The organism is Runella zeae DSM 19591, assembly GCF_000423565.1.
GTDB classification, from domain to species: Bacteria; Bacteroidota; Bacteroidia; order Cytophagales; family Spirosomataceae; genus Runella; species Runella zeae.
On record NZ_AUIF01000032.1, the window covers coordinates 1 to 57,671 of the forward strand.

General features: G+C 42.9%; 46 protein-coding genes and 1 pseudogene (1 of these 47 running past the window's edge). 26 read left to right on the forward strand and 21 right to left on the reverse strand.

Annotated features, from left to right (window positions below; genetic code table 11):
- Positions 1-196 (forward strand): annotated as a pseudogene (locus G563_RS39185) (transposase); the annotation flags it as partial.
- A 191-nt stretch (positions 197-387) separates the two neighbouring features.
- Here G563_RS39185 and G563_RS0108295 read toward each other — a convergent pair.
- Entirely contained in the window at positions 388-1,503 is a 1,116-nt protein-coding gene (locus tag G563_RS0108295; RefSeq protein ID WP_028664918.1) for a D-TA family PLP-dependent enzyme, read from the reverse strand.
- 347 nt (positions 1,504-1,850) lie between these two features.
- On the opposite strand from G563_RS0108295, the gene G563_RS0108300 reads away from it, so the two are divergent.
- On the forward strand, positions 1,851-2,846 hold the full coding sequence (locus G563_RS0108300; protein WP_028664919.1) for a ribonucleotide-diphosphate reductase subunit beta: 996 nt from the start codon (positions 1,851-1,853) through the stop codon (positions 2,844-2,846).
- A gap of 200 nt (positions 2,847-3,046) precedes the next feature.
- Here G563_RS0108300 and G563_RS0108305 read toward each other — a convergent pair whose 3' ends face one another.
- Positions 3,047-3,661 carry a deoxynucleoside kinase gene (locus G563_RS0108305; protein WP_028664920.1) on the reverse strand — a complete coding sequence of 205 codons (615 nt, stop codon included), beginning with the start codon at positions 3,659-3,661 and terminating at the stop codon, positions 3,047-3,049.
- Between the two features lie 275 nt (positions 3,662-3,936).
- Here G563_RS0108305 and trhO point away from each other — a divergent pair, with 275 nt between their 5' ends.
- The gene (trhO, locus tag G563_RS0108315; RefSeq protein WP_028664922.1) at positions 3,937-4,911 is read left to right on the forward strand and encodes an oxygen-dependent tRNA uridine(34) hydroxylase TrhO; all 975 of its coding nucleotides are present in this window, start codon (positions 3,937-3,939) and stop codon (positions 4,909-4,911) included.
- A gap of 43 nt (positions 4,912-4,954) precedes the next feature.
- Here trhO and G563_RS0108320 read toward each other — a convergent pair whose 3' ends face one another.
- The 3 genes from G563_RS0108320 to G563_RS34010 form a co-directional block, all read right to left on the reverse strand.
- Positions 4,955-5,452, reverse strand: coding sequence for a hypothetical protein (locus G563_RS0108320; RefSeq protein ID WP_157585176.1), 498 nt, complete (start codon positions 5,450-5,452; stop codon positions 4,955-4,957).
- An 86-nt stretch (positions 5,453-5,538) separates the two neighbouring features.
- A complete protein-coding gene (locus G563_RS0108325) occupies positions 5,539-7,053 on the reverse strand; it encodes a sulfatase family protein (protein WP_028664924.1) in 1,515 nt (504 codons plus the stop codon).
- A 10-nt stretch (positions 7,054-7,063) separates the two neighbouring features.
- On the reverse strand, positions 7,064-8,245 hold the full coding sequence (locus tag G563_RS34010; RefSeq protein ID WP_037326202.1) for a sialidase family protein: 1,182 nt from the start codon (positions 8,243-8,245) through the stop codon (positions 7,064-7,066).
- A gap of 289 nt (positions 8,246-8,534) precedes the next feature.
- Here G563_RS34010 and G563_RS0108335 point away from each other — a divergent pair, with 289 nt between their 5' ends.
- Positions 8,535-9,353 carry a hypothetical protein gene (locus G563_RS0108335; RefSeq protein WP_037326205.1) on the forward strand — a complete coding sequence of 273 codons (819 nt, stop codon included), beginning with the start codon at positions 8,535-8,537 and terminating at the stop codon, positions 9,351-9,353.
- Between the two features lie 94 nt (positions 9,354-9,447).
- Here the strand turns inward: G563_RS0108335 and G563_RS0108340 are convergent, their stop codons facing one another.
- Complete coding sequence (locus G563_RS0108340; RefSeq protein WP_028664926.1) at positions 9,448-10,392, reverse strand: 3-oxoacyl-ACP synthase III family protein; 945 nt, start codon at positions 10,390-10,392, stop codon at positions 9,448-9,450.
- Between the two features lie 243 nt (positions 10,393-10,635).
- On the opposite strand from G563_RS0108340, the gene G563_RS0108345 reads away from it, so the two are divergent.
- The 5 genes from G563_RS0108345 (at position 10,636) to G563_RS0108365 (ending at position 17,352) form a co-directional block, all read left to right on the forward strand.
- Positions 10,636-11,598, forward strand: a complete 963-nt coding sequence (locus G563_RS0108345) for a glycosyltransferase family 2 protein (RefSeq protein WP_028664927.1) — start codon at positions 10,636-10,638, stop codon at positions 11,596-11,598.
- A 79-nt stretch (positions 11,599-11,677) separates the two neighbouring features.
- The gene (locus tag G563_RS0108350) at positions 11,678-13,108 is read left to right on the forward strand and encodes a hypothetical protein (RefSeq protein WP_028664928.1); all 1,431 of its coding nucleotides are present in this window, start codon (positions 11,678-11,680) and stop codon (positions 13,106-13,108) included.
- A gap of 29 nt (positions 13,109-13,137) precedes the next feature.
- Entirely contained in the window at positions 13,138-14,856 is a 1,719-nt protein-coding gene (locus G563_RS0108355) for a hypothetical protein (protein WP_157585178.1), read from the forward strand.
- A 55-nt stretch (positions 14,857-14,911) separates the two neighbouring features.
- On the forward strand, positions 14,912-15,862 hold the full coding sequence (locus tag G563_RS0108360) for a glycosyltransferase family 2 protein (RefSeq protein ID WP_037326208.1): 951 nt from the start codon (positions 14,912-14,914) through the stop codon (positions 15,860-15,862).
- Between the two features lie 38 nt (positions 15,863-15,900).
- Entirely contained in the window at positions 15,901-17,352 is a 1,452-nt protein-coding gene (locus tag G563_RS0108365) for an MBOAT family O-acyltransferase (protein ID WP_028664931.1), read from the forward strand.
- Between the two features lie 200 nt (positions 17,353-17,552).
- On the opposite strand, the gene G563_RS0108370 is transcribed toward G563_RS0108365, so the two are convergent.
- The 6 genes from G563_RS0108370 to G563_RS0108395 all read right to left on the reverse strand — a co-directional run bounded on the left by G563_RS0108370 (position 17,553) and on the right by G563_RS0108395 (position 28,380).
- Positions 17,553-18,452: an SDR family oxidoreductase gene (locus G563_RS0108370; RefSeq protein ID WP_028664932.1), complete on the reverse strand. Its 900-nt coding sequence runs from the start codon at positions 18,450-18,452 to the stop codon at positions 17,553-17,555.
- A 90-nt stretch (positions 18,453-18,542) separates the two neighbouring features.
- A complete protein-coding gene (locus tag G563_RS0108375; RefSeq protein ID WP_028664933.1) occupies positions 18,543-21,377 on the reverse strand; it encodes a TonB-dependent receptor domain-containing protein in 2,835 nt (944 codons plus the stop codon).
- 325 nt (positions 21,378-21,702) lie between these two features.
- Positions 21,703-22,266, reverse strand: a complete 564-nt coding sequence (locus G563_RS0108380) for a phosphonate degradation HD-domain oxygenase (protein WP_028664934.1) — start codon at positions 22,264-22,266, stop codon at positions 21,703-21,705.
- Between the two features lie 5 nt (positions 22,267-22,271).
- Complete coding sequence (locus G563_RS0108385) at positions 22,272-23,357, reverse strand: alkaline phosphatase family protein (protein ID WP_028664935.1); 1,086 nt, start codon at positions 23,355-23,357, stop codon at positions 22,272-22,274.
- Between the two features lie 186 nt (positions 23,358-23,543).
- Complete coding sequence (locus G563_RS0108390; protein WP_028664936.1) at positions 23,544-25,112, reverse strand: SusD/RagB family nutrient-binding outer membrane lipoprotein; 1,569 nt, start codon at positions 25,110-25,112, stop codon at positions 23,544-23,546.
- A 52-nt stretch (positions 25,113-25,164) separates the two neighbouring features.
- Complete coding sequence (locus G563_RS0108395) at positions 25,165-28,380, reverse strand: SusC/RagA family TonB-linked outer membrane protein (protein WP_051210828.1); 3,216 nt, start codon at positions 28,378-28,380, stop codon at positions 25,165-25,167.
- Between the two features lie 285 nt (positions 28,381-28,665).
- Here G563_RS0108395 and G563_RS0108400 point away from each other — a divergent pair, with 285 nt between their 5' ends.
- Both G563_RS0108400 and G563_RS0108405 read left to right on the forward strand, forming a co-directional pair.
- A complete protein-coding gene (locus G563_RS0108400; RefSeq protein WP_028664938.1) occupies positions 28,666-29,403 on the forward strand; it encodes an HAD family hydrolase in 738 nt (245 codons plus the stop codon).
- Positions 29,404-29,452: 49 nt separating this feature from the next.
- Positions 29,453-30,598 (forward strand): TIGR03364 family FAD-dependent oxidoreductase, encoded by a 1,146-nt coding sequence (locus G563_RS0108405; protein ID WP_028664939.1) that lies wholly within the window; start codon positions 29,453-29,455, stop codon positions 30,596-30,598.
- Positions 30,599-30,651: 53 nt separating this feature from the next.
- Here G563_RS0108405 and thrA read toward each other — a convergent pair whose 3' ends face one another.
- A complete protein-coding gene (thrA, locus tag G563_RS0108410; protein WP_028664940.1) occupies positions 30,652-33,114 on the reverse strand; it encodes a bifunctional aspartate kinase/homoserine dehydrogenase I in 2,463 nt (820 codons plus the stop codon).
- Between the two features lie 333 nt (positions 33,115-33,447).
- On the opposite strand from thrA, the gene G563_RS0108415 reads away from it, so the two are divergent.
- The 6 genes from G563_RS0108415 (at position 33,448) to G563_RS0108445 (ending at position 37,301) form a co-directional block, all read left to right on the forward strand.
- Entirely contained in the window at positions 33,448-33,675 is a 228-nt protein-coding gene (locus G563_RS0108415) for a PspC domain-containing protein (protein WP_028664941.1), read from the forward strand.
- Positions 33,676-33,741: 66 nt separating this feature from the next.
- A complete protein-coding gene (locus G563_RS0108420; RefSeq protein ID WP_028664942.1) occupies positions 33,742-33,969 on the forward strand; it encodes a hypothetical protein in 228 nt (75 codons plus the stop codon).
- 139 nt (positions 33,970-34,108) lie between these two features.
- Complete coding sequence (locus G563_RS0108430) at positions 34,109-34,885, forward strand: hypothetical protein (RefSeq protein WP_028664943.1); 777 nt, start codon at positions 34,109-34,111, stop codon at positions 34,883-34,885.
- Between the two features lie 86 nt (positions 34,886-34,971).
- Positions 34,972-35,508 carry an RNA polymerase sigma factor gene (locus G563_RS0108435; protein ID WP_037326212.1) on the forward strand — a complete coding sequence of 179 codons (537 nt, stop codon included), beginning with the start codon at positions 34,972-34,974 and terminating at the stop codon, positions 35,506-35,508.
- Positions 35,492-36,163, forward strand: coding sequence for a hypothetical protein (locus G563_RS0108440; RefSeq protein ID WP_157585180.1), 672 nt, complete (start codon positions 35,492-35,494; stop codon positions 36,161-36,163). The genes G563_RS0108435 and G563_RS0108440 overlap by 17 nt, the downstream gene beginning before the upstream one ends.
- A 4-nt stretch (positions 36,164-36,167) precedes the next feature.
- The gene (locus tag G563_RS0108445; protein WP_028664946.1) at positions 36,168-37,301 is read left to right on the forward strand and encodes a hypothetical protein; all 1,134 of its coding nucleotides are present in this window, start codon (positions 36,168-36,170) and stop codon (positions 37,299-37,301) included.
- Between the two features lie 14 nt (positions 37,302-37,315).
- Here the strand turns inward: G563_RS0108445 and G563_RS0108450 are convergent, their stop codons facing one another.
- Together G563_RS0108450 and G563_RS0108455 are read right to left on the reverse strand one after the other, a co-directional pair.
- Positions 37,316-38,557, reverse strand: coding sequence for an MFS transporter (locus G563_RS0108450; protein WP_028664947.1), 1,242 nt, complete (start codon positions 38,555-38,557; stop codon positions 37,316-37,318).
- Positions 38,558-38,623: 66 nt separating this feature from the next.
- Positions 38,624-40,081 (reverse strand): META domain-containing protein, encoded by a 1,458-nt coding sequence (locus tag G563_RS0108455; RefSeq protein ID WP_051210829.1) that lies wholly within the window; start codon positions 40,079-40,081, stop codon positions 38,624-38,626.
- A 141-nt stretch (positions 40,082-40,222) separates the two neighbouring features.
- Here G563_RS0108455 and G563_RS0108460 point away from each other — a divergent pair, with 141 nt between their 5' ends.
- The gene (locus G563_RS0108460) at positions 40,223-42,010 is read left to right on the forward strand and encodes an AMP-dependent synthetase/ligase (RefSeq protein WP_229598461.1); all 1,788 of its coding nucleotides are present in this window, start codon (positions 40,223-40,225) and stop codon (positions 42,008-42,010) included.
- 11 nt (positions 42,011-42,021) lie between these two features.
- On the opposite strand, the gene G563_RS34015 is transcribed toward G563_RS0108460, so the two are convergent.
- The 6 genes from G563_RS34015 to ffh all read right to left on the reverse strand — a co-directional run bounded on the left by G563_RS34015 (position 42,022) and on the right by ffh (position 49,582).
- On the reverse strand, positions 42,022-45,132 hold the full coding sequence (locus tag G563_RS34015; RefSeq protein ID WP_051210830.1) for a ligand-binding sensor domain-containing protein: 3,111 nt from the start codon (positions 45,130-45,132) through the stop codon (positions 42,022-42,024).
- Positions 45,133-45,203: 71 nt separating this feature from the next.
- Positions 45,204-46,172 (reverse strand): glycoside hydrolase family 43 protein, encoded by a 969-nt coding sequence (locus G563_RS0108470; RefSeq protein ID WP_037326217.1) that lies wholly within the window; start codon positions 46,170-46,172, stop codon positions 45,204-45,206.
- 93 nt (positions 46,173-46,265) lie between these two features.
- Complete coding sequence (locus G563_RS0108475) at positions 46,266-47,174, reverse strand: S66 peptidase family protein (protein WP_028664951.1); 909 nt, start codon at positions 47,172-47,174, stop codon at positions 46,266-46,268.
- A gap of 24 nt (positions 47,175-47,198) precedes the next feature.
- On the reverse strand, positions 47,199-47,738 hold the full coding sequence (locus G563_RS0108480; RefSeq protein WP_037326240.1) for an NADH-quinone oxidoreductase subunit J family protein: 540 nt from the start codon (positions 47,736-47,738) through the stop codon (positions 47,199-47,201).
- Between the two features lie 9 nt (positions 47,739-47,747).
- Positions 47,748-48,236, reverse strand: a complete 489-nt coding sequence (locus tag G563_RS0108485; RefSeq protein ID WP_084650805.1) for a hypothetical protein — start codon at positions 48,234-48,236, stop codon at positions 47,748-47,750.
- Between the two features lie 32 nt (positions 48,237-48,268).
- Positions 48,269-49,582: a signal recognition particle protein gene (ffh, locus tag G563_RS0108490; protein ID WP_028664954.1), complete on the reverse strand. Its 1,314-nt coding sequence runs from the start codon at positions 49,580-49,582 to the stop codon at positions 48,269-48,271.
- A gap of 146 nt (positions 49,583-49,728) precedes the next feature.
- Here ffh and G563_RS0108495 point away from each other — a divergent pair, with 146 nt between their 5' ends.
- The 8 genes from G563_RS0108495 to G563_RS0108535 all read left to right on the forward strand — a co-directional run.
- On the forward strand, positions 49,729-51,900 hold the full coding sequence (locus G563_RS0108495) for a T9SS type A sorting domain-containing protein (protein WP_084650806.1): 2,172 nt from the start codon (positions 49,729-49,731) through the stop codon (positions 51,898-51,900).
- Between the two features lie 150 nt (positions 51,901-52,050).
- Positions 52,051-52,419 carry an NADH-quinone oxidoreductase subunit A gene (locus tag G563_RS0108505; RefSeq protein WP_028664956.1) on the forward strand — a complete coding sequence of 123 codons (369 nt, stop codon included), beginning with the start codon at positions 52,051-52,053 and terminating at the stop codon, positions 52,417-52,419.
- A 48-nt stretch (positions 52,420-52,467) separates the two neighbouring features.
- On the forward strand, positions 52,468-53,013 hold the full coding sequence (locus tag G563_RS0108510) for an NADH-quinone oxidoreductase subunit B (RefSeq protein ID WP_028664957.1): 546 nt from the start codon (positions 52,468-52,470) through the stop codon (positions 53,011-53,013).
- Between the two features lie 76 nt (positions 53,014-53,089).
- Entirely contained in the window at positions 53,090-53,590 is a 501-nt protein-coding gene (locus tag G563_RS0108515) for an NADH-quinone oxidoreductase subunit C (RefSeq protein ID WP_028664958.1), read from the forward strand.
- Positions 53,591-53,666: 76 nt separating this feature from the next.
- Entirely contained in the window at positions 53,667-54,899 is a 1,233-nt protein-coding gene (nuoD, locus tag G563_RS0108520; RefSeq protein ID WP_028664959.1) for an NADH dehydrogenase (quinone) subunit D, read from the forward strand.
- Positions 54,900-54,966: 67 nt separating this feature from the next.
- Positions 54,967-55,464: an NADH-quinone oxidoreductase subunit NuoE gene (gene nuoE, locus G563_RS0108525; protein WP_028664960.1), complete on the forward strand. Its 498-nt coding sequence runs from the start codon at positions 54,967-54,969 to the stop codon at positions 55,462-55,464.
- Positions 55,465-55,518: 54 nt separating this feature from the next.
- On the forward strand, positions 55,519-56,859 hold the full coding sequence (gene nuoF / locus G563_RS0108530) for an NADH-quinone oxidoreductase subunit NuoF (RefSeq protein ID WP_028664961.1): 1,341 nt from the start codon (positions 55,519-55,521) through the stop codon (positions 56,857-56,859).
- 33 nt (positions 56,860-56,892) lie between these two features.
- Positions 56,893-57,671: the 5' portion of an NADH-quinone oxidoreductase subunit G gene (locus tag G563_RS0108535; protein ID WP_028664962.1), read on the forward strand. 331 nt of this gene lie beyond the right edge of the window; only the first 779 of its 1,110 coding nucleotides appear in the window; it begins with the start codon at positions 56,893-56,895; its stop codon lies beyond the right edge, outside the window.

Below are 57,671 nucleotides of genomic sequence, written 5' to 3' on the forward strand. Positions count from 1 at the left end.
GAAAATAAGAGAAAAACTAAATTCAGAAGAAGGAATCAAACATCGAAAACAACGACCCCAAGATGTAGAAGCCACCTTCGGGCAGATAAAATCCAACCACAACTTCAAAAGGCTACGTCTAAAAGGCTTAGCTAAGGTAGAAATTGAAGTTGGGCTGGCTTGTATTGCCCACAATCTGAGGAAAAAAGCCTATAAAGATGCCCCAAAGAACGAAAAAGTGAAAAATAAACCGCAGAAACAGTCGAAATTGCAAAAAACAACCATTTTATCTTTACCACAACAAAAATTTAGACAAAATCAGCCGCTTGCTGCTTAAAATCAAAGAGACCGTCCCAAAATTGCTTTTGAGACGGCCTCTTTTTTTACAATATTTTATATTTTATGGACTTAAACCGTTATTCTTCGTTTGCGTCCAAGCACTTCCCACCTACCCGTTGACTCCTGATTTTCAATCACGTACGCTTCATCATAGAGATTCACCGTAGGACACACATGGTAGGGTACGCCATACAGCACGTGTCCTACTTGGATGCTATCCCAATCCTGCACTTTTATCACTCCATGTTCCTCACTTTGTCCGATAAGTTCGTAGTTTTCCAAATTCAGAAACCTGATTCGGCGGTCTATGGGATTTTCAGCCGCTACTGATTTATGTCCCATATCGACCGTAATAAGCCCCTTCTGAGGTTTGGAGATAACTCGCGTCAGTACCAGAGCTGCATATTCGAAAGGCTGTTCGGAGAGTTTGTCGCCGTATCCCCAATCCCACAACACGCAGGTACCCGGACTACAATACGTCTCTCCATGCAACGCATGTACCGTAAACGAGGGAGTTCCTCCAGCCACTACCAAAGGCTTGGGGAGATTTGAGTTGGATATTGCCTCCAAAAAATGTTCTACATCCACAAACCCACCTTCAACTTCTGCCTTTCTAGCTTCAAAATCAGTGGCTCGGATATGCCCATCATAGATGTGTAGTCCGTGACATTGGAGATGAGGCAGCGAATGCAACTTTTTATACAAATCCAAAATAGAAGCATCAAGCGGATGTCCTGAGCGATCCATGCCGTTGTTGACGTCCAAAAACACATCACTTGTCAACTGAGCCGCCTCAAAAACAGCACTGTGAGCCTCTGCTATATCTTGAGAATCAATAAGAGAAGCAAAGAATACATCAGGGTACAATCTACGCAATGCCACCAAACGGTCGATTTTGGGACCTACCAACTGATGTGCGATTACTACATGTTTGGCCCCCGCAATAGCTGCCATTTCGGCCTCGCCGATAGTCGCACATTTGAATTTGGTGATTCCTTTAGCCAACATCAATTTCACAACTTCGGGCATTTTGTTGGTTTTAATATGGGTATAAAGACGGTCAGCGTCGCCTGCTATTGCGATCATCTTGTCGATATTGTCAATTACCCTTTCTTTATAAATAAGTAAAGAGGGCGAATCAAGCTGCGATTCGTTGCGAAGGTGATACCACTGATTTTGACTCATATTTTTATAGAAGTTGTACTTAATCAAAAATTACGTCTTTAAGTTATTTTTCAAGCTGATGACGAACTAGAAACTATGTTATCGTTTCATTCTATTCTGTTTCCAATTTTTCGTAAGGATATACGCACAGTTATAAATAAACCAAGAACTTTTCAAAAACATCTACTGTATATCAGCACCTTACGCACACACTTTGCTTGTTTTTTCTTATAATTTTGGGATATAAACTGATTTTATACCCAAACACTCCCTCAAAGTTAATAAATTTGTTACGTCAATCGGGCACTTATTCTCCAGTCACATACGTATCAAAGAAGTCCCCATAAATCTTTAAAAACCATTTGTCTATGTCACTTAATTCAGCCGTATTAGAGGAACCTTTGTTGGTTGAAGATCCCCATCGTTTTGTACTATTTCCAATCAAACATCATGATATTTGGCAGTTTTATAAGAATCATGAGGCAGCTTTTTGGACCGCAGAAGAAATTGATTTAGCACCCGACCTTCAAGATTGGGAAAAACTCAATGACGGTGAAAGGCACTTTATTTCGCACGTGCTAGCATTTTTTGCTGCATCTGACGGTATCGTCAACGAAAACCTTGCTGTCAATTTCTTGAAAGAAGTTCAGTATGCCGAAGCCAAATGCTTCTACGGTTTTCAGATTGCGATGGAAAACATCCACTCCGAGACCTACTCTTTGCTTATTGATACTTACATCAAAGACCCTATCGAAAAAGATAAAATGCTCCGCGCTATCGATACTATTCCATGCGTGCAGAAAAAGGCCCAATGGGCTTTGCGTTGGATTGCCAACGGCTCGTTTGCGGAGCGTCTCATTGCTTTTGCCGCCGTAGAAGGTATCTTTTTCTCAGGCTCATTTTGTTCGATATTCTGGCTCAAAAAACGTGGCCTCATGAAGGGGCTATCATTTTCTAATGAGCTTATCTCACGCGACGAAGGTCTACACCGCGATTTTGCTTGTTTGCTTTATACCGATCACATTGTCAACAAGTTGCCAGAAGAAAGCATCTATAACTTAATCAAAGATGCAGTGGCGATTGAGCAAGAATTTGTGACAGATGCTCTTCCCGTGTCTTTGATTGGGATGAATGCCACCCTTATGAATCAGTACATTGAGTTTGTGGCCGATCACTTATTGGTGTCGCTTGGTTTACAAAAAATCTACAATGCCACCAATCCTTTTGATTTTATGGATATGATATCGCTCCAAGGAAAGACCAATTTCTTTGAGAAAAAAGTGGGTGAATACCAAAAAGCAGGTGTCAAAAACTCTACTAAAGAGCGCGAAGCCCAACAACTTAGCTTTGATGTAGAATTTTAATAGAAAACCCTGCCAACGTTTTGAACGTTGGCAGGGTTAAAAAGAAAACGCAGGCAACGTCGCGATAAAAGAAACGCAGGCAACGTTTTGAACGTTGCCTGCGTTGAACGTTACACGTTTATAGAAAACCTTGGGCAACGTCGCAAGAAAAAAAACAGGCAACGTTGCCTGCGTTAAGCATAGGAATGAAAATTGCACGTTTATCGGTATCCCAAGGTCTTGTTCATTTCTTGTATTATAAATCCAAAATCTTCAGGATTGCTTTCAAAATCCAAGTTGTTGACATCGATTGTAAGCAAAGGCCCGTCGATATAATGTTGGGCAAAATTTTCGTATAGTCCATTCAGATTCAACAAGTATTCGTCCGTGATACTCTGTTCAAAATCTCGTCCACGTTTCTGAATCTGACGACGAAGTTTGGGTAAGTCAGCTTTCAAATACACAATTACATCAGGCGCTTGGATGGTATTGGTGATGGTTTCGTAAAGCATCAAGTAGTTTTGATAATCACGAGCTTCCATCATGCCAGTATCAGCTAAGTTTTTGGCAAAAATAAAGGCATCTTCATAGATGGTGCGGTCTTGCACTACCGTCTGATAGTGCATAGAGCGAATCTTCTGCGCTTGTGAAAAACGACTATTGAGAAAGAATACCTGTAAGTTGAACGACCATCTTGCCATGTCTTCATAAAAATCAGCTAAGTAAGGATTACCTTCTACTGCTTCATAAAGTACATCCCATTTGTAGTGTTCAGATAATTTGCGGGCAAGTGTGGTCTTACCTGCGCCAATGTTTCCAGTAATTGCAATATGCATTGGGGTAAAAGATTAACCGTTAGAGTAGATTTGTTTTTAAGATTAGAGTACAATATTGAGACGTATAAATATACGAAAACGACACAAAAATAATCAGATTTTAAGCTTTTTGTTTGAGTTATGACTATCATCAACTTTTGACTGCTGATAAATTTGTATTTTTGCCGGAACCTTATCGTTCTGTTTTATTTTACTAACTAACAGAAAAGCAGAGACAAAGCCTATCCCAACTTGTAGCAATGTCGCTGCTTCCAAATGAATAAAAGTTTTTTGTGATGAAACCATATAGTGTTCTCTTGTATTATCAATACGTGCCCATCGAAGACCCAGAAAGCTATCGAGAAGCTCAGCACGAATTTTGTGTAAAAAACAATCTCCTTGGCCGCATCATCATCGCTCCCGAAGGGCTTAATGGTACGGTTTCGGGCTTAAATGAAGATTGCCAAGCTTATATGCAATGGGTCAAGGAAGACCCTCGTTTTGCCAGCATCGACTTTAAGGTAGAGCACCACGAAGCACACGCCTTCCAAAAGCTTCATGTACGGCTGAAAGAGGAAATCGTCAATTCGGATTTGCCGGTAGACCCGCTCAAACAAACCGGTATTCATCTCGAACCTGCGGAGTTTAAGCAGCTTCTCAAAGAAGACCCCAATCTGGTGGTAATTGATATGCGCTCCAATTATGAGCACAGCGTCGGGAAGTTTAAAGGGGCGATTACCTTTGATATGGAAAATCTCCGCGAACTCCCCGAACATATCCAAGAAATCGAACACCTAAAAGGACAAGGTAAGAAGATAGTGACCTATTGTACAGGTGGTATCAAGTGCGAAAAAGCCAGCGCTTATCTGCTCGACCAAGGTTTTGACAATGTATATCAGCTCCACGGTGGCATCATCAAATATGGTTTAGAAGCCGGTGGAGAGGATTTTGAGGGAAAATGCTACGTGTTTGACAATCGCCTCACGGTAGATGTCAATCAGGTAAACCCTCAGGTGATTTCAAAATGCTACGTCTGCGGCACTCCTTCCGACCGCATGGTCAACTGTGCCAACAATGAATGCAATATCCATGTACCGATGTGCGAAGATTGTGGCTGGAAAATGGAAGGTGCCTGCTCCGAGGAATGTAAATGCAGCCCTCACAAACGCCCCTACAATGGTACAGGCTATTACCCCAAAAAGAGCGACCATTATACGCCGCTGCAAGGTTTAAAAAGCTTCAAAAAGTCGATGAAAAAGACAGAAGCCTAAAAACAACCCTGCCAACGTCTGGAACGTTGGCAGGGTTTAGTTTTCATCCCTGAATCAACTCAAACAGAGCCTTAGCAAAGTCTACTCGTAGGTTTTTATCTGCCAAATCTATGTACAAATCCGAATACACTACATATTGATTTTTGTCTATATCGGTTTTCAAGACAAAATTTAGATTGTGCACTTCAGCCGATTCAACAGTTCTTCTTCCGGCCTTAATCGCCTCTGTGTAATCTGTTGTAGTTACAAAAAGATAACCACCGTTATCAAGTTGCTGAATATGCTTGATAATAAAATCACCCAGCCCATTCTTTGTCATAGCGAGATACGGCTGTAGGGCCGTTGCTACATCTGGATTTTTAATATCTGTTCGTTGCACACTTATATCCAAGGAGTCTGCAAAAGCTTCTCCCACAGCGGGGTCTTTTTTGAGTTGTTTTACTAAGCTGCCCGTCCCAGCTTTTGTTCTCATATTCTGAAAAAGTCGATAGCCTAAATAAACCGCAGCGGCGGAGGCCAGAAGCATTGTTTTTGTAGTCATTGTAGTTGGTAGAGTTTTAAGTTAAGTATTTGCTATTGTAGGTTGTGTATCCCTACCAACGTTTGGAACGTTGGCAGGGGTTAGTATCAAAGCCCTTCTTTTCTCAAAATGGCTTCCGCTTCGGTATCATCGTACTGACGAATCAGTTTTTTCAAGTCTCCCAACAACTGCTGCCTAATCTTCTGATAGGCAGGATTGGCATACTGATTTTTTAGCTCTTCAGGGTCTGTTTTAAGATCATACAGCTCCCAATATTCACCATCATTATAAAACCGAATCAACTTATAGCGATCAGTACGAATCCCAAAATGCGTTTGTACACTGTGCTCGGCGGGATATTCGTAATAGTGATAATAGGTTGATTTTCGAGGTGTTTTACTAAAAAAGGATTGCCCTTGCATGTCTTTGGGCACTGCTACGCCTGCTTCTTCCAAAATCGTAGGCGCAAAATCGGTATTGTTGTGAATTGCTCGGTCGATGGTACCAGGCTTGATGCGTTTAGGATTACGAATCAGCATCGGCATATGATGCGACTCTTCGTACATAAAACGCTTGTCGAACCAGCCATGTTCACCCAAATAAAAACCTTGGTCAGAAGAATAAACCACGATGGTATTGTCGGCCAAACCTGCCTTGTCTAAATAATCCAAAACCCGCCCTACATTGCGATCGAGAGAGAGAATGGTCCCTAAGTAATCTTGCATATAACGCTGGTATTTCCATTCATCAAGCGCACGTCCCGTAGGATTTTTCTTTTTAAAATCAGCCGTTACTTGGTCATAATACGCCAACCATGCCTTACGCTGTGCAGGATTCATTCGTTTTACAAAAGCATCATCGGCGGCATCTACTTTCAAATCCTCTTTCAAACGCATGGTTTTGGTAACGGTCATATCTTGGCGCCCCGCCGCAATGCGTCCTTCGTAGTTGTCATAAAAAGTCTTGGGCAAAGGGAACTTCACGTGGTCGAAAGCCCGCAAATCGCTCGTATCAGGCTGCCAATTTCGGTGTGGACATTTGTGACCAATCACCAAACAAAAAGGCTTAGAAGCATCGCGGTCAGTAGTGAGCCATTGAAGCGCTTTGTTGGTAATCACATCCGTAGCATATCCTTCTTGGCGTACGGTTTTGCCACTCATTTCGATAAAATCAGGGTTATAATACGCCCCTTGCCCCGGCAATACCGACCAATAATCAAAATACTGAGGCGTAACTTGCAAGTGCCATTTACCAATCCAACTGGTCTGATAGCCCGCCGTTTGTAAGTATTTGGGGTACATTGCCTGCCCGGCGTCAAACTGCGTTAGGTTGTCTTTGTGACCGTTTTTATGACTAAACTTACCCGTGAGCAAAGTAGCACGGCTAGGGGCACAGAGCGAATTGGTACAAAACATATTCTCGTACAACGCCCCTTCTCTGGCCAACCGGTCGATATTGGGCGTTTTGATGTACGGGCTCCCATAGGCACTGATTGCCTGCAAAGCGTGGTCGTCCGAAAACAGAATCAGAATGTTAGGACGTTTGTCTTGGGGTTTGAAAGAAAGCAATCCAAGCCCAATCGTCAAAAAAAGCGCACAAAGAGGAAGTAATGTTTTTTGCATCTTTAAAAAATTATTTGACAAGCCACTCATAACTAAATAAAGCATAAACGACTTGGGTATAATCATTTTTTTCGTACAAAACACCAATTTTATTGTCTTGCTGAACCACCAAGTCCGAATAAGCCGCAGGGTCTTCATAAGTCGAGGGGTTGCCATAAATCTCTTTTCCCGCTGACCAGCTCCGCCCGTTGTCGTGACTTACCCTTACCGTTAGGTTTGCTCGTTTGCTTTGGTGATTTAGATTAGAAAAAAGTAAAACGCTTTTACCTTTGGCGGGCCGATACTCAATCATACTCCCTTGACATATAGGGTCGGGCAGGTCTTTCATTATTTTCACTTCTTCCCAAGTCGCACCCCCGTTTTTAGAAAATGCCTGAATTCGATACTTGGCATCCCCCGACTGATTGCGGCAGTTGATGACCACATCGCCATTGGCGGCTTGGGCGGCGGTAGCTTCGTTGCTACTAGGATAAGCCACATCCGATGCAATGCGGAAGGTTTTGCCGTGGTCGTCGCTATAAAAACCATGCGAAATATAGTCGCGGGAGTCTTTTTGCGGTGGCCCTACGGAGTGATTGGCCGCAATAAAAATCCGTCCTTTGTATTTGCCTTTGGTAAGCTGAAGCCCATGTCCTGGCGTGTTGGCATAAGTTCGCCAATCTTCTTTGAACTTATATTTAGGATTGACCTCGGGCTTAGTGGGCTTCGATACCTGCCCAGTAATATTGACTCCTGCCGACCAAGTTTGCCCACCATCGGTGCTGGTTTTGTACCATACCTCACGAAGGGCTTTGCCTTCTCTTACTTCTTGCTCGTGTACGGTACCCGTATTGTAAAATAAAAACAGGCGACCTTGCGGAAATTTTTTGTCGGCAAGATCAAAAACGGGCGCAGGATTTCCAGCTTGGTCGTTGCCATTGTCGGCTACTACTTTCGGTGCACTCCAAGAAGCGCCGTTGTCGGTACTACGTTTCATCACGATTTCGACATCGCCAAAATCCCCGCAGTTGTTGCGACGAGCTTCCACGAAAGCCAGCAAATCGCCATTAGGGGCTTTGACAATGGCAGGAATACGATAGCATTTATAGCCACTCTGACCATTTTGAAATACTACGTTTTCTTTCACTGGCAACTCCCTCACCCAGCCCAAGCTTATCAGCCCCCCCAATATCAACCCTATCACTCCTTTCATCGGTCTATTTATTTTATCTACTTTTCTACGTTCGAGGACTCAAAAAATTTAGTTTGGTATTTTAGCTGCCAAGATATGAATCTTATTGGTTCACAACAAAATACGCTTTCTTTACTTTTTTGGCGATTATGATAAGATTTAATGTTAGAGCATTTGTTTTTTCAGAAAAAATATGATGAATCAAAATTAAATTTTGCTAATCCTCTTTTCACATCTCTTCTCTACCGACGCAACCTGCATGTTTGTTTGTCCGTATGGGCATTAAACAATCAAATCTTCTGTTACTTTCATGAAAAACTTATCCTTATTTCTAAGCCTCGGGGTTTTGTTGCTTATAGCAGCTTGTACCAAAACAGACAACACCCCCACCTTTGACGTGTCACTTAGCCAAACGGCTTTGGGGCAGGTGCTTACTGGTGCTAATGGTAAAACGCTGTATTTCTTTGCGTCAGACATTTCGGGTCAATCCCAATGCACTGGTAATTGCTTGACGAATTGGCCAGTGTTTTACAAAGAATCTCCCACCCTAAGTACTGACTTGGCGACGGCTGATTTTGGGACAATCACTCGCAGTGACGGAACCAAACAAACTACTTACAAAGGTTGGCCACTATACTACTATTCGGGTGATACCAAAGCGGGCGATATAACCGGCGAAAAAGCTAATAATGTATGGTTTGTGGCCAAAACTAACTATTCATTGTTTTTTGCCAATGCCCAATTGGTAGGTAATGACGGTAAAAACTACTTGGCAGACTATACCGTTGGTGATGGTAAGACGGTTTATCTTGTCGATGCCGCAGGCAGAACATTGTATGGATATGTGCCTGATAAAAAAAATACAAACGCTTATACCAAATCTGATTTTAGCAATAACGCTACTTGGCCTATAGCTGAAATCGCAATGCCTAGCAATTTACCTAGCAACTTGTCGGCTAGTGATTTTACGGTAATTGACGTATTTGGTCGCAAACAGCTTGTATTTAGAGGGCATCCTCTTTATTATTTTGGCTTAGATAACAATGCCAAAGGCTCTACTAAAGGGGTGAGTGTTCCTCGCCCAGGAGTATGGCCTGTTTACAATGCCTCTACGGTAGCTTTACAATAGACACAAATTACAAAAGTAAAGTCCCCCTACCAAAAAAGGCTATCTGGTAAATCAGATAGCCTTTTTTGGTAGGGGGTTAAAGACAAAAATATTATTATTTTTCTAGCAACATCGCCCCATAAGAATATCCACCTCCAAAAACAGTAATGATAATACGGTCTCCTTTTTGGAATCGATTCCAGTGTTCTGAGAGTCCAATGGCACATCCTGCGCAGCCAGTGTTGCCAAGATATTGGATGTTGGAAATCAGTTTATCTTCTGGTAAGCCCAGCGTATTCATGACATTGACACTGATACGCAAATTAGCTTGGTGTGGCAGTACATAGCTCACATCTTCTACCGTGAGGCCGCAGCGTTCTAGCACTTCTATGCTGGCTTTGGGCATGTAAGTACAGGCATTGATGAATACATCACGCCCAAATGGCATGATTACGCCTCGCTCGTTGGGGCGCAATACCACGGCTTCGATAGCCTTGCCACTAGTGGCTGCGCCACCAGTCAACAATGCCCTGATTTCCATGTCACCTTCGTGAAGGCGCTCTTTGGTGATGAGCAGCGCCGCCGCGCCATCTCCCCACAAATGCCCTGACACGGTGTCGGTTTCGTTGTAGTAGCCAGTATTGTGCTCGGAGGTAATGACCAATGCTTTGGTGGCTTTGTTCATGGCAAAATAACCCTCCACGATTTCGACGGCATTGAGCAACGACGAACAAGCAGATGAAATAGTGACTACTGGAATATTGGGGATTTCAAGATAATGCTGCACAGCATGCCCCAAAGTCACAATAGTATCATAAGCCGTATAGGTAGCCCCTACTATTAAATCTACTTCTTTGATATCTACTTGAATATTGTCCGTTAAAGCTTTGACTGCTTCTACTCCCATGGTGTGTGAGTTTTCAGCAGAAGCTGCCTTGCGTCGTAATTGGATGCCGGTACGTTGTACTATCCACTCGTCGGAAAGCCCGTTTAATTTTGTAAAATGTTCGTTGTCAACTACTTGTTCGGGTAAATAGTGACCGACCTGATGCAGAAACATGCTATTGGATTCTTTATACCTAACATTTGAGGCCGAAAGTTAAACATTTCCTAGAAATCGTAGTACAGAATATTAAAATCTTTAAATATAATCATGAATATATACCAAAAATATTGGTTTCTTTTTTTCTTATAAGTAATAAAAACAACGCCTAAAGTCTACCCAAAAATAAAATCTATGCCTCAAATAACGTTCGGTTATGGAAAGTGCCGTATTTTTGCCCGATACTGAAAACAATAATCAATGCTGCCTACTAAGTTACTGCTTGTTGTACCGTGCTATAACGAAGAAGAAATACTGGCCAAAACCCATCATACGCTTCGCGACTATTGCGCTCGTTTGGTAGCCGAAAATCAAATTTCACCAGAAAGTAAAATCTGTTTTGTCAACGACGGCAGCCGAGACCGTACTTGGAAAATCATCGAAGCCATTTGCGAAAAAGACCCTACAAGTATTGGGGTCAAACTATCGCGAAATTTTGGGCATCAGAGTGCTATTCTGGCAGGCTTGATGGAGCATATTTCAGAGTTTGACTGTTTTATCACCATTGACGCCGATTTGCAGGATGATATAGAGGCAATCGGCAAAATGATAGTTCAGCACCAAGAGGGAGCTATGGTAGTGTATGGCGTACGCGACGACCGTAGCAGCGATAGCTGGTTTAAACGCACTACTGCTGAATCATTTTACAAGCTTATGCATTGGATGGGCGTCCCTGTGGTATTCAATCACGCTGATTTTAGGTTGATGGACCGTCGTATTTTGGAAGAGTTTCAGAGTTTCAAAGAAGTAAATTTGTTTTTGAGGGGTATCATTCCTTTGATTGGATTCCGTTCCGAAAAGGTTTTTTATAAACGTTTGGAAAGAGAAGCGGGCGAAACAAAATACCCACTTAGCAAAATGCTGCTTTTCGCTTGGAACGGCATCACCTCCTTCAGTACTTTTCCGATGCGATTGGTGCTTTATTTTGGTGCATTCAATTTTTTCATCGCTTTGTTGATTGCGGGTTATATTGGGTTTTCTTATTTGTTTGGAAGCACAGTACCTGGCTGGACGTCTATTGTACTACCAATGACTTTCTTTAGCGGTGCCAATATGATCGCACTGGGGCTTATTGGAGAGTATGTGGGTAAGATATACGAAGAGGTAAAAGGTAGACCACGTTATATTATTGAAAAAATAGTCAAAGATCAAATCCATACTTAAAGCTTTTCCTGCGCTACGCAATGTAGCGATAAGGCAGCCATATCCATTCACTAATCACTGATAACGACTCTGTACTTAAATGTTTAAAACCTTACAAAAACCCATTTTTCAAGACCTTTTCAATGTTGGTTTGTTGGTAGTAGGGCTACTTCCTTTATTGGTACTGTCGTTGTACAATCATCCCTCACCTATTGATGATTATTGCTATATCGATACGGTGTTTAAGTTTGGGTATTTTGAAGCAATGAATGCTTACTATACAGGATGGACAGGTAGGTACTTTGGTATCCTACTCAATCACTCCAATCCGCTTGTGGTCAAGTGGGCAAGTGGTTTCAAGCTTTTGTCTTTTTTATTGATTTTGTGGCAAACATACGTTTTGTACTTACTTGCTAAAGAAGTATTTCCCAAATGGTCAAAGTTGAATATTTGGGGGCTTGTAGGCGGACTTACTTTTTTGTATGTATTAAGAATGTCGAGTATAGCAGAGGCGTTTTATTGGATGGCTGCTTTTGTGACGTACACAGTTCCCAATATCCTCACTCTCACTTGGGTTGTGGTAATGATACGGTGGTATCAACTCCCCCAAGGCACCCTCAAGACCTTAACATCGGTACTAGCCAGTTTTTTGGTTTTTGCGGTCATAGGGAGTAGTGAGACCAATCTCACCATCATCATTTTATTAGTGGTAGGTTGGTGGGGGTATCAGCTCATTATCAATCGACGTTGGGATTGGTTTGCTGTTATTCTTATTGGGGTTTGTGTTTTTTCTTGTTATCTTTTTTTTAGTTCTCCGGGCAATCAGCTCCGTATGAGTGGCAATCCCGAAGGTCGTAACATCCCTTTCTCGGCAATTGAGTCTATCAAAAAATTGATAAAGCTAGGGATAGACTGGGTTTTTCGTACACCTTTGCTTGTATTTTCTAGTTTATGGATTGTATTTTTAAGCAAAACGTTCGGAAATCAACCCTCTAACCGCCTTTTATCAGTACCCTTGTGGGTTGTGTTGATTGCTTATTTTGGAATTTTGTTTGTACAAATTTTCCCCTCTTATTATGGAATTGGAATTGAGCCGGCACCTCGCGTGGTCAATTCCATCTACTTTTTTTTCTTGCTGGGGTGGTTTTATATGTTAGCGGTGATAGTATACCATGTGGTGCAAAAAAACTGGCTAAGTGCCAAAAAATGGTACTTCCCCCCTTCTATCAAGGCTGTATTGGCGTCATTGATTTTAGTAAGTGCTCTTTTTAGTCCCAACTTACGAATGATATACGGTGATTGGCTCAAGGGGAGAGCGGCAGCTTATGATACCGAACTTAAACACCGCTATGCTTTCATAGAGCAAAGTTCTGCTGATACGGTATATGTGGAGCCTCTACATTCAAAACCTCTTTCGCTTTATTTAGACGATGCCAATCCTAATCCTGCTCATCTTTGGAGTCGGTGTATCGGAGGGTATTTTGGGAAAAAAGCAGTTGTACTTAAAACCTCCCACGAGTCTCAACCCTAAATCATTCTATTCACTTAGACATTCATCCATTGAGTTCTAGCAAGCGATATATCATTTTTGCCATTACGTTGGTTCCTATCGTCGTTTTTTACGGCTTTAGCATCAGCTATTCTATCAATGTCCCGTGGTTTGATGACATCGAAAATATCCCTTACTTTTTAGCCCAGTATCTTGATGCTCCCTCGTGGTATGGCAAGGTAGCGGCCTTGCTTCGCCCCAACAACGAGCATCGGGTTTTATCCGCTCGGTTGATTGTTTATTTACAATATCTTTTTACTCATACCATTAATTTCAGAATCCTCAATTTGATTGGGAATTTAACCGTTTTGGGTATTTTTTTGGTGATTTCGCGGGCTTATCTCAAGCACAAAGGCATACTCTATGGATTGATTCCGGCCGCCTTTTTTATATTCAATCTGCAATTTTACAGCATGACCTTCATGACTATCATGTCGTTGCAGTATCAGCTTATCATTTTTGAAGTTTTTCTTAGTTTTTATTTACTCACCAAACCCTCCAAAAGTGCCTTTTTGGGGGCTATTCTAGTGGCTCTAGTAGGTACTTACAGCATGGGAAATGGGGTGATGGGGTGGCCGGCGGGGGCTTTGTTCTTATTGTATCTTGGTCAATGGAACCGTCTCATTGTATGGATTATTACGGGAGCTTTGGCGATTGTAGGTTACTTTTCGGGCTATGCTTTTGTGCAAGGCAATGATGAAGGGTTTATCTATTTCTTTAACCATCCCTTCAAGGTCATCATAGGTTTTTTTGCGTTTACGGGTGGAATTTTGGATTGGTTTCCACGAATTACCTTCGAAAAACGAATGCTTTTACCCGTAATAGGCGGCATCACGATTGTCAGCTTTTTTATTTATTACGTATTAGGTGCGCTCAGTATATCGACGCGCTGGCAACGGATAGTGCCTGCTTTTGCCCGAAAGCATTATAAGCAAAACACTTATTTTCAGCAGCTTTCCCCACAATGGGCTGCCTTTTGGGTGAGTTGTTTTGTATATTTATTTATTAACAGTGCCTTGGTTGTATTTTTTCGTACACGCTTCGATTATCAGTTGGTACTTTGGGCAACCTACAAAATCTATCCTGGCACTTTGATGGCAATGACTTGTTTGCTGAGCTTGCAGATATTTCGCTGGCGGTTACATTCTTTGTTAGTGATTGTGTTTATAGGAATTTCGCTTGTTTCGTGGGCTTCTTCTTATTGGCATTTTGTGCCGCAAGTAACCCAAGATCGCAAGCAACGTCTTGCATTTGCCCTTAACCAACAACGCAACGGTGTAGGCTTGGGGGCCGAAAAAAAGTCAGCTTTTGCGGAGTTTGTAGTTAAAACTTTTGAAAGAAGTAAATCACATGGCTTTTATCAATTTCCTCAGCCGCTCATTTCATCCCAAGAATCTCGGCTTGAAGCGCTATTTCGTGATAGTACTCAACTCAAGACGGGGGTAAACGTGAAGACAGAAATGCTCCCTTATGGCCTCGAAGTATATAACGATTCCTTTGAGTTCGTAAACAGTAAAGAAGAAGGGGTATTTGTGACTTTAACTTCCCCGACTCATTTTTACGTATTTTCAGCAGAACCTCTCCTTCATCGTTCTCGCACCCAAAAAGGTTTCAGGATCAATTGTCCGAAAGGCGTAATCGAAAATGACACCTATCAAGTGGGTCTTTGGGTGGTACAAAAGAATGGGAATCAGCTTTGGAATACCCAACAATCAGTAACCTTTCCCTGATATTCAGTGACTTTTGTCTATTTTTGTTTTTTAACCACAAATCAATCGCTTCCCCTTGAACCTCCCTCAAATTTCAATTGTCGCACCTTTATATAACGAATCGGCGTCTCTTCCACACCTTGTAGAAAGACTCAACCGCCTTATGGATAGCTTGGCTTTGCGTATCGAAGTAGTGCTGATTGATGATGGTAGTCGCGACGATACGTCCCTGCAAATGCGCCAACTAGCGCTTACCGATGCGCGTTATCATTGTGTGTTTTTATCGCGCAATCATGGGCATCAACTGGCCTTGACCGCAGGCTTGGCCGCAGCAAGAGGCACGGAGGCGTTGTTTATCATTGATGGTGATTTGCAGGATCCACCAGAATTGCTTGACGAGTTTTACAAAAAACTTCAAGAAGGATATGATGTAGTATATGCAGTCAGGAGAAAACGTAAAGAAAACTTCATCAAGCGCAGTGGTTATTATTTGTTTTATCGTCTTCTTAAATCTATCTCTTACGTAGATATACCGCTCGATAGTGGAGATTTTGCACTCATCAGCCGTCGTGTAGCGGATATTATGAATCAAATGCCCGAAGAAAGCCGCTACCTACGAGGTATGCGCTCATGGATTGGTTTTAAGCAAGTAGGGATTGAGTACGAAAGAAGTGAACGCATGGCAGGAGAGTCCAAATATTCGTTCAAACAGCTTTTTCGACTGGCTTATAATGGCATTTTTAATTTCAGCGAATTCCCTATCAAATTTATGTCATGGGCAGGAGGGACGGCGATTTGCATTGCATTGATATATTTTATCACGGTGGTGATTAAAAAATTATTTTTTGAAGATATTATTGAAGGTTTTACCGCCTTATTGTTTGTCATTATCTTGTTTAGCGGGGTACAACTCATTGCATTAGGTATCATTGGAGAGTATGTTTTGCGTATCTTTTTTCAGTCCAAAAATCGTCCTTTGTACATCGTCAAAGATGAAATCATTGACAAAGAAAGCGTAAAAAAATAAACTCGTTTTCTTTTGCTCTATTCAAAGAATTATCGGATATGATATTCGTTTCTGTTCAGTTTTTGTTGTTTTTTATTGTTGTAACACTCGCTTATTATAGCCTCCGCTCACGAAGCCGCTGGCTCCTTCTTTTGATGGCGAGCTGTTATTTCTACATGGTCTTCAAGCCCATTTATATTCTGATATTACTGCTTACGATTGTTATCGATTACTTTGCCGGAATTTGGATAGCCAATCATACTGGAAGTCGGCGAAAGTTGCTATTAGTACTGAGCATTGTGACCAATGTCGGAATTTTAGCGATTTTCAAATACTTCGATTTTTTTGCCGAAAACTTCAACGCTATTAGTTGGAAAATAGGTCTCAACTGGAGCTTACCTATTTTGAAGCATGTTTATACCGATTTCATTTTCCCGATTGGGCTGTCGTTTCACACGTTTCAGGCCATGAGCTATACGATTGAAGTATATCGCGGCAATCAGCAGCCTGAGCGGCATTTTGGTATCTATGCGCTGTATGTGATGTTTTATCCGCAGTTGGTGGCGGGGCCGATTGAGCGTCCTCAAAATGTATTACATCAGTTTCACGAAAACCACCCTTATGACTGGGAAAACGTAAAAGCGGGCTTGATGCGAATGGCTTTTGGTTTTTTCAAAAAATCGGTAGTAGCCGACCGCCTCGCTCTCATGGCCGACCCTGCCTACTTTGACCCTACTCATCACAATGGTCTGACTCTCTTGGTCGCTACTTTTTTCTATACTTTTCGGATTTATTGTGATTTTTCGGGCTATTCTGATATTGCCTTAGGCTCAGCCCAAGTGATGGGCTTCAAGCTGATGGAAAACTTCCGAACGCCTTATTTTTCGAGGTCGATTGGAGAATTTTGGGGACGTTGGCATATTTCGCTTTCTTCTTGGTTTAGGGATTATTTATATATCCCTATGGGCGGAAATCGGGTGCCAGAAGCAAGGGCTTATTTCAACCGATTCACGGTTTTTATGGTGAGTGGACTATGGCATGGTGCTAGTTGGAACTTTATTATTTGGGGATTTTTGCACGGCTTATACTTAGTGGCAGCTGCCATTCGTGATAAATTCCTCAAACGTTGGAATATCACCCTCCCCCAAACCACTTGGTATGGTTATTTGCAAGTAGTTCTTACATTTTTGCTGGTCATGTTTACGTGGGTATTTTTTGCAGTAGGCGACCGCCCCGACCTTACCGTAGGAGAAGAAGTAAGGAGTTCCTTTTTAATTCTCAACAAAATCGCTCACTTATCATTGTCGGATACCCTTCAATCGGTGCTCAATACCACCGAGATGTGGTTTTGTATGTTGTTGATTCTATTCTTATTAATAAAAGAACACTACGTATTACACATTCCTACCCGTAAAGACTCTACATTTTGGGTTCTTTTCATTGGTCTTACGATTGTCACTTATTTCTTTGGGGTATTTGGTTCCAACCAATTTATTTACTTCCAGTTTTGACCAAACAACGCAGGCGGCCTTCAGAAGGCCGCCTGCCTTACTCCACCAATTTTTCCCTGCCAAAATCGCATTCCTTTAGTGAAGCTGGGCATAGCCAAGCATCGTTTTTTGACATAACGCTGGCAACGTTCAGAACGTTGCCAGCGTTTGGTTACACCAAACAACGCAGGCGGCCTTCTAAAGGCCGCCTGCGTTAAGCGTTACTGCAATTGCCCTGCCAAAATCGCAATTCCTTCAGTGAAACTATGAGGGGTATAGCCAAGCACAGTTTGTGATTTATCCAACACAAAACCCGTGCGAGCGGGACGCTTGGCTGGCTGGGTGAAAGTACTAGAATCCGCCTGGGCAATGAGTGATTTGTCGAGCCCGAAATACTCAGCCGTCATGATGGCCATTTCATAAGGGGTAAGTAAATCTTTACCCGAAATATTGAAAACCCCTTCGGCTTCTTGGTCTGCAATCAGGAAGCAGCCCATTGCCAAATCTTCGGCTAAAGTAGGTGTACGCCACTGATCCGTTACGACTTTGATATTTTTCTTTTCTTCAAGCGATTTTTTTACCCACAAAATAATGTTGGAGCGAGACATATCATACGCAATCCCGTACACAAGCACCGTACGTGCAATCGCCCACCGAAGCTTGGAATGTTCGACTACTTTTTCGGCAGCATATTTGCTCCAGCCATAAAAACTCAGTGGATTTGCCTCGCCTTCTTCGGTGTAAGGGCCAGATGTACCATCAAAGATAAAATCGGTAGAAACATGACAAAGGAATATATTGTGTTGCTGACAAGCTTCTACGATGTATTCTACCGCTTTTACATTTTGAGCCCAGCAGTTTTCCTTTTCAAACTCGCATTGGTCTACGTTGGTCATGGCAGCGCCGTGTACAATCACATCAGGCTTTACCTGTGCGATTACGTCATTTACCTGTTCGCGGTCGGTAATGTCCATTGAATAATAGGCATACCCTTCGGTGAAAGGGAGGCGATTGGCACCGCGTGCCGTAGCAATACATTGAATATGGGGCTGTGTGACGAGCAATTCTACCAACTTTTGCCCTAAAAGTCCGTTAGAACCTGTAATGAGAATTTTTTTCATGGTGAATTATTAAAAACTGCCAAGCTCCTCCGAACTTGGCAGTCATATTAGCAAAGACCCACAAAGATAAGTGTTTAATTGATAACCTTCTTACCGGAAATTACGCAAAGTGTAAGTGAAAGTTACCATATAATAACGCTGCAATACCCGAGTTTTGAGGTCTTCGATATAGGTTTCGGTGACACTACGACTGATGCTATTGTTTTGACCTAATACATCAAAAGTGCTTAGTTTCAATTCCCCAGCTTGGTTTTTCAAGAATTTGTAACCAACTGCGGCATTCCACAACGTAAAGTTGAGGTTGAAATCTTGTCCCAAACCTGTATAAAAGGTATGGTTGAGGTTGGTATTGACAAAGAAACCTGCTTTGGTCAGCCAATTGAGTTTGAAGTTACTATTTTGGTAATAATAAGTTCCGTTGGAAGCAGGTTGCAGGGTGTTAGTCACGGTATTGTAGTTTCCATTAACCGACAAGGTAAAATCCAGTTGTTCGCTGATATTACTGCTCAACACCAATCCTCCCGTAATAGAATGCGTGTTAGATGTATTTTGGGCGTAATTAATCAACCCAATCGTGCGTGTATAGCCCGTTCCTAGGTTAAAGTTTAGGTTACTTTTCAACGATTTTACGGGTAATCCATAAGTGATAAACGAACGAATGTTCCAATTGCCGTTTACGTTGACAGGTTGACTAAATTGCGAGCCTATTTTCAGGGGAAAACCCGCTACTACCGTATCTTTCGTGGCAATAAAGGTAGTATTGCTGATATTGTTTTGGGTAAACGACCCATTGACATTGATAAAGAAACTCTGTGCTTTTTTTGCGTTTGTCAAACCATACCGAACCGACATATTGTGGTTATATTCTTGTTTCAAATCAGGATTACCTGTTTTGAGAAACAAGGGATTTGAGTTATCCACCACGTTTTGCAATTGGCTGATAGAAGGTGCATTGGTAGAAGTACGATAAAAAATACGCAAGCTCTTTCCGTCGGTTCCGCGATACATCAACATCGCCGAAGGTAAGATATTGTTGAAAGTACGCACTGTTTCAAACTTCTGCGGGAAGTTTTGCATTCCACTAAGTTGCGCATTTTGGTAATTCAACTCGGCGGTCACCATTGTTTTTTTGATGCGCATCCGATAGCTTCCTCCAATACGATTGGTGATGTAAGTATTGTCAAATTCATTAGAAAGTCTCAAATCGGGCGTACTGTATTCGCTGGTGCTTTGGTCATAGTTGTAAGTATTGCGGCTAGAATAGTTTTTGGTATAACTAGGCACATAATTTAACTGCAATTGTCCACCGCGACCCACATTTTCGGTCAAGGAGATATTACCCGAAATCGTATAGCCACTGCCCGAAGTCTCCGTTTTCTGATCCGTAATCTGCAAAGAATCTGACGTCAAACGTCCAAAATAGCGATTGACTGATTCGAGAGATGACTCTCCATTACGGTCATTGGCCGAAGTAGTAAGACCCACCGAAAGCGTGCGGCCAATTTTACCAAAACGGTGTCTCCACAAAATATTGTTGTTGAAATTATAACCTTTGTTATTTGCCTGATTGTCAGTCTGAGTTTGGCTCAAAGACCTCCCAGCCAAGCTATTAGCGCCAAAAAGCGTATTGTAAGAAGTATTGTCTTGGAAACTCAAACGAGGAGTAAAAATGATTGAGTTTTTGGTATTGATAGTATATTCTAAACGGGCATTAAAACGATGGTTGGTGTTGTTGCTAGCCGAAAAATAATCTTCGTTGTACAATTGTCCCGTACCTTGGGTAGAGAAAAAAGTACGAGCTAATTGGCTCTCGTTGTTGTTGTTGGCATCATTGAAAAAATAACTTCCCGTTACTTTCCATTTTTTACCCCAATTGTCCGAATAATTCAATCCTATTGCGTGGGTTTTGTTGATACCTCCTTGCTGTCCCGACAAGAAATTTGAGCTAGCATTTCCGCCACCAAAATTACCGCCGCCACCGCCACGGTTGCCACCACCGCCGCCGCGATTGCCTCCGCCACCACGATTGCCACCACCACCGCCGCTAGAGCCTCCCAAAACCCCTAGTAAATCCTCACTACCAAAGTTTTGTTGGTTGATGTTGTTGGTCATACCGATGAGCGAAATCCGCGTGTCTTTCTTGAAGTAGTTGGTACTACCACCTGCCATATAGCGGCCGTCGGTTCCGTAGCCTGCATATAGTTTTCCAAACTGCCCGTTGTTGCGGTCAGAGCGAGTAACGATATTGATGGTTTTGGTGGTTTGGCCATCATCAAAACCCGTAAACTGCGCTTGATCGCTCAAGCGGTCAAATACTTGAATTTTGTCGATGACTTCGGCTGGTAGATTTTTGAGTGCCAACGTAGCATCATCCCCAAAAAACTCGCGTCCATCTACCGTTACACGTTGTACATTTTCGCCTTGGGCTTTTACTTGGCCATTCTCGATGGTAATGTTGGGCATTTTTTCAATCAAATCTTGCGCCGAAGCATCGCGATTGGTCTTAAAAGCACTCGCATTATAAATAGTAGTATCTCCTTTTTGCACCACTCGCTCGGCCATTCCCTTCACAATCACATCATTGAGAAGCTGCCCGTCGGCTTTCATTTCAATTTTTCCTAAATCGGGGCTGGTTCGGCGAAGGTTTATGGATTGGTCATGGTTGGAATAACCAATAAACGAAATCATCAAGCGATAGCTGGCGGTGGGAATATTCTTAAAAGTAAATGCGCCCACGGTATCGGCGACTGTTCCGAACCTAACGGTGGAGTCGGCACGACTGACAAGTAAAACATTGGCGCCAATAAGGGCGGATTGGTCGCTTCCGTCCACAACGCGGCCTTTTACATCTACGTTTTGGGCTAATAATGAAGTGGTGCTTACAATCACACCGAGGAATAAATAGAGTATGCGCGATATATACATGGTGTATGGTATTTTTCCTTTGAAAAATAAAATAGCAAAAGGTTTAGCCCACATCTGCCGAAAAGCGATGAAACAGCCAAGAACACCGACGACCTTGGGAGTATTTACCGATAAAGCCAAATGGACTAAAGCACGGTGCTAACAAAAAATATTAGGCTTCTTCAGGAGCCAATACCATGTATATTTTAAGGAATAAAAGAAGAAATGAGGTAGCAATACCTACGTCAAAGGTTGTGCTTTTTCGGGTGTTTTTACAGCTCGACCCCAATAGTAAATCGGGTCGAGCTATTAGGGGTTTGGGTATTTTACTAAGTTGAAATAAGAACTAAGATTGGCCTAATACCTCTTCACACAGCGATAGATATTTTTCTAAATCTGGCTTGGCTAGGCCTGTTACTTTAGCGGCTTCATCCCAGCGCCGCATCTGAATGATTAGCTCAAAATAAGGATTCTGTTCAAACTGCGCCGCTTCTTCTGCTTGCATTGGCCCGCCTTGAAATTCCAAAGTTTTACGGCTTGCTTCCGACAATCCTGCAAAGTATTTTGGATTTTTGTAAGTCAGATACCGCTTGGCATTTACGTGGTTGGCTACGAGCACGCATACTTTTTCGGGGAAGCCTTGGTCGCGTAGCCAATCGGCGGCTACTTCTTCGTGGTCTTTGCGTCCGTATATGGCCATGAGTTCTTCTTCTTGTTGGGCTGGCATAAGATGCCCAATATCGTGCAAAAACGCCGCTACTTGTACTTCTTTGTCGTAGCCTGCTTTGCGGGCGAGGTCTGCACCTTGGGCAGCGTGTTCGAGTTGGCTTACGTCTTCGCCATAGTATTGCTCATCGCCTTGCGATTCAAATAAGCGGCGGATTTCGTCGAGAGAGGTGGTAGGTGTCATGTCATTTACTTTTTTAAAACCGTAGGAATCGCTTCGCCTACGGGGTGTTCACATTTGAAATCTAATCCTAAAAAGTGCGCCAAAGTTTGGGCTATTTGATTTTGAAACAATACTTTTTCGGTTTTTACTTCGCCCAATGCGGGGGTATCGGGTCCCATTGCGCCCATCCATATCTGAAAACAATCGGGGGTCTTGGTGCCATGGTCTTTCCAGCGTGCTTTGGGGGTATGTCCACGACCGTGGTCGGTTGTGAGCAAAATGGTGGTTTTGCCTTTATATTGGGGTTGGGATTGGAGGTACTGCCACAAATCTGCGATAAAAGCATCTACCATATGAGCCGTTTGGAGATAGTTATCATATTTTCCGGCATGGGCATAGTCGTCAGTTTCGTCGAAAGATAAGAAAAATACCTTGGGTTTATTTTTTTGAATATATTCTTTGGCCATATAGTACGTAATGAAATCTTGACGGGTCATACCCCAAGGACTAGGCAGTTTTTCTTGGATTTCGTTCAATAGTTTTTCTCGGTCGGTGAGATTGGCACCACTTACGGCTTCATGGCCTGCATTGACGGGGATACCGCTTCTTTTTTCGTTGACAATATGCGGAATCACATCCCAAGTGGCGTAGCCGGCTACTTTTCCTTTGTACTTGGGTTGTTGATTGATAAATTCCAAAACAGTCGTGTTGGGATTGTCTTTGCTATCGTTGGAATTGATTTGGTCATCTACATAGCCACACAAAATTTCGCTGTAGCCTGGATAACTAAACCAGTACGTATTGGAAATATTCATGCGACTATCGTTCCAGCGATTGCCGTAGAGTTGGCCTTGTTTGGCGATTGTTTCCCAAAAAAACGGCAACAGTTTTTGACGGCGTTCTTCAGGGGTATTAGCCCAAAATTGTTTTTTTAGTTTGGCGGTATCGCTTGTGTAAGTCGCATCAAATAAAAGACTAGAGTCAGCTCCTCCAAACACCTCTTGCCATCGCAAGCCGTCGGTGGTGATTAAGATGATATTTTCGGTTTGGCGTTGGGCATAAGTTAAAGTAAGCACCCAAAAGAAAGAAATACTTAATAACACTTTTTTCATAAGCATACAGGAGGGTTTTAGAGAGAGTTGAGTTTAAGTAATTAAGTGCTAAAGCACCGTTATTCGTTACCTATTAACCGTAAGTGATTACTAAAAATATATCACACTCATTCTTTAAAAATAGAATAAAGTGGGAGAGAAATTTGCTCCCACTTTTATCTTCAATTTTAAACCTATGTGAAAATACTACTTTAAGATCCAAAGTTCATCATTGACGGATTCGCTCGCTTTGCCAAATTGTGATTGGACAGAAGCTTTGTAATTGGTTTCATTGTAAATCCGCTCAGAGTTGGGATACAACCAACGGCGCGGGATAACGCCCGAATTGCCCGTACCTGGCCCACCTTTGGCAAAATTGGCAGGAAAGCCCGTACGACGCCAGTTATAGAAGGCTTCCATACCAGAGTTCATGAAGAAGCCCAAGTACTTTTGAGTAAGGATTTGTTCCAAGCCTTTGGCGTTGTTGCCCGCATATTTAACAGCTGCTTGGGCATAAAAATCAGCCCAATTGAACTTCACCGTATAGCCTGCCGAAGAGGCATTGGCTCCATTACGAGTTTCGAGTACCACGGTATTGTCACCATTTTTGATGTCAAAGAAACCCTGTGAAGCCTGAATGCCTTTCACATACCAATCTTCGGCCGTGCCAGCTGCCCAACCACGGTTGATGGCTTCGGCGATATTGAAACACATTTCGATGTAGCCAATTTGAATCGTATTTTCGGGGGTATAATTGCGATAATAACGATTGCGGTTGATAAACGAATATTGACCATTTAGTGCCTTTGTTGACATATCGTCCAAACTTTCGGCGGGACTAGCGCCTACAAAAGCCGCAAAATCTGTCTGTGCAAGTCCCTTTTTGATTTGGGCTTCGGCAGGCTCGGCTATATAAAAAATTCGAGGGTCTTGGGTGCTTTTCAAGATGTCGATATTGGTAGATGACATCTGCTGACGAGTGGCGTCAAAGCCAAAATTGTCGGGATTGAGAGGATATTTGTTATAAGTATTGTTGTACTTGTAGGCCAAGTTATCGCTCATACTTGTCATGATTGGAAACTTGGTGGGGTTGTTGAGTACTTCCGCAAAACGCGCCTTGATATTAAGATCCGCATCGCTTTCTTTTTTACTTAACGACACCAATACCCGAAGTTTAAACGTATTCACGACTTTTTGCCATTGACGTAGGTTATTGCTGAGGTAAATATCTCCCTGAAAAAACACATCTCCAGAGGCAATCAACTTACTCATGTCGTCGTTGGCTTCGTCGAGCCATTTGAGCGATTGAAGATATACCTCTTTCTGCGAATTGTATTTGGGAGTCATGTTTTCGGTGCCTTTGAGGGCATCGTTCATGGGAAGGTCGCCGAGGCGTTGGGTCATCCATACAAAGAAATAAGCCTTGAAAAATTTACCCAAAGCCGAATAAGGATTCAGGTCTTTTCCAGTTACTTTCTTGGCTTCCTCTTCCATTTTAGTCACGTTTTTGAGCGCATCAAAGTAAGTACCTGAGGTAGTCCAGTCGTATTCGTTGTTGCCGTAATAGTTGTAATTAATGGTATAAAACTGATTCCAGCGGGTTTCTTTACCCCAAGGACGCTCATTGAAACTATTCTGAACGGCATTCAGTACCAAGTTGGGCGGGGAGCTTACGGGTACGTTGGGGTTTACTTCGAGTTCTTTGAAACTTTGGCAACTACTCAATAGCAGTACTAGCGCAAAGCCAAAAATGGTATATATGTTTTTATTTTTCATTGTCTTAAAGTGTTTTGTCATTTTGAAAAAAAACATTCACAAGAAGCGACGCTTAGAAGGTGAAGTTGATATTGATACCATAACGACGCAACGTAGGTGTTTGTAGTGACGAAGAGCGGTTGCTGTAGTTGACAAATTGCTCCACATCAAGGTCTTTTGAATGAGCAAAGTACAGCAAATTACGACCTACCAAAGAAATAGTGGCTTGACGGATGTTTTTACCCAAAAGCCCTGCTGGTAGCGAGTATCCCACCTGCACTTCTCTGAGCTTCACAAAGGTACGGTTCATGATATTTCCTTCGGTAGAGTTGTAATAGCGGCTAATCCAGTCTTGGAGATATGTGGCATAGGTAGTCGACATAGGCGTAAATTTCAATTCGCCATAGTTCAAGATTTTGCCATCTGGGTCGTAGCTAATCGTACCGCCTGTCAATACCACCCCTGGACCTACCCAAGTCTTACGCCCCTCGGTGTCGGCCAAACGAGCCATACCCATATCGCCTTGAACAGTAGCAATATGACGACCACCACGGAAGGTTTGTTTTTGGATGTAGTTTTCGATGACTCCCCCGATACGTCCGTCAAACTGGAAGCTAAAATTGAAGTTTTTGTAGCTGAATTTGTTTTGGAAGCCAAACGTCCAATCAGGATTGGTATAACCTAAAAACTGCGCCACAGGATTGTAGATAGGACGCCCACTCGCATCGTTTACAATCTGTCCATCTTGCGTACGCACAAAAGCCGTTCCATAATAAGCATCTAGGCGGTCACCGATTTTGTAGAATTGGTTCAAACGGGTTTGGTTGCCATAAATCTCCCGTAGCGTTTCTTGCCAAGTAGACCAGTTGGCCAGCACATCCCAGTTAAATCCGTTGATATTTTTGATGACATTGCCACTAACGGCTATCTCCAATCCTTTGCGTTGAGACTTGATACCGTTGGTGGTCAAACTTCCATAACCGGTTGATTCGGGTAACGTCAAACCAAAAATACGAGGACCGTCTAAGTAGCTAAAATACGTGACGTCTAGTCCGAGGCGATTGTTCAAAAACTTCATTTCAATTCCTCCCTCGTAGTTGGTACGGCTCGAAGGTTGAATGTTTGGATCAATCAAGCTGCTCGAATAGTAAGCGGCGGCTTCGTTGTTGTAAGGACGCGAAATATTGTAAGCCACTGTAGTTCCGTAGCTTGGGCCGTCATACGAAGAGTTGTAATTGGCGCCATAGTACACAGGAGCACCCGGCGGAACCCCGATATTAGCTTGGGTAAACGCCTCTTTTACCCGCGCAAACGACGCCCGCACTTTCAAAAACGTAATCGCATCTGGTAGTTTTACATAATCTGATATAACGCTAGTCACCCCTACTGATGGATAAAATCCGACGTTACGACCAGCAGGAAGCGTAGAAGTTTTGTCCCAACGACCTGTCAGTGAAATATTGGCATATTTACTAAGAGACAAGTCGGCAGCATAGTAGCCGCTCATTACGCGCATGTAAGATTGGAAATTGTAAGCCTGAACAGGGTTGCGAGAGTTGGAGAAACTATACACGCCCGGTACGTTGAGATAATCGGTAGAGGCGAAGTTGGAGGTATATCTAAAAAGGCGCATACTTCCTCCTACTGAAGCTTTCAACGTAATATTTTTAACGATTTCTTTATCGAAATTTATCAAAAGGTCGGTATTGTTTTCCCACAAATTACGACGGTCTTCGCGGTAATCGCCACGCGCTTCTTCTCGCCCGTAAGAAGTAGCCGAATAAGGCAATTTTTCGGTGCGGAGGATGTCGTAAGTAGTGACTTGAGTACGCAACTGAGCATTCAAAAAATCGTTGATTTTGTATTTACCCAAAGCATACGCATAAATATCGTTTTTGTAATGTCCACGCAACCACTCTTTTACCACAAACCAAGGGTTGTTGTAGCGTTGATATTCGGCATAGATCTGTTGGATTCCTTCCTTTCCGGGCTGCCATAGTTGCTTCATATCATCTACATTCCAGTCGGCACCACCCCAGATGATAGAGTTGTAGATAAGGGAGTTGGGACCATAATCTACGTCAGGGATATTGGGTGTATATTGACGGCTATAGTTGACCGTACTCTCAAAACGCAATTTATTGGAAAAATTATAGCCCAAAGAAGTGTTGAGGTTGGTGATATTGAGCTGTGTATTAGGAATTACGCCACGTTGATATTGATGCGAAAGCGACACCCGAATATCCGCTTTGTCGTTGCTTGCCGCCACCGATACATTGTTGTTTGACAATATCCCTGTTTGGATAAATCTGGTTAAATTGTCTTTACCTCTTGGTAGCCAAGGAGTAGGGATTCTCTTGCCAGTGGCCGGGTCGATAGGGCTGTCATACTGAGGCAAAAGACGACCATCCAATGGAGGCCCCCAGATGTCGTAATCTCCGTCGTTTACTCCACCACCACGACCATCCACAAACGCATACTTGCCGTGGTCGCCGGGGCCGTATTGGTCTTGTACTTTAGGAATAGCAATAAATCCTTTGTCAAACATCGTAGATGAATTGACATCTACCGAGAAGCCTCTTTTGTCTTTGGAGCCTTTTTTGGTCGTAATCATGATGACCCCGTTTTGGGCACGGAAGCCATACAAAGCTGTTCCAGAAGGGCCTTTCAAAACATCCATTGATTCGATATCGTCAGGGCTGATATTCCAAGTATCGGAGTTGATAGGAATCCCATCTACCACGTACAAAGGTGCGCCTCCACGGAGCGATACCTGCGGAGCGCGCAGAAGCTCCGCACTTGCCCCTACGTTTAAGCCTGCTACTTTACCTACCAGAGAGTTGATGGGGTTAGGTTCGCGGGCTTTGATAAGGTCAGACCCCTTGACACTTTGAGTAGCAAAAGCCAATGTTTTCTTTTCTTTCTGAATCCCAAGGGCCGTTACTACTACTTCTTGGAGCTGTTTGAGGTCTTGGCTCATTTTCAAATCAATAGTGGTGCGGTTGCCAACAGTCACTTCTTGGGCACTATACCCAACAAACGAAAAAACCAAAATAGCAGAAGGAGAAGTACTAATGCGATATTTGCCGTTGGCATCGGTGTTGGTGCCTTGGTTAGTACCCTTCACCACGATACTTACTCCTGGTAGCGGGGTATTGTTGTCGGCATCTGTAATTATCCCTTGCAGCGTTACTTCTTGTGCAAGTACAGTAGTGCTCAATAAAAATGCCAATAAAAATACTGACACCCAAGAATTCCTCCAATGTTTTTGAGGTAAAAAAGCATGCATAACTGTGATTGGTTTACGTGGAAAATGAAGAACATAGAGATACTAAACTGAGTACAAATTAAGTTTAGTGAAATTAATAAATAGTTAACTAATAGTAAAGTAATTATTAAATTTTTTTTTAATATTACTAAACCTGCATTAACACCTTCAAAATCAACTAAAAGCACTTTTAGGTTTATAAATTTCTCACAAAAAGTATATTTTAGCTAAACTTTAATTTGAAGTTTGTTAACTTTGCTCACGTAAATCTTACCTTTGTATCATCTAAAGTCGTTATAACCTATTATGGAGCAACAACCAATTGAATTAGTAATCTTTGACATGGCTGGTACTACCGTCACCGACCAACACGAGGTAGAGGCTTGTTTTGCCAAAGCCGCAAAGATGTCGGGACTAAAAGCCTCTGATGAAGAAATCTTGGCCGCTCAAGGGCTGGCTAAAAGATTTGTTTTTGAAATGTTTTGGACCCAAAATCTCGGCGAAGGTCATCCAGATATTCAGACCAAAGTCGATGAATCGTACGCTATTTTCAAGGAGGTGTTGGAGGAGCATTATCGGACACAACCCGTTTTTCCAACCCAAGGATGTTTAGAACTATTTGATTATCTTAAGAGTCAAGGCATCAAAATCGCTTTAACAACCGGGTTTTACAGGGTTGTAACGGATATTATTTTGGAAAAGCTAGGCTGGCTCGAAGGGCTAGACGAAAATCGTGTAGGCAACAACGCTACTATCATTCAAGCTTCTATTGCTAGCGATGAAGTAGAAAAAGGCCGCCCTGCTCCCCTCATGATCCAAAAAGCGATGCGTCTGCTAGGTGTTACAGACGCCAAGCGGGTTATCAATATTGGAGATACCCCTTCTGATTTGCAATCTGGGGCTGCCGCAGGGGTATACCTAAATTTAGGGGTCATCAATGGCACTCATACCATGGAGCAGCTTATGCCTCATCCTCACGATGCTTTGCTAGGGTCGGTTGATGAGATTATCAATATCTTAGAAGATGCCAAAGTAAAAATTTAACCTAGATTTTATTTACAAAAATAGGCATTCAGATTTAGTATTTATATACATGAAAACACATTTTGACTTGATTGTTGTAGGAGGGGGTATTATGGGGACTTTTCACGCCTACCATGCTGCCAAACGCAACAAATCAGTATTGCTTCTCGAAAAAGACAACTTCCCTGTAGGAGCCACAGTCCGTAATTTTGGGCAAGTGGTGCCTTCGGGCTTAGCCGGAAGATGGTTTACGTATGGCAAACGAAGCTTGGAACTGTATCATGATTTACAGTCAAAAACCGATTTGACGATTCGTAAAAATGGCTCCGTTTATATCGCCTCTGATGCTGACGAATGGCAAGTAGCCAACGAACTGTATGATCACTATGTAAGAATAGGTTATCCGTGTGAGCTATTGAGTCGAGAAACTTGCCTTGCCAAATACCCTTATTTGAGAAATGAATATCCCGTAGGGGCGATTTTTTTTCCTGAGGAAGTAACCGTCGATTCGCCTCTTCTAATGCAGCGATTTTTGGCGTATTGTGCTACACAAACGGGGGTAACTTATCTTAACAACGCTACCGTTATCAATTGTGAAAGCACCAATGGAAAAGCACAGGTAACTTTGACAAATCGTCAACAATTTGAAGCCGAACATGTGTTGATTTGCAATGGTCACGAATTTCGGATGTTGTACCCTGATTTATTCGCGCAAAGTGGATTGGTGGTAAGCAAACTCCAAATGCTCCAAACCATCCCTTTTCCAGCAATAGCAATGAAGGGCAATATTCTTACGGGACTTACTATCAGACGCTACGAGTCTTTTCAGCAGTGTCCCTCTTATGCGAGTCTTACGACGCCACCGCATTTGGAAGAACTCAAAAAATGGGGCATTCACATCTTGTTTAAGCAAGCTTTGGATGGCTCGATTGTGGTGGGAGATTCGCACGAATATGCGGGTGCCCAAAACGTCGATGATTTGGGCTATCATCTGAGCGATTATATCAATCAATTGATGATTGACGAAGCCAAGCGAATCGTGAGTTTTCCAGTAGAAAAAATCCAGACAAGTTGGGCAGGTTTTTATAGTCAAACTACCGACGAAATATACGAACGTCAAATAGATGACCGCATCCGAATCATCACCGGGATTGGGGGCAAAGGCATGACCTCAAGTGGAGGCTATTCTGAAGAAACGATTGCGTCTATCTTCTAAACAAAGGAGGCTGCCCTACAAAGACAGCCTCTCTTTTGAAATTTCACAAAAAACTACGCCAAATAACTACTGATACTCATCACATCCGCAAATACCCCTGAGGCAGTCACTTCGGCTCCTGCGCCAGGACCTTTGACGACAAGGGGACGAGTATTGTAACGCTCAGTAGTAAACGAAACGATATTGTCAGCGCCCGATAGCGAATAAAAAGGATGCTCGCCATCTACGGTTTTAAGCTCTAGCATAGCGCGGCCATTTTCGAGCGTGGCGATATAGCGCAACTTCTCTCCTTTTTTGGTAGCCGCTTGTAGCAATTCTGCAAAGTAGGCATCCGAGTTTTCTAATTCTATAAAGAAGTCATCAACAGTAGGCGCTTGAAGGCAATTGTCAGGTAAAATAGGGGCAATTTGGATATCGCTCATTTCCAGGCCTACGCCCGTTTCACGGGCCAAAATCAAAATTTTACGAGCTACATCAAGACCACTCAAATCATCGCGAGGATCGGGTTCGGTATAGCCTTTGGCTTTAGCTTCGCGCACAATATCCACAAAGCGAGTTCCGGGTACAAAGCTATTGAAGATAAACGACAAAGTCCCTGATAAAATCGCTTCTATTTTCACGAATTTATCACCACTCGCCATCAAGCCCTGAATGGTATTGATGATTGGTAAACCCGCACCCACGTTGGTCTCGTACAAAAACTTCACTCCTTTCCGAACCGCCGTTTGTTGTAAACGTAAATACTCCGAATAAGCGCTTGAGTTTGCTACTTTGTTGGGCGTCACTACCGACACACTTGCGTCAAGCAAAGGATGATAATATTGGATAATGTCTTTGTCGGATGTACAATCGATAAAGACGCTATTGGGCAAGTTGAATTCACGAATGCGCTGCACAAATGCGGGCAAACTCGTCATTTTGCCATTTTCGTCTAGTTCTTCTTTCCAGTTGTTAAGGCTAATCCCTTCGGGATTGAGCCACATTTTTTTGCTACGTGCCAGTCCTACCACGTTGATTTTCAGCAACTTTTCTTTAGCCAAATAATCTGACTGCGCCGCCAACTGCTTCATAAACGTGCTTCCAATCAAACCCGTACCTACAATAAACAAATTGAGGTTTCTGACTTCTGACTGAAAAAACACGCCATGAATCGCATTGAGTGCTTTGGAAAGGTCGTTTTTCTGAATCACCACCGAAATATTCAATTCCGAAGAGCCTTGCGCAGTAGCTACAACATTGATACCGTTTTTGCCCAAAGCCGTAAACAATTTACCCGAAATACCCGTATTTCGGCGCATCCCCTCTCCTACGATGGCAATGATTGATACATTTTTCTGAATCTGAATGCCATCGCGGTCGATGTCACCAGCACTGATTTCGGGGGCGAATGTTTGCTCCAATACTTCTTTGGCTCTATCCGAATTTCTGGGGTCGATGGCAAAGCAAATCGAATGCTCTGACGATGCCTGTGAAATCAAAATAACGCTGATTCGGTGTCTCGACAAAGCCGTGAACAACCTAGCCGATACCCCCGCCACTCCAATCAAACCACTTCCTTGGACATTGACCAAAGCAATGTCGTCAATGGAGCTAATGCCCGTAATCGCATAAGGCGAATCATACGGGATAGTATGCACGGTAGTACCTTCAGAGGATACATTGAAGGTATTGAGTACTTTAATGGGTATATTTTTGACAAAAGCGGGCTGCAAACTTGGTGGATAAATCACCTTGGCACCAAAGTGACTCAATTCCATTGCTTCGGCATAGGTGATAGTCGGAATCGTAAAAGCCGTAGATACTTTGCGCGGGTCGGCGGTCATCATACCGTCTACATCAGTCCAGATTTCAATCACCTCAGCGTCCAAGGCCGCCCCAAAAATCGACCCTGTATAATCAGAACCTCCGCGACCAAGGGTCGTAGTGATGCCCTCGGCGGTAGACCCAATAAACCCCGTAATGCACTGAAGAGCTTCTTTTTCTTCAAAATGAGCTTTTATTTGGGCATTAGTAATTTCAAAATCAACCTCCGCATAGCCAAAGTGGTCGTTGGTACGAATAAGCTTACGGGCATCACAAAACTCTGCCTTCAAACTTCTTGCTTTGAGTGCTTCGGTGATTACGGTGGTAGAAAGTCGCTCTCCAAACGACATTAGCAAGTCGAGGGTACGCGCCGAAAGCTCCCGAATGAGCGAAATACCGCGTAGCAAATCCTCTAGTTCGTTGACCAATCCGCGTACTTTGGCGATGGCACTTGATTGATTTTTGATGTCAATCAATCCTCTCACTGCCCCAAAATGACGCTCTTCCAATGTCCTGCACATCTCCAAATACTCAGGATTGCCTTGGGCCGCCATTTTTCCGATTTCAATCAGCTGATTGGTGACGCCCCCCATAGCCGAATATACAACTGCTATTTTTTCGCCTTGGGCAATGTTGGTTTCAAGAATCTTAATAAGCTGCTTTATACTATCTACAGTACCACATGAAGTACCGCCAAACTTAAGAACTTTCATTGACAATCAATCGTTTATAATGCCTCGAAAGCGCCCACTCATGAGTCTCTATCCTTGGAGATTTCAAAGTCATGGCGCTATGCTTTGTTTTGTTTGGCTGCAAATATAGTTGGGTGACGCATAATTTGTTGTGTTTGTGAGAAACAATACCTATTTAATACAAATATCATCCCCAAAACCATCCCTTCATCCTGTCTTACATCCATTAGCTTAGAATCGATTGGATGTAGTGTGTATTGCCTAGTACCTTTACAGCATCATTTCAAAACAGCCATAAACCAATTGTCCTTTTGTAAGGATTTTTTCTCATAAAACTAAAACATATTAATAGCCATGGAAACAAACAGATTATATCGCATCACTAATCAGTCAGTTTTGGGAGGAGTAGCCGCAGGTGTCGCCCATTATTTTGGTATCGACCGCGCCTTGATGAGGATTTTGTTTGTACTCGCCTTTTTCTTTTCAGCGGGTATTCCTGTGGGCTTTATTTATATTTTACTTTGGGCTTTTTTGCCTAAAGCTATCAAAGAAACGACCGATACAAACGTCATCAGGCTTTAGTCTTATCCATCTCTATTTTAGTGTTTGCTCAACAGTGCCGATTCCCCCAAGAATCGGCATTTTTTTATGGGTTCCTTAATGGAATTGATGTTTTGCTGGCAAAAGTTTAGGGCAAACAACGGCGTACGCACACTCGAAGAAATGATTGCCGTAGAAGTTAAATCCAAAAGAATTGGAGACCCCAATGACATTACCACAGGCTTTTTTGAAACTCAAACAAAGAGAATAACTTTGGGGACAGGGTATGATGGAAAGCAAATGGATAGAGTTTGGTTTCAGGGAATAATAGCATAGATGAAAAGAAATAGCTTAACTGCGGAGGCTGGCTTAATTGAAGAAGCAATTTCAAGAGGTATTTTACACAATTATTTGTCTGGAGTTGATAAAACAATTACAGCTTATATCTTGAAACTTAATTAAAAAATGTAAAAATATGAACGACTTTTTAACAATTGAAACAGAGTTGAATAATATCAAAAGGTCTCTATATTATCTAGTGCAAAAAGGGAGTAATGTGAATGGTATCATTTCCTTGCTTATAGGTAACTATCAGATGATAGGATTGATAGAATTAATGAATGAGGATAATAGGTTCAATGCAAAAAAATATCTCTACAAATCGGCGAAGGTGGAAGAGTTGCAATTTAAAGTAGCTAAAGGCTTATTACCAAAAATTGAAATCGACAAACCAACTATCTGGGGAACACTTTATAAAACCATCGGGGTAGTTCTCCTAAGCGATAGCGTACCCTTGTTATATTCCTTTTTTGAGGTCATCGATGATGTAGGAGGCGATGAAGTACGCAAGGGCTACCATTACAACACGGCCTATGCTATTAAATACCTCGTGTTGGGCAATCGCGACAAATCGCGTCATTATCTTGAATTAGCACAAAAAGCCGCTGACCGTAAAAAAGCCAAAACCGAAACGGGTTATTCAGATGTAGTAGAAGGTATATTGGATAGCAACCCTGAATTAATTTCTCAGGGTATCGAAAAAAACCTCAAATACCATCATCGCTGCGAAACGGGAATTTTCAAGGCATTTTGTTTAGAAGCTACTGCAATGGTCAAGTTAGCCAAAATGTATGGTTTTGAAGTAAGTACCGACAGTTCATACATTCACCAAGGTTTGCTTCAACATGACCCTGATATTGTTTTTGAGGACATTGATGAAGTCTATGAGGCATTAGGTATCACTAAAACATAATTTATCATCATAGGAAAAATTATTACCTCCCCCTAGGCAACCCTCGGCGTTCCATCTGCATAATAACCCTTGAAAGCACATTGAAGATGGAACAAACCCTCATCAAAGAACTCAAAAAAGGTAGCCCTTTTGCCCAACGTAGGGTGTACGATACCTACGTCAACCGCCTGATGAGGGTGTGTGTGCGCTATGTGCGTGATACGCAAGATGCCCAAGAAGTATTGATGAACGGTTTTTTGAAATTTTTCAACAACATTCATCAACTCGACGATACGCATCCTATTGCCCCTTATTTGCACAAGATTATGGTCAACGAATGCCTCATGCACCTCCGAAAACAACGCATTTCGTGGTTGACATTGGACGAATCTATAGAATATGAAACCGAAACCGACAATTCCCCTGAGATAGATGCCGAAATCCTCTATGCCGCTATTACTCAGCTACCCGACGGCTACCGAACAGTATTCAATATGTACGTAGTAGAGGGGTATTTGCACGCCGAAATTGCGCACCAACTCAACATTACTGAAAGTACATCCAAAAGCCAACTTCACAAAGCCAAAGCGCTGCTGCGGTTGTGGCTTCAAAAACAAGGTTATCGCTATGGCACAAATGAATGATAAAAACATAAAGCAGCTTCTTGATACATTAGATGAGTCGCTGCCCCCACAAGTAAATTTTGATACTGAAGCTTTTTGGCAACAACTACAGCCTCAAATTGTCCCCAAAAAACAACGTCCTTATTGGCGCTATGGCATAGCGGCCTCTCTCCTATTGATGTTGATTTCGGCAGGAATTTGGGTAAATCAAAAACAACCTGCCACACCGCAGCTAGCCGCTATTCCGACACCTACCAAATCTTCTACCACTCCAACAAAACTCAAGACGAGTGCCCCCGCACCTCACATAGTCCGTTTAGAAAATTCAAAAAAGAAAAACCTACCTACCAAGCCTCAAAAAAATGCAGTAGCCAAAGTACAAGAAGATATAAATCTAAGCGCTACGCCACTTGCTGCTACCAGCCCGATTGTAGAGCCTGAAAAAGCACCTATCCCTGCTAGCGATTCAAATAGAGTAGCCGCCACGGTAGAAAACCCTCCGTCTACCAAAGTATCAAGTACGAATCCTGCAAAACAAAGGTGGAAAGTTGTCCATGCCAATGAACTCCAAACCGACCCTATGGAACGGATTCACGAACAAATCAGTACAAAAAAACGTCATTCGCCTTCCGAATACGCCCAGCAAACCCATTTGTTTACCATCAAAATAAAATAACACCATGAAACATCTCATGCTTTTTTGGGTGCTGATAAGCAGCACCTTAAGCCCTCTTTTTGCCCAAACAGAACAGTACCAAATCACGATTCCACTTTCTACCTCCAATCGGGTAGTGATAGCAGGCAATAGGTGGGACGATTTTGAAAAATTTAAAAACCTTGATTCGTTGGTGCGGCTTTTTGTGGAAGATTATCAAAAAGTAAAAGATAGTATTTCCAATCCCACCACCTCGTACAAACTCCAATATACCCTCACTTCAAAAGGTCGGCAACTGCGCATCCAAGCGTATCCACAAACTCAAAATAATTTTATCTTTCAAAATTTTTCGGAGCCAATGTTGGTCAAAGAAAAACAAGATACCATTGTGATTGAAAAGTGGATTCCGCACCCTGACAATATCCCTCCCCTCGACCAAATGGCTCCCGACCAAATCCAAGCCCTCCATGGCGAACTCCACAACGAATACCGCTACAATCGCTATGGACATTGGTTTGGGATTTATTTTCTGCTCAACAGTGCTGATGAAATAATGCAAATAACACAATTGAACGAGCGTTTGGCCAGTACATTGGAGCAATTGAAAAAGACCAAAACTTATGACCGCCACAACGCAGGCGAGATGACGTTTCGGGTATTTGGCCCCGAACGCTTCAATGTTAAGGCAGAAGTAGCTAAATCGTGGAAAGCAAGTATGAGTCTTATTTGGGCACAAACTAGCTTAGGCTTCTATGCCGGGCGCCCTTATACCACGATTGGCGGTGACTTTACGTACCTTTATAAAAACAGTATTTTAGGATTAAACTTAGGCGTAGAAATGGCGGTGTCTTTCAACAAAACCCAAACCGACAATTTCACCGCCCAACGAAGCACCTTCTATACCGTGGGGATTAATTTTTATGACCGTGGCAAAAAAATCGAACAGCGGCTTTGGGGAACAACTTCCAAACACTTGCGCGTGGGTTCGCTCCAACTGGGCTATAATCGAGGCAAAGAAGACGGGCATTTCCAACCCCATACGTGGCGTTTTTCGTCGGCTTTTACCACTTATAAGCGTATCACGGTCATGCCAGAGATTTATTGGAATGGTCTCTTCAAAAACATCCAACCCGGCTTGAGGGTCGCGATTGGATTTTAGGAGGCTTAGGATTTTTATGATAAAGAAGAAGGGGAGGCTAAAAACGTTTCTTTTTCTAACAAATTTTTGACCCACCGGAAACCTATCGCTGCCACAATCATCAAACCCACAATCACGCTCCAAAGCACATAATAGCCGAAGTGAGTAGCAATTTGCCCTCCTAAAGTAGGAGCGGCAACTTGCGCAATCGAATAACACATCGAGTACAAAGCCGAATACTGACCGCGTGTTTGGGGCGTCGAACGCTCAATCGAGAAAGAGGTCATGAAAGGCATTGCAAGCATTTCGCTTAAAGTAATAGTAACTACCGCTAAGGGCAATATCCATACCACTCCTTGAAAAACGACAAATAGCGAATAACTCAACCCACAAAAAAGCACGCCCCAACTGATAAAAACAAGCTTATGACGCAGCGGCTCAATGTGATAAATTAGTATCATTTCAAAAGCTGCCACGAGGAGGCCGTTGGTTCCGAGGAGCAATCCGATGTAAAATTCGCTAACGTGCAGTTGGGTTTTCCAGAAAACAGGTACCATGCTAAAAAATTGCATAAAACCAACGGCAAACAAGGTCGTAAAGAGCACAAACCGCATATAAACCACATCCCGAAACGCCGATTGAGGCGTTGGGTTTTGGGTAGCTTTATGGTTTTGGGAAGAGCTATCTTGGGTACGATTTTTGACCAATAACAACAATACCAAAGCCGCCGATATATTGGTAATGCCGTCGGCAATAAACAAATATTGATAGCCAATAGTCGCAAAAAAGCCACCCAAAGCGGGGCCAATTGCCCAACCGATATTGATAGCTAGGCGATTGATAGCATAGGCGCGAGTGCGATTTTCGGGCGTACTATAGTAAGCAATTGAGGTAGAATTGGCCGGACGAAACGCTTCTCCTACTAAGCTTAAAGCGAAGGTAGTGAGGCATAAAGTAGGCATGGTGCGCATGTTCATCAATACAAAAAACATACTTCCACCCAACGCCAAACTTGCCATTTGTACGTAATAATGCCCCAGTTTGTCGGTCAGTTTTCCACCCAGATATACCCCCAATATCCCACCTGCACCGGCGCAACTCACCACAAGGCCCGCTTGGGCCAAGCTAAAATGAAGGGCTTGGGTGAGGTATACGCTCATGAAGGGAATAACCATCGTCCCCGACCGATTGATAAACATCACAAAGGCAAGAAGCCAAATTTCGCGAGAGATACCTCCGTAGGCGTTTCGATAAAGAGTGGCTGTTTTCTGTAACATAGCAGCGCAAAGGTACACAAAATCGGGGGTTTGAATGCTGCTACTCTATACCATAATCACGGAAGTTTATTTTTTCTCAAAACGCATTAGGGCAATATCATCCTTGAATAAGGTCAGCCATTTGCCCTCAACGATACCATAGGAAGTTACCTTTTGGAGCGTTTCTACAAATAAGCTTTCGCCTTGGCCTGGACAAAACATCTTGGTCATTGCCAGAGGTGCGGTAAAGTTGATTTTGGAGCCGCTCGTATTTAATTTACCCGCAAAACGGTTACACCCTGCATATCCGCTTATTTGGTTATTTTTCACATCAAACACAATAGACGGTTTTTTATCAGGGTAGAGGCCTGCGAGCGTTTCGGAAGTATTCAAATAAGTTAACTCCCACATACCTTCTAAAAACGAAGCCGTTGTTTCGGTTTCATTGCTTATCGCCAACTTTTCTACTAAATACAAGTAAGGTTGGTGGAAATGATGTACAAAAACCTTTTCTTGACTATCGGGGTAAAGTTTAAAATACTCTTCATCGGCCTTTAGCACAATCGTATTGCCAGTACGGACATAATGATTGCTATGATAGTATGTAGGAGACACAAAGCCAGAGATATTTTTCTTTACAATGCTAGACGCCATTTTACCCAAATACTTTTGATAATTTTTTTGAGCTTTGAGTGTAGGTTTGTTTAGTTGATTATAGGCATGTTTGAGAGCAAGATTTTTAGGAAATTTTTGTTTTTTTATAATGCTTTTAGCATTTATGAATGGATTGGTCCTATTAAAATCTGACAATGTTTGAATTGAAATAGGTACTTCTGGCACCCAATCGGCAGTATTGACTACATTGTAAGCCCAACCATTTTGGGTCAATGATTCGTATTCATAAGCAAAAAACAAATTACCAGGCTTTGGCCCCGCACTACAGTAAGTTTTAAAACGAATATCTGCTGGAATCGTTTGTTGTTTTTGGAGGCTATACAAATACGCAGTCAATAAAAAAGCAATAGCTCCTCCTTGGCTATGCCCCATAATAATGACATCTTTTACCCCTTTTTGATAACATGAGTCTACTTTCAATAAAATATCTTTTGCCAGAATTGCGGTACTGATGAGCCAACCAATATGTACTGCGGCTTGAGGATTAGCCGACAACTCATATTTAAAAGTCTCATTTTTATTTAATTGCAACTCCCCTTTGGCAGGCACCATAGCAGCATAAAAATTAGCTAACCAACTCACTTCATTTGCCGTAGTACCACGGATACTTAGCACAGCAATAGGCTTTGATTTGTGTGTCCACAAATCCCAAGTGTTGTCGAGACCTACCACTGGCGACCGATAGACCGACTGGTAGTTTTCGGGAGCAGGCACAGACGCTACGTAAGAAGGGGCACCAAACCGAGCTGAGATTTTCATCATTTCTATGTATTCGGCTTTATCAAATCCAGGTTTAAGATACTGTCCTTTTACGACCTCAATGCCTACAAAAAGCAATAAAACCCCCACAAAAGAATACCTCGTCATCATAAGAAAAGTAGTTTAAAGAATCTTTTTCAAAGATAACCCATTTTTGAAATTTGCATAATTCAAATCACTTTTATACTTTTCCCTGATTCGAGGAGCTAGTTTCTGACAAATACATAGCTTTCGAATCTTAGCTCACTATTTATGCCTCTTCCGATGATAGAATCTTCTGCTACACGCGTATTCGATATACTGACTCTCAACGTCAGACCTAGCCAAAAGTCCAACGCTTTAGCCTGCAAAAGGCAAGGCGAATGGATTACTTTTTCGTCTGACGAATTTTGTAACCAAGTCGATAAAGTCAGCTTAGGATTACTCAAAATGGGGGTCGAGGCTGGCGACCGTATCGCAATCGTCTCCGATGGCCGCCCCGAATGGAATATCATTGACTTTGGGATTCAGCAAGTGGGAGGAGTGTCGGTACCTATCTACCCTACCCTTACGCTCGAAGATTTTGAATATATTTTTCACGAAGCAGAAGTCAAGTTTGTTTTTGTGGGAGATGGCAGCCTCTTCCGCAAACTCATCGATGTAGTAGCTACCGCGCCCACGGTCGAAGAAATGTTTACGTTTGATACCGTCAAAAGTGCTAAACATTGGTCATCCGTTACGGCTTTGGCCCAAGACGCTGATTTGGGTTTATTACAAAAACGAAAGTCCGCTATCAATAGTGAAGATTTGTTGAGCATTATTTACACTTCCGGCACCACAGGCAACCCAAAGGGCGTCATGCTTACGCACCGAAATTTGTTGAGCAATGTCGAAGAAGGCTGCAAGTTGATTGCTTTTCCGCACGAAGCACGGGCGTTGAGTTTTTTACCCCTCAATCACGTTTTTGAACGGATGGTACAATACGTATATCTCAAATCAGGCATTTCGATTTATTATGCCGAAAGCGTGGCTACTATTGCCGAAAACCTCAAAGAGGTACAGCCTACGGTGCTATCGACCGTACCCCGTTTGCTCGAAAAAGTATATGACAAAATCATCGCCAAAGGATACGAACAGCCCCGAATCGCGCGAAATATTTTCTTATGGGCTTTGGAATTGGGGTTACAATTTGACCCTGCTCATGACAAAGGATGGTGGTACAACACTCAGCTCAATTTGGCGCGTAAGCTTGTTTTTAGTAAATGGAAAGATGCATTGGGCGGTAAGTTAGAGATGATTGTAGCGGGTGCGGCAGCTACTCCACCTCGTATTGCACGGGTGTTTTGGGCCGCCGACATTCCGGTTTGTGAAGGTTATGGGCTCACCGAAACCTCGCCCGTTATCTCGTTCAACCGCCTCTTTCCACAGCCCCAAGTCCGTATCGGTACAGTAGGGTTGGTGATTGATGGCGTAGAAGTAAAACTGGCCGACGATGGCGAAATTTTGGTCAAAGGCCCCAATGTCATGAAAGGATATTATCTCAAACCTGAGCTCACCGCCGAAGTAATATCTTCAGATGGGTGGTTTCACACGGGCGATATTGGCGAATGGATAGACGGAAAGTTTCTGAAAATCACGGATCGCAAAAAAGAGATGTTTAAAACCTCAGCGGGCAAATACGTGGCTCCCCAAGCGGTAGAATCTACCCTAAAAGAGTCGTTTTTTATCGAACAAGCGGTAGTAGTAGGCGACGGACAAAAATACGCTGCGGCCTTAATCGTCCCTTCTTTTGATGCCCTCAAAGAGTTTTGTAGGGTCGAAAACATCACTTACACTTCCGATGCCGAAATCCTCAAAAACGACAAAGTAAAAACCAAACTCCGCGCCGAAGTAGAAGTGGCCAACCGCGATTTGCCTCCTTATGAACGAATCAAAAAATATCATTTGTTGCCACAAGCGTTTTCGGTAGAAAATGGCGAACTCACTCCTACGCTCAAGCCCAAGCGTAGAATCATCCAAACCAAGTATGCGGCCGAAATCAAAGGTTTGTTTGAAGGATAAAACTAAATATCCTATATTTTAAAACGAGTACGGAAAAGCGCAATCCACTCTTCAAAATCGGGCAGGGGCAAATAAGGGAATTTGGGATAAAGAGGAATCTCAATAAAAACGGCATTGCCCTCCCCTACTTTGGGAGTCCAGACGATTTGCCCACGCAATACGGCCACCCGCGATTCGATATTGCCGATTCCTAAACCCTGTATGGCACGGCTATATTCGAAACCTTTGCCATCATCGAAATAGTCAAAATGAATCACATCATCATCTTCATCTTGATGAACTCGGATGGTGATTTTGCTTGCTTCGGCATGTTTGAGGGTGTTGTTCATCAATTCTTGGGTGATGCGATACAAGCCCGTTTCTATTTCGGCGGGCAGTCTTTCGGGGAGCAATGATGCGTCAAGCTCCACCTCTACGACCCCCGAATGTCTGATTTTTTTGGCAAGTTCTTCTACGGCAGCAGCATATCCGTATTGTTCTAGCATTCTGGGACTTAGCTCCCGAAGCATTCGCCGAATATCCACAATAGAATCATTGATAATCTCCAAGGTCTTTTTCTTCAACTCTTGCCCTTCTGGTTTTTTGGAAAGGTATTTGGTAAGCGACGAAGCGTATAGCTTGAGCGTCGCAAGCCTTGCCCCTACCTCGTCGTGCAAATCTTGCGCGATTTGGCGCCGCTCTTGTTCCTGCGCGTCCAACGCAATTTTCAGGCGTTCTTGTTCTTTTTGTTTTAATCTTATAAGGCGGTTTTTGCCCGTGATAAAAGCCACATAACCAAACAACCCTGTGCAAAAAATATAAAACCACCACGTGCGCCAAAAAGGTGGCTCTATGGAAATATACAATCTTTTTTGTTCGTCACTCCATACGCCGTCTCGGTTGGCAGCCATTACTTTAAACACATATTTACCCGGATCTAAATTGGCATAACGTACATAATTGCGGTCGTTGCTGTAGACCCAATCGGGGTCTTGTCCTTCCAACCTATACCGATACTCATTGCGGCCATTGCTATAAAAATCAATCGCTGCAAACTCCAATGAAAAAGTATTCTCATCGTGATTGAGGCGCACCATATCGGTTTCATTGATTTGTTTTCCAGTAAAATAAGGTGCTTCATTTACCTTAAAATCATAAAAATGAATACGGGGTCTAAAAGAGATTTTTGGTAAACGCTCAGGATAAAAACTATTGAAGCCCTTCACCCCACCAAAATAGATTTCTCCGTCGTGGGTAGTCGCAAAAGCATTGCCATTGTATTCATAGCCCTGAATGCCGTCAGCAAGGTCAAAGTTTCGAAATTCACGCGTTTTTTGATCAAATTGCGATATACCATGATTAGTACTAAGCCAGACTTGACGTTCTTTATCAATCACCACCCCATACACATAAGAGTTTCGGAGGCCATTGCGATGGTTATAAAAATGATAACTGCGGGTACCAGGGTCTAGCTCTATCAATCCTTTTTCACTCCCTATCCAGAGCTTATGGCTTACGGTATCTTCTCTTATCACATTGATATTGAAGTATTTCATCCCATAATACACCTGCTTCCAGCGACGATTTTTGTATTTGAATCCATACAAACCTTCAAAATACGCCGCCATCCAAATAGTACTGTCCTTGGCTTGAAAGACCGAAAAAACATTCTTGTTTTCCAAAATCGAAGGCCTTTCAAAGTGTTCATTTTTGGGATTAAAAATCCAAGGCCCTAGCGGGGTTCCTAAGAAAATTCGCCCATCTGACAATTCCAGCATGTTGCGAGTATAATTGTTTCGGGAGGGATTTTTGTCAAATTGAAAAAGCTTAAATGTCTTTTCCTTAGCATCAAAGCGCATAAGACCACCGTAAGTGCCCACCCACATTTGTTGGTGCTTATCTCTCAAAAATGATTTAATGAAGTTGACGGAGGGTAAAGTGGGAGAAGATGATTTACTCAAGTATCGCTCCAGAATGATACGTGTTTTGGGATGGTACACCGCCACACCTCCCTCTGTACCAATCCACATATTACCATCAGGGGCTTGAATCATGCATCGCACCGAAAAATTATCCAGCTTTTTGTTGGCTGGAATACTCGGCGAATCAGTCACTTTCTTTAGTACAGAAGCATTGGGAATGATTTTGAGAAGGCCATCGGGATCTACATTGGCCCAAATGATTCCTCGATTATCAATATAAATACGCGTAATTTCGTAATTGTCAAGGCTACGAGGAGTGACAAAGGGCAACACTAAAGTTTTGAGCTTGTACGTTTTTTTGCTAAAGGTCCAGAAGCCATTGCGCTGAGTACCAATCCATAAGTTATCATTGAAACCCTCTGCAATACTATACACGGCCCCCAATGATTGACCATAGGCATTTTTCTCAAAAAACTGAAACTCCCGACAAGTATAGTCGAGGCGTATCAGCCCTTCCAATGATCCTAACCAAACTTGGTTTTGAGCATCTACATACAAGCAGATGATATTGAGAGGATAACCAAGTTCATTTTCAGGTACATCACTAAAATAATAATGGTATTTTTTTTCTTTGATATCATACCTTGCCACTCCTTTGGCACCTATCATCCACACATCGCCTTTGGGGGTGCGGGTAGTCCAATCGATATAATCAAAGTCTTGGGTAATAAATACTTTCGGAGCGACTTTCCGGTGTTTTTGAGTACGAAAATGATACGAAAAAATACCTTCTCCTTCTCGTATGTACCAGAGTTCTTCTCGGTCGCAATAAAAAGGGGCTGTTCGTTTTTTTATTCCTTTTTGGGTATCATCTACCACCAACCTAAAGCGGTCAGTGGCTCTTTCGTAGCAGTTGAGTCCTTCTTCGGTTCCGAGCCAAATATTACCTTGTCGGTCTTCTATTAATCCCGCAATATTGACCCCTTGCAAGGCATAAGGATTGCTAATGTCTGTTTTATATACTTTGAAAGTATGCCCGTCGTATCTGTTTACCCCATCTTGAGTCCCAAACCACATAAAACCCCGCGAGTCTTTGAGCATATGGTAAGGTGACCCCTGCGACAGACCCTTTTCTACCCCAATATGCTCTAGGCGGTAGTCTTGGGCCTGTAGCCATGTATTGACCCCAAAAGCTAATATGAAGACAATGAGTTTGTACAAAAGATGAGTAAAATTTTAGCCCAACTTATTCATTCCCGTTAAGTAATGAAAGCAAGTTACGGAAAAAAATATTACTTGCCTATGGTATGTTTTTTTACTCCTTCGTTGGTGATTATGACGGGTTTGATAAAACCATTTTCATTAAAAAACATTTGGTCAATACAAGTCACCCGCGAATTACCGTCGGTTTGTCCTAGTGGACGGCGGTGGTATACGATATACCAAGCGTCGTCTTTTGGATGATGAATCACCGAATGATGCCCCGCTCCCGTGGCTACTTTGGGATCTTGTTGGAGAATTTTACCTACCCTTTTGAAAGGCCCAAAAGGAGAATCAGCAATGGCATAGGCTACGCTATAGTTGGGTCCAGTCCAGCCACCTTCTGACCACATAAAATAATATTTGCCATTTTTGGTAAACATAAAAGGCCCTTCTACGTAGTTTTCTGGCGTAATCTCTTTGAAAATAGTACCGTCTTCAAAAGGCACAAAACCCGTAAAATCATCTTTGAGTTTGGCGATATTGCAATGACGCCACCCGCCATATATCAAATAATACTGGTTTTTGTCTTTAAAAACAAACTGGTCAATCGGCTGTGCGCCATTGTGAAACTTATCAATCAATGGTTTTTTTAGATAATCTTGATAAGGGCCTTCGGGGCGATTGGCCACTGCCACTCCTATTCCTCCTACTTCTTTGTCATTTTGAATGTCATTTGCGCCAAAAAACAAATAATATTTACCGCCTTTTTCGATAATAGAAGGTGCCCACATCGCTCTCTTAGCCCATTTGACGCGGGCCGTATCCAAGATATTGGCGTGCTTGGTCCAGTGCACCAAATCGGGCGAAGAAAAAGCATCAAAAAATACTTGCTTGTTGTAAGGAGCAGAGAAGGTAGGATATATCCAATACTTTTTACCAAAAACGATACCCTCAGGGTCGGCATACCAACCTTCAAAGACAGGATTTCCTGATTTTTCTTGCGCCTGAACACACCTTCCTCCTATCAAGAGGACGATAATTAAGAAGTAGTTTTTCATAAATTATATGAATAGTTAACAATAAAAGCAATTGATAATGAGGAGATAACTAAGAATTAAGAAAATTTTCTCCCGTGCCTTTAAACAAGAATTTTAATGAAAATAAAAAAGCTGTACACCTTCATGAGTCACTGACAATTGCGCCTGACGCCCCACCACCATAGCACGATTGTCGGCTACGTGACCAACTGGAAAATCAAAGCAAACCGGATAATCATAAGGTGCCACATATTCGGCAATAATTTCGTATGCTTCCTTGCCAAATTTAATGGTTTCATTGTCTTTTAAGTCCGTAAACTGTCCCACTACCAACCCAGCCAATTGTGATAATTTGCCAGCCCTTTGGAGCTGCACCATCATTCGGTCAAGATTATAGTAGTATTCTTCTACGTCTTCCAAAAACATGATTTTTCCACGGGTATCAAGTTCTGAACGAGAACCCATTAAATGGGCCAAAAGGCATAAATTTCCTCCCACTACTTGCCCACTGGCACTTCCAAATCGATTAAAATCGTGCCTCAGTGCCTCATAATGAAGCCCTTCACCCCATAAAGCTTTTCGGAGGCTTTCGAGAGCATCAGCTCCGCCCTGTTGCCCGAATAGTTTGGGCATTGTAGCGTGTAAACTCTCAAATCCTAGCTTATGAAGATGGGCATGAATTGCCGTAATGTCACTAAAGCCGACCACCCATTTAGGGTGTTTTTTAAAGTTTCGGAAATTAAGTTTATCAATGATTTTTGAACTACCATAACCTCCTCGTGCCGAAAAAATCGCCTTAATACGGGGATTATCAAGCATCTGCTGAAAATCTTGCCGACGCTCTTCATCCGTTCCCGAAAATTGATAATAGCTTGTGTGAAGCGTTTTCCCTTCTATCACTTCTAGTTTCCAATCTTCCCGTAAAATCCGTAAGCCTTCGGTCAAAGTTGCGTAAGACACTTGGCTTGCCAAGGCCAGCACGCCTACGCAATCACCCGTTTGCAAAAAAGGAGGTCTAATCACTGCTTAATCAATAATAGTTAAGTATCAATTGTGTTTTTCTTTTTGAACTGCCAAATAAGCCGCCCCTACCAAAGCCACCAAAAGCAATATTCCAGCCACTTCAAAAGCCCACACGTGGGTAGTCATAAGATGCATCCCGATACCCCGTAATGAAGAACGATTAGGATACGGCTCGGTAGGCAAATAAGAACCAATAATCAAAAACTGAGCATGAAAAATAACCCAAAATAACACCCCAAAAATACCCACGGCAATCATCACCCCCCAAAATCGGTTGAGGTGCTTGGTAAGGACAAAATTCACTTTTTGATTATCGGCCCGTTCGGCACGATGGGTAAGCATAATTCCAAAAATCAAAAGTACTAATACCCCTCCTACATAGATGAGGATTTGGGTAATGGCCAAAAAATCCGCCCCTGCCAACACATAAAGTGCCGCTACTCCCAGCAGCCCTACAAAAAGACAAAGCGCTGCATACATTACATTGCGTGTCAGCAAGATAGCAAGCGAGGCTCCAATTGCCAACGCCGAAAACCCGAAAAAAGCAATTTCTGCAAGTGTCATAATCATCAATTACTTTTGACCAAAGGTGTATATCACCCCAAAATTACTTTTCAAAATTCCGGAATCTAATTTTCGTTGGACATAGGGAGCCAATTCAAACGCGACTCTCACTTGTGGTACACTTTTGAAAGGAGCCACGCGGGTTCCTATATTGAGCTGATACCCTTCTACTAGATTGTTGGTTTGGTTGGCCAATACCCCAATAAAATTAAACCTCACCCCACCCCCTAAATACAATTGAAAGCTTTCCTTTTGTTTGAGATTTACCATTGGTAAAACCTCAGTACTCAAGCTTCCAAAAAGGGTATTGGTCTGTAAACGAAAATCGAGCCAAACAGGCCGATAGGGGTTGGTACTTACCGACAGTAGGCCACTCCAAGGATAGTATCCTACTGATTGGGCTTGGGTTTTGCTACCAACAAAAACCATTATTATAAAAAGCCCCGACCAAATGCGCTTTTGACCGGGGAAAAGATTTTTAACTTCTATCTTGAGCATCCTTTCAAATCTTTTATGAGAGAGTAGATTGCTTAGCGTATTTTTAGTTTACCAGCTTTCTCCATGGTATTCATCTTTTTCATCATTTTACGCATTTCATCAAACTGTTTGATGAGGTTATTGACTTGCTGTAAAGATGTTCCACTTCCGGCAGCAATGCGTTTTTTGCGACTATTATCAATCAGGTCAGGAGTGGCTCGTTCTTTAGGTGTCATCGAATGAATAATCGCTTCGATAGGCTTGAATGAATCATTGTCAATATCCAAATCTTTCATGGCAGACCCCATACCCGGAATCATCCCTAGTAAGTCTTTGACATTTCCCATTTTTTTGATTTGCTGAAGCTGCCCCAAGAAGTCATCAAAGTCAAACTTATTTTGCCGCATTTTGGCATTGATCCGTTTGGCTTCATCTTCGTCAAATGCTTGCTGAGCACGCTCTACCAACGAAAGCACGTCGCCCATTCCCAAAATCCGACTTGCCATCCTGTCGGGATAGAAGCTATCAAGTGCTTCCATTTTCTCGCCCGTTGAAATAAACTTAATCGGTTTATCTACAATCTGACGAATCGAAAGGGCCGCACCACCGCGAGCATCACCGTCCAACTTGGTCAATACCACCCCGTCAAAATTCAGGCGGTCGTTGAATGTCTTGGCAGTATTGACGGCATCTTGCCCCGTCATCGAGTCTACCACAAACAAGATTTCGCTAGGTTTGATAGAAGTCTTGATGTTTTCGACTTCTTTCATCATCACCTCATCCACCGCCAAACGACCCGCTGTATCGACAATCACAATTTTCTTACCCGTTTTTTTGGCGTGGGCTACGGCATTTTGGGCAATTTCTACGGCATTTTTATTTTCAGGCTCGGCGTATACGTCCACGCCGATTTGAGTACCCAATACTTTTAACTGGTCAATCGCCGCAGGACGGTAAATATCACAAGCTGCCAACAACACTTGGCGTCCTTGTCGCTTAAGCATATTAGCGAGTTTACCTGAGAAAGTGGTCTTACCCGAACCTTGCAAACCTGCGATAAGAATAACAGCCGGCTCTCCTTTGATATTGATGCCTTCGGCTTGTCCTCCCATAAGCTCTGTGAGCTCTTCATGGACAATCTTCACAAACATTTGCCCAGGCTCCACCGCAATCAGAATCTTCTGGTCAAGGGCTTTATCTTTTATTTTATCCGTAATTTCTTTAGCAACTTTGAAGTTAACATCGGCATCTACCAGCGCTCTTCGCACTTCCTTGGTTGTAGCAGCAACGTTGATATCTGTGATGCGATCTTTCCCTTTAAGAGTCCGAATCGCTTTGTTCAATTTGTCTTGTAAGCTTTCAAACATAATCTAATACTAGTAAAATGAGGGGACAAATTTAGTGAATGATGCGCTCAAAGCATAATAACTTTAATATCCTGTGTGAAAAGTACTGTTATAATTTTAAATTTGCGCGATAAAACCACAAGTAACCAGAAAAGTCAAACAAGATTATGAAGCAAAAAACAACTACCTATTGGTGCTGTTTGTATGTGATTCTGAGTGTATTTTTATCGGTAGGTACGTTGAGGGCTCAAATCAAGATTACATTTCCAGTAGAGCGAGCCATCTTTCAGCGTGACAATGCAAACCAAGCTACTATTTCGGTTGGCGGGTATTATACAGAAGGAGTAGACCGTGTAGAAGCTCGTCTTGTGCCTGTATTACCTGCTCAAGGACAAGCTACCGATTGGACCGTGATTCAGCAAAATCCTCAAGGGGGTGTTTTTTTGGGTAGCCTCACAGGCCGCGGCGGATGGTACACTTTAGAAGTACGCGCTTTTTTTAGTAATAATCAAATCGCAACTGATAGAATAGCCCGAGTAGGGATAGGAGAAGTTTTTTTGGTAGCAGGTCAATCCAATGCCCAAGGCTTTTTCGGTTTTGGTGCCACAGGTGCTACCGAAGACCGTGTCAATACTGTGACTTGGGACAATCAAAACTCAAACAATACCAATAATCCTACTTTATCATTTGCCCAGCTTACCGCCGAGACGCTCATTGGCCCTCGTGGACGTAGCGCGTGGTGTTGGGGACCTCTAGGTGATTTATTAGCAAGAAAGCTCAACGTGCCCATTCTTTTTATGAATGCCGCGTGGTTTGATACTTCTACCCAAAACTGGTTGGATGCAGCACAAGGCAAGCCCGTTCAAAATAGATTAGGCGAAAACCTGCCCGCTGGTATGCCTTATGCTAACCTCAAAGCCTCTTTGCAATACTATGGTTCAATCCTAGGACTAAGAGCGGTGCTTTGGCTTCAAGGTGAAAACGACGCCGCCGCTCGCGTAAACAAAGAAGCTTATCAAAATTCTCTCCAAGGTTTAATCAATGTAGCTCGTATTGAGCAAGGGGAGGTATTGTCGTCGCTTCCGTGGGTATTTGCCCGTACTTCTCGCTATGCCATCAACGGCGTGTCTTTGGTATCACAGGCTATTATAGATGGCCAAAATGCCGTTATTAATATTCCTTTCAATAAAAGCTACGGTGGCCCTTATACAGACAATATTCAGGTACCCAGACCTGCTACAAACCCAGTAAATGGACAAGAAGACGGGGTGCATTTTCAGGGACAAGGTCTGGTAGATTTGGCCCGTGCTTGGGACAACTCTTTGCCTCCTAGCTTTTTTGCTACAGTTGTACCAGTAAAACCGCGTTCTGTAGTTCCAATAACCGTAACTTGCAATACCCTGGGGGTAAGTATTAATCTAAGAGCGGCGGATGGTTTTGCATCTTATCGTTGGAGCAATGGCCAAACTACCCAAACTATCACCGTGACTGGCCAAGGTACTTATCAAGCGACCATGAAAGACAACGCTGGTAATACTTACCTCACTCCTACGTTGGTCATCAATGATCCAAGTGTACAGGTAGCTAATCCCGTAATTTCGCCTAGCGGAGAACAAATCATCTGTGCCGACTCTTCTATTACTTTGTCGGTCAATGTTTCGACTGCCAATATCGTACGATGGAGCAATGGTTTCGTAGGACGGACTATTTCTGTCCGAAATCCGGGAAATTATACCGCCACAGTTAGCAATATTTATGGATGTAGTGCTGCTGCCGCCTCGGCCCCAGTCACCATCAAGACAATCAATATCAAAGCGCCTACGGTATTTCAATCAGGTCCCTATAGCGTACAGGCAGTTCCTGATAGCACTATATTTTCTTTTACTGATACCAAAGTCTCAAACATTACTTGGGAGTGGATGCAAGGGGGGCGCGTCTTGCCCTTCAAAGAATCAGCAATCAAAGCAACCACAATTAGTACTTATAATACCCGCTCACGCGTCACTTTTGAGGCTCAATCGGGGGGAAGCTTGCGCACCTGCTTGTCTCCTTTTTCAAATACAGTAGAATATCGGCCAACAGGCACCACAGATGATGGGCTAATTTTATATCCCAATCCTACTCGTAGCAGAAAAATTGCGGTCGAAACGCTTGAAGATTTAAAGGACGTAGAAATCACAATAGTAGGGCTTACGGGGCAGGTAGTATATCGTAAAGTAATGCCTAACCTCAATATTCGCCAAGAAATTGACCTTTCAGGACTAAATGAGGGAGCGTATATTTTCAAAGTAAAATCGGCCACCCTCAATCAGGCCAAAAGAATTTTGATTGATAAATGATATTTTTTGGGCTTCTGCTTCGTGCAGAAGCCTTTCTTGCTAATTTTGCGGTGTCATTTCAAAACCATATGCCAAACATTTGGTTAGATGAGGTGACAGTAGTAATTTTGGGTACTAGAGTAAATCTACATCAACCAACCTCCTAACAGAATGAATTATCAACCCGCCGATTATTTGCCAATTCTTATTCAACTTGGCTTGGCATTGGCTTTTATAGTGGGCACGATGCTTGTTACCCACTCTATTGGTCCAAAACGCAATAGTAAACAAAAAGACGACCCATTTGAGTGTGGTATCGAGGTAAAAGGTGATGCTCGCACACCTATTTCTATCAAATACTTTTTGGTAGCTATTCTTTTTGTACTTTTTGACGTAGAGGTTATCTTTATGTATCCTTGGGCGGTCAATTTCCTTAAACTAGGCGTATTTGGATTTGTAGAGATGATTGTGTTTATGGGCTTGTTGTTATCAGGCTTTTATTACATCATTCGCAAAGGGGTGTTGGAGTGGGAAAAATAAGGCGCTGCTGAGATTCCCACTAAAAACAATTATTTACCAAGAGAAATCATGACAACTGACGTAAAAATAGTAGAAGCTCCAGACGGCTACCAAGGCTCTGGCTTTTTTGCCACTTCATTTGACAAAGTAGTAGGTTTGGCACGTAGCCATTCGTTGTGGCCTTTGCCTTTCGCAACCTCTTGCTGTGGAATCGAGTTTATGTCGACTATGGCAGCACGCTATGACTTAGCGCGTTTTGGTTCTGAGCGCCCTAGTTTTTCTCCCCGCCAAGCAGATATGCTTTTGGTAGCAGGTACTATCGCAAAAAAAATGGCCCCGGTTTTGAAGCAAGTTTATCTTCAAATGGCCGAGCCTCGCTGGGTAGTTGCGATTGGAGCTTGTGCTTCAAGCGGTGGTATTTTTGATACTTATAGCGTACTTCAAGGTATTGACCGCGTGATTCCGGTAGATGTATATGTACCCGGCTGTCCACCACGTCCTGAGCAAATTCTCGAGGGTATTTTGCAAGTTAGAGAACTAACTCACAACGAATCGTTGCGTCGTCGCAATTCGTCTGAGTACCAAGCCTTGTTGGCCTCTTACAACATTCAATAATGAACGTTAATCGTTGTTTGTCAACAACTTACTAGGATTTCCTACTGAGTTTACTACAACAGCACCTCTCATCCATATGCTAACGAACCAATCTGTAGCCGAAGAGATTGTAAAAAAGTTTGGTGATGATGTATTTGATTTCGAAGAGCCCTTCGGAATGCTTACCTTCACCACTACTCGCGAGCAGATTATTCCTTTGTTGGAATATCTAAAATCGCATCCTCAGTTCAATATCAATTTTTTAACAGATATTACCGCTATTCACTATCCTGATGCCGTAGGACAAGAGTTTTGTGTGGTGTATCATACCCATAGCTTCATTAACAACTTTCGTATCCGTATAAAAGTATACCTTCCTGATGCGGATGTACACATTTCTACTGCTATAGGGTTGTGGGCTTCAGCCAACTGGATGGAAAGAGAAACCTTTGACTTGTTTGGAATTATCTTTGATGGCCACCCCAATTTGAAGCGTATTCTTAATATGGAAGAAATGGATTATCACCCCATGCGCAAAGAATACCCGCTCGAAGATCCTACTCGTCAGGACAAAATCGATGCTTTGTTTGGAAGATAATGTATCCCGTTTGAGCATGATAAGAATGTAGGTTGCTATTTACATTTCGATGCTCAGACCCCAAAGTTTCATAAAAATGACAGAAACCTCAGTTGCCCCACAAAATAATACAGACCTCGCCAAAGGCGACCAAGTACAGTACGTCAACGAACTTACTACCCTTAACCTCGGGCCAACGCACCCCGCTACACACGGTATTTTTCAGAACATCCTTACGATGGATGGCGAAAAAATCGTGGCTGGCGAGCAAACTGTAGGGTATATTCACCGAGCATTTGAAAAAATAGCCGAGCGTCGGCCTTTTTATCAAATCACTACCCTTACCGACCGCATGAATTATTGCTCCTCCCCTATCAACAATTTTGGGTGGCACATGACAGTCGAAAAACTTTTGAGTATCGAAGTTCCCAAACGTGCTCAGTACATCAGGGTTATTTTGATGGAGCTAGCTCGTATCGCCGACCACATCATCTGCAATGGGATTTTGGGAGTAGATACGGGAGCTTTCACAGGCTTCTTGTACGTTTATGAAAAACGCGAAGAAATCTATGAAATATACGAAGAAATATGCGGTGCTCGTCTTACGACTAACATGGGCCGGGTAGGTGGCATGGAGCGCGACCTCAACAGCACTGCTATTCACAAAATCAATGAATTTTTGAAATCTTTCCCGCCCGTACTCAAAGAATTTGAAAGACTCTTCAATCGCAATCGTATTTTTATGGATCGTACGATTGGAGTGGGGGGAATTTCGGCCGAAAGAGCCATGAGTTATGGCTTTACAGGGCCTAACCTACGAGCCGCCGGGGTTGATTATGATGTGCGTGTTATGAGTCCTTACTCATCTTATGAGGATTTTGAATTTGATATCCCAGTAGGGCAACATGGCGATACCTACGACCGATTCATGGTTCGCAACGAAGAAATGTGGCAAAGCCTCCGAATCATTGAGCAAGCCATCAAAAACTTACCAGAAGGGCCTTACTATGCCGACGCACCTGAGTTTTACTTGCCTCCTAAGCAAGAAGTATATCGGAATATGGAAGCATTGATTTACCATTTCAAAATAGTAATGGGCGAAATCGACGCCCCTATCGGAGAGGTTTATCATGCCGTAGAAGGTGGAAACGGAGAGCTAGGCTTCTATCTCATTAGTGATGGAGGACGTACCCCTTATCGTTTGCACTTCCGCCGTCCTTGCTTTATTTATTATCAGGCATATCCTGAAATGTGTGTTGGTAGCACTATTTCGGACGCGATTGTTACGATGAGTAGCTTAAATGTAATTGCAGGAGAATTAGACGCCTAGTCGCTGGTCACTTCAATACTTAGATTTTACCATTGACGGTCATGTCAATGTCCAATTAGAAGATAGTATGTCAAATATTGCTGAAAAAATAGCTTTTACTCCCGAACGCTTCGCTAAAGCGCAGGAAATCATCGCTCGCTATCCTGAGGGCAAACAAAAATCGGCGCTGTTGCCATTGCTTCACCTTGCTCAAGAGCAATATGGTTGGGTGAGTGAAGAGGTAATGGACTATGTAGCTAGCTTACTGAATATTTTACCTATCGAAGTCTATGAAGTGGCTACTTTTTATACCATGTTCCATTTGGAACCCGTCGGTAACCACGTCATTGAATACTGTCGGACCGGCCCTTGCTGTTTGATGGGGGGCGAAGACGTGTATGCCCACCTAAAGCAAAAGTTAGGAATCGATACCGGCGAAACTACTCCTGATGGAAAATTTACGCTCAAAGAAGTAGAATGTTTGGCAGCTTGTGGATGGGGACCTGTATTTCAGATTCGTGAAAAATATTACATGAATCTGACCAACCAAAAAGTGGACGAAATCATTGAAGAACTCTCAAAGTAAGAGATTGAATATCAAACTACCTCAACGAAATTGTTGAGGTTTATCAATTCAACCATGGCAGTAAAAATTCTCACCGAACATATCAACGAACCAGGTATCAATACCTTCGAGGTCTATCGCAAAAAAGGCGGATATACCGCTGTCGAAAAGGCGTTGAAAAAAATGACTCCTGAAGAAATTGTCGAAGAAGTCAAGAAATCAGGCGTACGCGGACGCGGTGGTGCCGGATTCCCGATGGGTATGAAGTGGAGTTTTTTGGCAAAACCCGAGGGAGTACCTCGCTATTTGGTCTGCAATGCCGACGAGTCTGAGCCAGGCACGTTTAAAGACCATTATTTGATGCGCGAAATCCCCCACCTTTTGATAGAGGGAATGATTGTTTCTAGCTATGCTTTAGGAGCCAACAAATCATTCATCTACGTACGAGGGGAACTAATGTATGTAGTCAAAATCCTAGAAAAAGCCATTGAAGAAGCCAAAGCAGCGGGCTTTTTAGGAAAAAATATCCTAGGCTCAGGCTATGATCTCGAACTAGTGGTACAGCCCGGAGGAGGTGCTTACATTTGTGGTGAAGAAACCGCCTTGTTGGAATCCCTAGAAGGCAAACGCGGTAATCCACGCAACAAACCGCCTTTCCCTGCCGTAAAAGGGCTTTATCAATCTCCTACGGTGGTCAACAACGTAGAGTCAATTTCTAACACGCCTTGGATTATCAACAATGGCGGGGAAGCTTATGCTGCTTTGGGCATAGGGCGTAGTACGGGTACAAAACTAATTTCGGCTTCGGGTCATATCAACAAACCCGGCGTTTACGAAATTCCACTCGGTATCAGCGTCGAAGATTTTATTTATGCCGATGAGTGGTGCGGAGGGATTCGTCCAGGGCATCATCTCAAAGCGGTAGTAGCAGGTGGGTCGTCAGTACCTATCTTGCCGGCTAATCTTATTTTGAATTTGGCAAACGGTGATAAACGTCTCATGACATATGAATCACTCTCTGACGGTGGTTTTGCCACAGGCACCATGCTAGGGTCGGGAGGCTTTATTGTGATGGACGAAACGACCTGTATTGTACGCAATACTTGGACTTTTGCCCGTTTTTATCACCACGAATCTTGCGGACAATGTTCACCTTGCCGCGAAGGAACTGGCTGGATGGACAAAGTTTTGGAAAGAATCGAAAACGGTAAAGGAAATATGCGCGACATTGACTTACTGGTTGATGTGGCAAAAAAAATCGAGGGAAATACCATTTGCCCCCTAGGCGACGCGGCTGCTTGGCCCGTAGCGGCGGCGATTCGTCACTTCCGTGATGAATTTGAATGGCACGTGACACACCCCCACGAAGCTACCAAGCCAGGAGCCGTGTATCCTGGTGCAATGGAGTTGGTATAATATAAGAATCAAAAAAGGAACTTGACCTAACATATGGAAAATACCGCACCCCAGTTATTCAAAATTACTTTTGACGGTATCGAAATCGAAGTACCGCCGGGGACAACCATCATGCAAGCAGCGCGTAAAATCGCCGAAGCCGATGCTACCAAAAGTCATCTCGCTCCCCCTGCTATGTGCTACTACGAACCCCTCAAAGGCTCGGGTGGAAAATGTCGGGCTTGCTTGGTCAAAGTGACAGCAGGCTCTGCCAAAGACCCTCGCCCCATGCCCAAGTTGGTACCATCGTGTATTACAACTGTGCAAGACGGTATGGTAGTCGAAAATACAACCAATGAAGCAGTACTCGAAACACGCCGTGGAATCGTAGAGTTTTTGCTCATCAATCACCCTCTCGATTGTCCTATTTGCGACCAAGCAGGTGAGTGCCACTTGCAAGACTTTGCCTTCGAACATGGCCGCGTCAGCACTCGTTACGAAGAAGAGCGTCGTACATTTGAGAAGCAAGACATTGGTCCATACATCCAACTTCACATGACACGCTGTGTATTGTGTTATCGTTGTGTATTTACGGCTGACCAAATTACGAATAAGCGCGTTCATGGCGTCTTGAACCGAGGCGACCATGCCGAAATCAGTACTTATATCGAAAAAGCAATCGACAATGACTTCTCTGGCAATGTCATCGATGTATGTCCTGTGGGAGCTTTGACCGACAAAACCTATCGTTTCAAAAATCGTGTGTGGTTTACCAAACCCGTAGAAGCGCACTGCGATTGCGAAAAATGTAGCGGTAATGTGACACTTTGGTA

Coding starts and splice junctions, on each gene's coding strand:
- G563_RS0108335 (WP_037326205.1), top strand. CDS start 8,535: ATGAAAAACTTATCCTTATTTCTAAGCCTCGGGGTTTTGTTGCTTATA.
- G563_RS0108385 (WP_028664935.1), bottom strand. CDS start 23,357: ATGAAAAAAGTGTTATTAAGTATTTCTTTCTTTTGGGTGCTTACTTTA.
- G563_RS0108340 (WP_028664926.1), bottom strand. CDS start 10,392: ATGTTTCTGCATCAGGTCGGTCACTATTTACCCGAACAAGTAGTTGAC.
- G563_RS0108455 (WP_051210829.1), bottom strand. CDS start 40,081: ATGATGACGAGGTATTCTTTTGTGGGGGTTTTATTGCTTTTTGTAGGC.
- trhO (WP_028664922.1), top strand. CDS start 3,937: ATGAAACCATATAGTGTTCTCTTGTATTATCAATACGTGCCCATCGAA.
- G563_RS0108370 (WP_028664932.1), bottom strand. CDS start 18,452: ATGAAAAAAATTCTCATTACAGGTTCTAACGGACTTTTAGGGCAAAAG.
- G563_RS0108400 (WP_028664938.1), top strand. CDS start 28,666: ATGGAGCAACAACCAATTGAATTAGTAATCTTTGACATGGCTGGTACT.
- ffh (WP_028664954.1), bottom strand. CDS start 49,582: ATGTTTGAAAGCTTACAAGACAAATTGAACAAAGCGATTCGGACTCTT.
- G563_RS0108325 (WP_028664924.1), bottom strand. CDS start 7,053: ATGCAAAAAACATTACTTCCTCTTTGTGCGCTTTTTTTGACGATTGGG.
- G563_RS0108395 (WP_051210828.1), bottom strand. CDS start 28,380: ATGCATGCTTTTTTACCTCAAAAACATTGGAGGAATTCTTGGGTGTCA.
- thrA (WP_028664940.1), bottom strand. CDS start 33,114: ATGAAAGTTCTTAAGTTTGGCGGTACTTCATGTGGTACTGTAGATAGT.
- G563_RS0108365 (WP_028664931.1), top strand. CDS start 15,901: ATGATATTCGTTTCTGTTCAGTTTTTGTTGTTTTTTATTGTTGTAACA.
- G563_RS0108440 (WP_157585180.1), top strand. CDS start 35,492: ATGGCACAAATGAATGATAAAAACATAAAGCAGCTTCTTGATACATTA.
- G563_RS0108480 (WP_037326240.1), bottom strand. CDS start 47,738: ATGACACTTGCAGAAATTGCTTTTTTCGGGTTTTCGGCGTTGGCAATT.
- G563_RS0108345 (WP_028664927.1), top strand. CDS start 10,636: ATGCTGCCTACTAAGTTACTGCTTGTTGTACCGTGCTATAACGAAGAA.
- G563_RS0108295 (WP_028664918.1), bottom strand. CDS start 1,503: ATGAGTCAAAATCAGTGGTATCACCTTCGCAACGAATCGCAGCTTGAT.
- G563_RS0108380 (WP_028664934.1), bottom strand. CDS start 22,266: ATGACACCTACCACCTCTCTCGACGAAATCCGCCGCTTATTTGAATCG.
- G563_RS0108320 (WP_157585176.1), bottom strand. CDS start 5,452: ATGACTACAAAAACAATGCTTCTGGCCTCCGCCGCTGCGGTTTATTTA.
- G563_RS0108305 (WP_028664920.1), bottom strand. CDS start 3,661: ATGCATATTGCAATTACTGGAAACATTGGCGCAGGTAAGACCACACTT.
- G563_RS0108445 (WP_028664946.1), top strand. CDS start 36,168: ATGAAACATCTCATGCTTTTTTGGGTGCTGATAAGCAGCACCTTAAGC.
- G563_RS0108420 (WP_028664942.1), top strand. CDS start 33,742: ATGGGTTCCTTAATGGAATTGATGTTTTGCTGGCAAAAGTTTAGGGCA.
- G563_RS0108300 (WP_028664919.1), top strand. CDS start 1,851: ATGTCACTTAATTCAGCCGTATTAGAGGAACCTTTGTTGGTTGAAGAT.
- G563_RS0108470 (WP_037326217.1), bottom strand. CDS start 46,172: ATGAAAAACTACTTCTTAATTATCGTCCTCTTGATAGGAGGAAGGTGT.
- G563_RS0108375 (WP_028664933.1), bottom strand. CDS start 21,377: ATGTATATATCGCGCATACTCTATTTATTCCTCGGTGTGATTGTAAGC.
- nuoF (WP_028664961.1), top strand. CDS start 55,519: ATGGCAGTAAAAATTCTCACCGAACATATCAACGAACCAGGTATCAAT.
- nuoD (WP_028664959.1), top strand. CDS start 53,667: ATGACAGAAACCTCAGTTGCCCCACAAAATAATACAGACCTCGCCAAA.
- G563_RS34010 (WP_037326202.1), bottom strand. CDS start 8,245: ATGAAAGGAGTGATAGGGTTGATATTGGGGGGGCTGATAAGCTTGGGC.
- G563_RS0108450 (WP_028664947.1), bottom strand. CDS start 38,557: ATGTTACAGAAAACAGCCACTCTTTATCGAAACGCCTACGGAGGTATC.
- G563_RS0108510 (WP_028664957.1), top strand. CDS start 52,468: ATGACAACTGACGTAAAAATAGTAGAAGCTCCAGACGGCTACCAAGGC.
- G563_RS0108460 (WP_229598461.1), top strand. CDS start 40,223: ATGCCTCTTCCGATGATAGAATCTTCTGCTACACGCGTATTCGATATA.
- G563_RS0108405 (WP_028664939.1), top strand. CDS start 29,453: ATGAAAACACATTTTGACTTGATTGTTGTAGGAGGGGGTATTATGGGG.
- G563_RS0108415 (WP_028664941.1), top strand. CDS start 33,448: ATGGAAACAAACAGATTATATCGCATCACTAATCAGTCAGTTTTGGGA.
- nuoE (WP_028664960.1), top strand. CDS start 54,967: ATGTCAAATATTGCTGAAAAAATAGCTTTTACTCCCGAACGCTTCGCT.
- G563_RS0108485 (WP_084650805.1), bottom strand. CDS start 48,236: ATGCTCAAGATAGAAGTTAAAAATCTTTTCCCCGGTCAAAAGCGCATT.
- G563_RS0108350 (WP_028664928.1), top strand. CDS start 11,678: ATGTTTAAAACCTTACAAAAACCCATTTTTCAAGACCTTTTCAATGTT.
- G563_RS0108390 (WP_028664936.1), bottom strand. CDS start 25,112: ATGAAAAATAAAAACATATATACCATTTTTGGCTTTGCGCTAGTACTG.
- G563_RS0108515 (WP_028664958.1), top strand. CDS start 53,090: ATGCTAACGAACCAATCTGTAGCCGAAGAGATTGTAAAAAAGTTTGGT.
- G563_RS0108495 (WP_084650806.1), top strand. CDS start 49,729: ATGAAGCAAAAAACAACTACCTATTGGTGCTGTTTGTATGTGATTCTG.
- G563_RS0108505 (WP_028664956.1), top strand. CDS start 52,051: ATGAATTATCAACCCGCCGATTATTTGCCAATTCTTATTCAACTTGGC.
- G563_RS0108430 (WP_028664943.1), top strand. CDS start 34,109: ATGAACGACTTTTTAACAATTGAAACAGAGTTGAATAATATCAAAAGG.
- G563_RS0108435 (WP_037326212.1), top strand. CDS start 34,972: ATGGAACAAACCCTCATCAAAGAACTCAAAAAAGGTAGCCCTTTTGCC.